Source organism: Egicoccus sp. AB-alg6-2 (genome assembly GCF_041821025.1).
Taxonomy (GTDB): domain Bacteria; phylum Actinomycetota; class Nitriliruptoria; order Nitriliruptorales; family Nitriliruptoraceae; genus Egicoccus.
In genome coordinates this window covers 226895-284348 of the sequence record NZ_JBGUAY010000001.1, presented here as the reverse complement: position 1 = coordinate 284348, position 57454 = coordinate 226895, and the positions used below count along the sequence as shown (strand labels likewise).

The following is a 57454-nucleotide window of genomic DNA, read 5'->3' as shown; positions in this document are numbered from 1 at the left end:
CCCTGTTCGCGTTCGTGGCCATGGACACCAGCCCCGTGGCACAGCCCGGACGCATCCGCCTGCCGGGACTGGACCCGGATCGCAGGTACCGCATCGAGCCGGTGCTCCTCTCGGAGAGCGCGATGACCAACACCGCGAGCGGACCACCGTCGTGGTGGGTGGACCCACCGGTCGTCAGCGGCCGGCTGCTCGGCACCATCGGGCTGCAGGGTCCGATGATCGACCCCGAACGAGCGCTGCTGGTGCGGCTGCACGAGGACACATCCACCGACAACGGGAGGTAGGCGTCGTGGGACGACTCGTCAGGATCGCCGCGCCACGCGAGGCGCTGGTCGTCGACGTGGACGAGCCGGAGCCCGGACCCGGCGAGGTACGGATCGAGACCCTGTACTCGGGCATCTCCGCCGGCACCGAGCTGACGGCCTACCGGGGCAGCAATCCCTACCTCAACAGCGAATGGGACCCGCAACGCCGCCTGTTCGTCGCCGGCGGGACGACCCAGAGCTACCCCCTCGACGGCTGGGGATACGAGGAGGTGGGCCGCGTCGTCGCCGCTGGCAGCGCGGACGACGAGGACCTGGTGGGACAGCTGGTCTGGGGCTCGTGGGGCCACCGCACGAGCGCCGTCCGGCCGACCGCCTACGTGCGGTCCCGCCTGCTGCCGGAGGGGGCGCGCCCGCTCACGGGCGTGTTCGGCAAGATCGGCGGCATCGCCATGAACGCGGTGCTCGACGCCGACATCCACGTCGGCGAGGACGTGGTTGTCTTCGGGGCGGGCGTTCCCGGCCAGATCACCGGGCAGCTGGCTCGCCTCAACGGTGGCCGCGTCACGGTGGTCGACCCGGTAGAACCGCGACGCCGGCTCGCTGAACGGCTCGGCGCCGTCCGCACGCTCGACCCGACGACCGAGGACGTCGCCCGCGCCGTACGCGACGCGACCGACCATCGCGGCGCCGACGTCGTCATCGAGATGAGCGGCAGCTACCACGCCCTGCACGAAGCGGTCCGGACGGTGGCCTACAGCTCGAAGGTGGTGGCGGCCGGCTTCTTCCAGGGCCCGGCGGAGCCGGTGCGACTCGGTGACGAGTTCCACCACAACCGCGTCAACATCGTCGGCTCACAGATCTCCGGCGTGGCGCCGCACCTGCAACACCGCTGGGACGAGGTCCGCATGTCCACCACGGTGCTCGAGCTCGAACGCAACGGTCAGCTCGACCTCGAAGCACTGGTCACCCATGTCGTCGACGCCGAGGAGGCGCCGCACGCGTTCGCGATGCTCGACGAGCACCCGCAGGACGCCATGCAGGTGGTCCTCGACTACGGAGGCGGCCGGTGACCGACACCACCGCGCCCGAGCCGACGTCCGCCGGCGAGGTGGGCTGGGGCATCCTGGCCACCGGCGGCATCGCCCGTCTGTTCGCCCGCGACCTCGCCGCCCACGGTCACCGCATCGCCGCCGTCGGGTCGCGGACGCCCGAGGCGGCACAGCGGTTCGCCGAGGAGTTCGACGTCCCGACCGCCCACGGGTCGTACGCGGACCTCGTCGCCGACCCGCAGGTCGACGTGGTGTACGTCGCCACGCCCCACCACCTGCACGTGACCAACGCCTGCGACGCGCTCGCGAACGGCAAGCACGTCCTGGTCGAGAAGGCGTTCACCCTCAACGCCGACGAAGCACGCCGGATCGTCGACCTCGGCCGCGAGCGCAGGCTGCTGGTCATGGAAGCGATGTGGACCCGCTTCCTGCCGCACATGGCCTACGTCCGCGAGGTGATCGCTGCCGGCCGCATCGGCGCGATCCGCTCGCTGCACGCCGACCACACCCAGAACCTGCCGACCGAGCCCACGCACCGCCTCAACGACCTCGCGGTTGGCGGCGGGGCGCTGCTCGACCTCGGCTCGTACCCGCTGGCGTTCGCACACGACCTGCTCGGCACCCCGACCGGGGTCATGGCGCACGGGGTGATCGGCCCGACCGGCGTCGACGAGTCGGTGGCCACCATCCTCGACCACGGGGAGGGCGTGGTGTCGACCTCGTTCTCCACGATGCGCTCGCGCGGATCGAACCGGGCCGTCGTGCTGGGCAGCGAGGGCCGCATCGAGATCGACGCGGTCTGGTACTCCCCGGCCTCGGTGACCGTGCTCGACGCGAAGGGCACGCCCGTCGACCGGTTCGAGCAGGCGGTGTCCGGCCGCGGCATGCAGTACCAGGCTGCCGAGGTCGAACGGCTGCTCACGGCCGGTGAGACCGCCAGTCCCCTGATGCCACCCGAGGAATCGGTCGCCGTGATGGCGACCATGGACCAAGTCCGTGCCGCCATCGGGGTGCGCTACCCCGGCGAGTGACCCGAGGTCGAGATGACGGGCGACAGGCGTGAGGGCGTGGCGGTGACCGTCGTCGGGTCGGCCAACCTCGACGTCGTGGTGGCCGTGCCGGCGTTTCCCGCTCCCGGGGAGACGGTCATGGGCGACCACCTCGAGGAGGTCGCGGGCGGCAAGGGGCTCAACCAGGCCGTCGCGGCGGCCGCCGAGGCCCCCGCCGCGTTCGTCGGCTGCGTCGGGGACGACGAAGCGGGTCGCCTGCTGTTGGGCGAACTGGACCGCGCGGCCGTGGACGTTTCTCGGGTGGTGAGGTCCCCGCAGCCGACCGGACGCGCCTACATCGAGGTGACGCCGGACGGCGAGAACCGCATCGTGGTCATGGCGCTCGCCAACGGCACCCTCGAGGCCGACGCCGTCGGTGCCGCCTTGACGGCCCTGCAGCCGCGCGTGGTACTCGCTCAACTCGAGGTGCCCCTGGTCGCGGTCGAGGCCGCGGCGACCTGGGCGGCAGACAACGACACCCGGTTCGTGCTCAACGCCAGCCCCGTCCGTGACCTGGCGCCCGATCTGCTTGCCCGCTGCGATCCGCTGATCGTCAACCGGGGCGAGGCGGCTGCCGTCCTCGGCTCCGGCGCGCCCCGCGACGCCGCCGACCAGCTCGCACGCCGGCTTGCCGCGCGGGTGGCCTCCGTGGTCGTGACCGACGGCGCCGAGGGTGCGTACGTCGCGACGAACCCGGGCGATGTCGTGCACGTGCCCGGCCTTCGGGTGACCCCGGTCGACACGACGGGCGCCGGCGACGTGTTCGCGGGCACGCTGGCGGCGAGCCTGTCGCGCGGCGCGTCCCTGGCGGACGCAGCCGGGGCCGCCAACGACGCGGCCGCCAGGATCGTGCAGCTGTCACGCGCACAGCGCTGAGCGAGCGTCAGCCGGCCACGGACCCGTCGATCGCCGCCTCGATGGCCCGTCGCACGCCGCCGTCGCGCAGACGACGGTGGGCGTCGAGGAAGGCCGCGACGAACCGCTCGTCCCGGTCGAGGTCGCCGAAGACCCGGCGCAGGCGCAGGAACTCGCGGGGGTCGTCGTCGGCCGCCCGAGCGTGGAGGCTGAGCGTGTCGAGCAGGGGATCCGGCGCTGGCTCGGTCACGATGTCGCCGACCCCGCCGGCGAGGTATACGCACCAACTGGCCACCGCGAGCGCGGCGATACCGATCGGCCCCTGTCTCGTGCGCTGCTCACGCACGACGGGGAGCACGAACGTCGGCAGCTTCGCCGAGCCGTCCTGGCACAGCCGGGAGACCTGGTCGGCCACGGCCGGATTGCGGAATCGTTGCACCAACGTCGACCGGTAGGCGTCGAGGTCGATGCCGGGGACGGGCGGTACGACCGGTCCACCCTCCGTGTCGAGGTAGCACCGGACCAGCCGTTCGACGAGCGGATCCGCCATCGCGTGGTCGACACGTCCGAACCCCAGCAGCGCGGCCGGATACGCGAGACAGCTGTGCGCGGCATTGAGCAGATGCAGCTTCATCCGCTCGTAGGGGCGGACGTCGGAGGTGAGCAGGACGTCGAGTTGCTCGAGTGGGGGCCGGTCGGCCGCGAAGGTGTCCTCGAGGACCCACTGGCGGAACGGCTCGGTCATCACCGGCCAGCGGTCCTCGATGCCGTGGGTGCTGGCCAGCCAGGCCCGGTCCGCGTCAGTCGTCGCGGGGGTGATCCGGTCGACCATGCTGTTGGGGAAGGCGACGTTTCGCTCGATCCAGCCGGCCAGCGCGGTGTCGAGCCGCTCCGCCACACCGAGGACCGCGGCACGCGTCACGTCACCGTTGCCGACGATGTTGTCGCAGCTGAGGACGGTCAGCGGGCCTTGGCCGGCGTCGTGCCGCAGCCGCAGCCCCCGAACGACGACCGCGATCGCGGAGTCCGGGCCGGCCTGACTCGAGGCGGGATCGAAATGTCCGTCCGCGTCGATCGGGTAGCCGGCCTCGGTGATCGTGAGCGAGACGATGCGGGTCTCGGGTGCTGCCAGCCGTACCTCGGTGCGATCGGGTTCACCGCCGGCAAGGTGGTCGAGCAGGCTGCCGATCACCCGCACGTCCGCCGTGTCTTCCCCTCGTTGGACGAGGGTGTAGAGGTGGTCCTGGGCCGCGAGCGTCGCCGCGATCTGACGGTCGTGCTGGCGCACCCCGGCACCGACGATGCCCCACGACGTCGTTCCCGACTGCGCCACCTCGTCGAGGTACGACGCGAGGTGGGCCCGGACGAAGTTGCCGACCCCGAGGTGCACGATGCTTCCGACGAGGCGGCCGCGGTCGTACGCGGGAACGCCGACGCGCGCGTCGAGTGTTCCCAGCGCCGCGGCGGACAGCGCCGTCACGCGGCAAAGGCCGTGGCAGGAAGCGGAACTGGCATGCCGCAACCGTAGTCGCGGTGTCCGCGCCTCGACCCCACACCGGCAAGGTCGCGCCCGGTGATGCCTGGACGCGGCCGTGCCGCCAACCCGAGGTGGACCTCCGGCGGAACGCACCACCGCGCGGAGCCATCCCCGGGCGTGTGCCGGTGGTGGTCGCCCCCCACGGATCGGAGGTGCGCTACGCCGCCCGCACACCCGGTTGGGTACCGCCCGCCCCCCGCCGACCCGGCACCACGACCTGCAGTGTCTTGCTGTGCGTCGCCAGCGGGTCGGGCCACCCGGCGATCTCGACCACGAACGCGACGCGACCGTGCGAGAAGTACTCGAACGGGTGGGTCGCCGGGTTCTGCAGGCGGGCGACGCTGCGCGCCACCGTCGTCGCCTTGACCCAGCCGCCGGTGCACTGCACCAGGCCGCCGTACACCGCCGGACTCGTGTGGCCGGGCAGATACGGCGCAGGGAACTGCCCGCCAAAGGCATCGGGCATGCCGGCGAAGGGCACGACGGCGGTCTCGCCGGCCGGGCACCGTACGCGGACGTTCAAGGCGACCGTGGTGCCGTCGATCACGCCGTTCCACGGGTACAGCCGGGCGTTGCCGACGATCTTGATGTCGTAGTCACCGCCGGCGGGGACCGCCGAGTCGGCGGCCGCCGGGCCGGCCAGCATCGTGAGCAGCATCGCGGCGACCATGAGGACGTGCATGCACCTGCTTCGCATTGACGGCTCCAAACTCGTCGCCGGGCGCACGCCCGACGCACAGAAGTCACGGATCGCGCCGTCCCCATGCAGCAGTTCCGCCGGATGCCAACGCCCCGCGGGGAAGCTTCGCCCGAAACGGAGGCGGCGACCAGGGACGATGATCCCCCTTGCGGTCGGGTGCGGCCAGGTGCCGCCGGCTTTCGTGCCGGACGCCGAACGTGGGGCGGCAAGACGGCCGCGCCGGTGGGCATACCGCCCAGTTTCGTACCGGGCACCGAACGCGGGGCGTCGCGGCCGTTCGCGCGGGCCGGGTGCCGCCGCCTTTCGCGTCGGGAACCGAACGTGGGGCGTCGCGGCCGTTCGCGCGGGCCGGGTGCCGCCGGCTTTCGTGCCGGGAACCGAACGTGGGGTGGTGTCGCGAACGCGGACGCCCCGGCCGATGTGGCCGGGGCGTCGTCGCCGTTCAAGCGGTGATGCTCTGGCGGAGGGTGGGGGATTCGAACCCCCGAGGGATGTGACTCCCAACACGGATTCCAGCCGTGCGCCATAGGCCGGACTAGGCGAACCCTCCGTGTCCCGTTCCGAGCGAGCTCGAAGCGAGGCGGGCAGGAGGGTACGCGCCCGATCACCTCGGCGGCAACGTGGTCCCCTGGTGTTCGGGCAGCGCGATGACGTCGTAGTCCGCCGGAGGCCATGGCCGAGCCGCGTCCCCGAGGAGTTCGATCAGGCGTCTCGCGTTGCGGACGGCGTGCCCCTCGTAGTCGTTGTTGAAGAACACCCAGGCCGGTGTGCCGGCTTCGGCGACCCCGCGCAGCCGTTCCACCCACGGCAGGAGCTCGGCGTCGGTGTAGTCGTGCCGGTAGGCCCGCTCAGACAACCCGTGGAAGCGCAGATAGACGTGGTCGCCGGTGGCGACGGACTCGTGGCGCCGGGTCAGGCTCGACGACAACCACACGTGCGAGGCGCCGTGGTGGTCGAGCAGCGCGTAGGTGTCGGGGTGGAACCAGTCGTCATCGCGGAACTCGACGGCGTACCGGTGCGTCGGCGGCAGCAGGTCGAGGAAGCGGTCGAGCCGATCGAGGTTGCGCTTGAAGTTCGGTGGCAGCTGCCACAGCACCACCGAGGTGCGCTCGAGCACCGGCACGAGCGGAGCGAAGAACCGGCCGACGGCTTCGTGCGCGTTCTTGAGCTTCAACCGATGCGTGATGAACTGGCTGCCCTTGAGCACGTACTCGAATCCGGGCGGTGCGGTGGCGCGCCATCGTTCGGCGGCGGTCTCGCGCGCCAGCCGGTAGAACGTCGAGTTCACCTCGACCGTGGGGAACCAGCCGACGTAGTGGGACAACCACCGGGCGGGCCCGACGCCAGGCGGGTAGACCGTCCCGCGCCAGTCGTCGTACTGCCAGCCGCTGGTGCCGACCCGTACCTCGCCTGCCATGACGCGACTCCGTCGCCGCCTGGTTCGAGGGTAGGTTGCGGCGGTCCTCTCGAACGATCCCCTCCCTGTCCGCACGTCGCCGTGGTGGCCAGTGGGAAGGACCCCCGGTGACCGCCGACGCGCCCGATGTGCTGGATCCCGCGACTGCATCCCGCTACGCGGCGACCGGACTCGCCAATGTGGCACGCGAGTACCCCAATCACCCGATGCACCTGTTGACCGGACCCGACGATCTCGGCCGCGCCCCTTCGCAACTGCATCCACTGTTCTTCGGCAGCAACGACTGGCATTCCTCGGTGCACCAGCACTGGATGCTGGTCCGGCTGCTGCGCCGTCATCCCGATCTGCCCGAGGCGCCCGCCATCCGGGACTGGTTCACGCAGCGTTGCACGTCCGAAGCGGTGGCGGCGGAGGTCGACTACCTCGCCGATCCGGCGCGCCGCACCTGGGAGCGACCCTACGGATGGGCATGGCTGCTCACGCTGGCGGCCGAACTGCGCGCCGGGGCGGCGACGGACCGCGACCTCGACCGCTGGGACGCGACGTTGGCGCCGCTCGCGGAGACCGTGCGTGAACGCAGCCTCGAGTGGCTGCGTTCGACCGTCTATCCGCAGCGCAGCGGCACCCACGCCAACAGCGCCTTCGCCTGCGGGCTGCTGCACGATGCCGCCGTCGTCACCAACGATGCGCCGCTGACGGCCGCGGTCGGCGAAGCCGCCCTCCGCTGGTACGGACGCGACGAGGGGTACGCCGCGGGCTTCGAGCCCTCGGCCAACGACTTCCTCTCGCCGGTGCTCGTCGAGGCCGATCTGCTGCGTCGCGTCCTCGGTGCGGGTGAGTTCGCCGGCTGGCTGCACCGACTGCTTCCCGACCCTTCGCCGCTGACCCGCCCGGCGGTCGTCAGCGACCGGACCGACCCGCAGACGGTGCACCTCGACGGCCTCAACCTCAGCCGGGCATGGTGCTGGGCGGCGATCGGTGACGCCCTTCCCTCGGGCGACGCGCTCGCCGAGCTCGCCAGGGACGCCGCTGCGCGGCACCGCGACGCCGCGCTGCCCGAGGTCCTCGGCGGTGACTATGTCGGCGAGCACTGGCTGCCGACGTTCGCGATCTACCTGTTGGACCGGACCGCCGCCTGACGGCGACCACGAGCGGGCTCACCGGCCGGCCGGAGGCGCCCCGAACGGTTGCGACGCGAGGCGGTACAGCTCCGGCCATGGCGGACATCCCTGCTGCCCCGACCCCGCGGCCGGCGGGTCGCGCAGCACCTGGCCGTCGAGGAAGCGGTCCACGGCACGGTGGACGTGCGGGGTGATCGGCAGGTAGGGGTGGGCCTCCCGCACGGGGCAGACGTCCACGGCACCGTCGATGCGCCAGCCGTCGGGCATCACGGCGAGGTCGCTGGAGGCCGTCACCGCCAGGGCCGCGACGTCCTGAGGCAGGGGCTGCGCGAACACGGTCGCGGCCGCATCGGGACTGGCGAGCAGCTCGCGGCTCAGTGATGCGTCGACGTCGAAGTCGAAGTCGACCACCGCGGCAGCGGGTGCGAGGAACCGGAACAGGGCCCCGCCGACGATGCCTGGACCGGGTTCGCCCGGCGGCGGCCAGGCCAACGGGCTGGACGGGAACGGACCGATCAGGACCAGTGCGGCGAGGCCGTCGATCCGCTCCTCAACGGCGGCCTGCCAGGCGACCCACGCCGCCTGCGAGTGAGCGAAGACGACGATCGGCGGCTCGAGGCCAGCCGTCTGCTCGGCGAGCAGGTCGACCTGCTCCTCGAAGGGCCGCTGGGTGTCCTCGGGCACGTAGGGGGCACCGGCGTCGAGTGGGCAGACCGCGACACCCTGGGGCTGGCCGTCACCGGGCCCGGCGTAGGAGTAGTAGGTGAACTGCTCGCAGGTGAAGCCGACGTAGGCGGGCCGAAGGGTGAAGATCGCGCCCTCGCCGGAGGCGGAGTTGATGCCCGACATGATGACCGCCGAGCCGTCCCTCGTTGCCGTCGAGGCGGTCCAGGGCGCGTCGCGGGTCACCACCGTCGTGCCCCAGAGCGCGAGCCCCAGCACGGTCACGGCGGCCAGGCCGCGCCCGGGCCGTGCGGGGGCCGGACTCCGGAGCCTGGCGATCGTCGCGAGTGTCAGCAGCCCGGACGCAGGCACGGCCAGCCACAGCGACTGCGGACGCCAGCGCTCGGCAACGGCGCCCAGCACCACCAACGCCGCCACGTAGGCGAGCAGGACCGGGGCTCGCAGTCCAGCCCGGGCCGCCCCCCGCCAGGCACGGGAGAGCCGTCCGACCAGCGGGCGGTCGGCGGCCGCGGAGCGCCCGGCGGCATCCCCGGTTCCCTCGCTCCATGGCGCGGCCGCCAACGCCACGAAGACCAGCCCGAGCACGAACAAGGCGGCCCCGAAGAGACGCGAGTACAACGCCGCGTGGGCGATGAAGTCGAACTGGGCCGCGAGCAGCAGCGGCAACCACGCGACGGCATAGAAGGTCGCTGCCAGCCGCCAGCGCGGCCGCTCGGCGTCGATGAGCAGGGCGAGCACGGTGATCCGCACCGCCAGCAGGACGGCCATGCCGGCGACCGCGGCCGGCCAGGTACTGGCGCGTGCGAGGAGCCACCGCAGGTCCGCCGCGAGGTCCAGTGGCGGCAGTGCGACCAGGTGCAGGCTCCCCGACCAGCGCGGTACCGCACCGGCCGCCACGCCCAGCGTGACCAGCCCGACGAGGATGGCGTAGGCCACCACCCCCGTACGAGCCGGCCAACGAAGCCTCATGCCGCGACGGGCTGCCGCTCACCGTCCGGCGTGATGTCCTCGATCTCGATGTGCTCGTAGGGGCCGGCCTGGGCCAGGAACTCGTCGAACTCGCGCATCGAGAGCGGACCGGGCAGGGGATAGCGCGCCGGCACCTGCTTCATCGCCCGGTGGTAGCGGGCGTAGTGCGCGAAGTCGTGGGGGAACTCGTCGAGGTCGGCCCCCAATGTCGAACCCTGCGTGCGTGCGCGTGCCAGGAGCTCGCGCCAGTCGTCCGGGGACGGGATACCGACGGCTTGCACGCCGTGCTGGAACAACGCGAGATGGATCTCGTCGAAGGGGTCACGGCCGTCGAGGAACTCGTGGAGTGCATCCAGTGACGGCTGCATGTTGAAGCGCATCCAGTACGGCACCGAGCCGGTACGGAGGATCCAGTGCGGATCGTTGATCACGAAGGATCCGACCATCAGCCGGTTCGCCGGGATGCGCCGCCGTCGGTACCACCAGCGATACAGGTCGGCGACCAGGGGACTGAGGTCGTCAGGCCCGTCGAACACGATCCGCCGGACGCGGTAGCGGCGCTCCCTGGCGAAACGCAACACGTCGTCGCGCAGCGACTCCTCGAAGCCCCACTCGGCTTCGGGGCTGACGGTGTCGGGCTCGGGTCCGTCCCAGCGGCGTTTGGGGGAGTCGTAGCGTTCGAGGTAGCCCTCGACCCGCTCGCTGCCCTCGTGGAACTCGCGTTCGGTCGCACCGCCGACGGCGCCGTGCTGGAACACGTGCCGGTCCCCGATGCGGGTCGTGTTCCACCGCGTGCGGCACTCGTACAGCAGCACCGTCCCCCCTGGCGGCAGCCGGTCCGCCAGGAAGCGTTCGTAGCCGTCGCCGAGGTTTCGACGCTTGACGCGGAAGTAGGTCAGTACCCGGACCATGAGCCGGTCCTGGTTGGCATCGTGCATGTGGTGCAACTGCCAGTCCGGGTTGGCCTCCATCAGCTCGCGGCCGGGTTCGATGCCGCGCTCCATCGCTTCGGTCGGGTCGTCGGGATGGACGGGCTGGCGGACCGGCAGGAACACCGTCTGCGGCAGCCACGGGCTGCCGAGCGCGGCGTTGAGGTTGACGGCGGCGCCGCTCGACGAACCGACGGCGACCGCCGGATACCGGCGCTCGGGGTACTCGTCGAGCAGCCATTCGCCGATGTCGTCGAGGTCGATGCTGCCCATCTTGCGGGGCGAGGTGGTCTCCAGCGCGCCGCTGACGATGAACAACTGCTCCCGTGCCTTCCTCGGCAGCAGGTTGGCGAGGGCGACCGGCGGCTCGAGCGCCCGCGGATTGCCCAGCGCGGGCCAGTCCTCGCCGCGCAGGTATGCGGCGGTCGCGAGCACCATGGCGGTCGCGGAGTCGAAGCCCGCTACGAAGGGTGGAGGGGAGGCCATCGGAAAATCGCCGTCCTTTCGGTTCTCGATGCTGCGGTGGTGGGTGGGGCGGTCGGTGCGTCAGGGCGTTGGGTCAGGCGGCTCGCGCGCCGGCCCCATGCGCCGTACCCAGATCGGCGTCCGGGCGGCGGAGGAAGGCAGCGACGACGCGCGCCGTCTGCAGGGGCATCTCGTGGTTGATCGCGTGGGTGGCGCCGGGCAGCCGGACCCGTTCCCCGTCGGGCAGCAGCCCCGCGACCTCCTCGGCCCAACGGTCGTCGACGATCGGGTCGCGGCTGCCGCGGATGACCAGCGTCGGGACCTCGAGGTGGGGCAGCTTGTCCTCGATCGCGTCGTTCATCGCATGGCGGAACGTGGCGACCGCGCGACCGAGGCCGGCACGCAGGTAGTCGCGGAACAACAGGCGCTGCAGGCTGCCGCTCTGGGTCTTCATCTCGCGTCGCCAACGTCGCAGCTGCTCGTCGTAGCGACGGGCCCGCGGGTCGATCGTGGGTCCCAACAGGACCAACCGGCCGGCGAGGTCGGGCCGTGCCATGAGCGCCTCGGCGGCGACCTGGCAGCCGTAGCTGTTGGCCACGACCGCCGCGTCCGCGAGCCCCCGGGCATCCATCCACGCGATGAGGGCCCGAGCGAGGTCGCGGGTGTCCAGCGCCTCGGCGGGCCCTTCGGTGCGACCGAACCCGGGCAGGTCCGGCGCGTGGACGGTCCACTCCCGGGCCAGGTGCTCGGCAAGGGGTACGTGGTAGGCGCTGCTGACCACCAGGCCGTGGACGAGCACGACCGGCCGTCGGCCGGTCGTGTCGAATCGCTGCCAGACGCGGCTGGCCACCCTCCACCGGCCGGCACGGACCTCGTGCCAGCGCGGTGTCGGGGTCGCCGTCGCACGCTGGCTCATGCGGCGTTCCGGCGCTTGAGCCCGACGGCGGTCGCGGCCGCGACGGCACCGGCGAGCGCGAGCGTGCGGCCCGGGTTTCCGGCACGGGCCGGCTTCCAGCCCCCGCTGACCGAGATGCCGTGCGGAACCGGCTCGAACACGTTGCCGGCCGTCGGCGTCTCCGCCTCGTCGGTCAGGTGCGCGGCGGCCATCGGCTTCGCTGCCGCACGCTCGGTCATGCCGGGGACCAGTCGCATGAACAACAGGGCCGGGCGGGTCGATGCCCCGACCGGCACCTCGCGGCGCGGTCGCTTGATGTTCTTGACGATGGCGGCGGCGACCCGGGCGGCGTCCACCGTCGGTTCCGGCGGCTTGATCCGCTTGCCGGTGCGGTTGGCGGCGTGCTGGAACAACGGCGTGTCGACCGGGCCCGGCATGATCAACGCGAAGTCGATGCCCTTGACGTCCCTCGTCTCCTGGCGCAACGACTCGGTCAGGCCGCGGATGGCGTACTTGCTGGCCACGTACGCGCTCTGTAGCGGCGCGGGGACCTTCGAGAGCACCGAACCGACGTTGACGACGACGCCGTGTCCCTGCTCACGGAACCACGGCAGCGCGGCGCGGACACCGTTGACGTAGCCGAACAGGTTGGTCTCCACCACGCGGCGCCATTCGTCGAGCGGCACCTCCTCGAATCGGCCGTACTGGTTGACCGCCGCGTTGTTGACCCAGGCGTCGAGGCGGCCGTAGCGGCCGATGGCCTCCGCGGCGACGCGTTCGAGCGCGGTCGCGTCGTTGACGTCGGCCACCTCGATGTCGAGGCGGCGACGGGTGTCCCCGTCGAACTCGTCCGCCAGGTCCTGCAGCGCGTCCTCGCGGCGGGCGACGGCGACCACCGTGCTGCCGGCGTGAAGCAGGGCCTTCACCGTCGCGCGGCCGATGCCGCTGGATGCGCCGGTCACGACGACGACCGCGTCCTTGAGTTTCGTTCCCACGTCGGCACCTCGGGTCATTGTTGGGGCGGTCTCCCAAGGTGACGTACGCCGACGCGGCCGCTGGGGTCGGTCGGACACCCGGCATTCGTCGCCATCGGTCCGAGATGACCGGCCGGTCGTGACGCCGGAAATGGCGACGCCCCGGCACATGGCCGGGGCGTTAGCAGCGGAGGGAGAGGGATTCGAACCCTCGAGACCCTTGCGGGCCTACTCGCTTTCGAGGCGAGCGCACTAGGCCGGACTATGCGATCCCTCCAGCGGCGCGGAGGGTACGCCGTCGGCGCCCGAACCGGCAACCGGCACGCACGCGCGTCCGCGTCGCCGGGGGGCACGCACCCGGACGGGTCTGGTCAGCTCGGTTCGGATCCGGCACGGACCAGCACGCCGCGGTCGAGGTCGCGCACCGAGGCGATCCCTGCCAGCGCCAGCGTGAGGTCGAGGTCGGCGAGCAGGCAACGGAACACGTGTCGGACCCCGTCCTCGCCGGCCAGTGCGAGTCCCCACACCCACGGGCGTCCGATCAGCACCGCCTTCGCACCCAACGCGATCGCGACCGCCGCATCGGCGCCGGTGCGCACGCCGCTGTCGAACAACACGGGTACCTCGTCGGCGACGGCCGCGACCACCCCCGGCAACGCGTCGAGGGACCCGATCGCGTTGTCGACCTGCCGTCCGCCGTGGTTGGACACCACCAGTCCGGCGACGCCGGCGTCGATGGCGAGGCGGGCGTCGTCGGGGTGCTGAATGCCCTTCACCAGCACCGGGAGCGGCGAACGGGCGCACAGCTCACGCAGGTGGCTCCACGTCTGGGCGGGATCGGAGAAGACCTGGATCCAACGCATCACTGCGGCCTGCGTCGCCGACAGGTGTTCGTTCGGTTCCGCCACCCCGGCGGCGAAGACCGGGTCGGTGAGGTAGTTGGACAGCCCTTCGGCGTGCAGGAAAGGTAGGTAGGCGGTGGCGAGGTCGCGGGGACGCCACGCGAGCAGGCGGGTGTCGAGCGTGATCATCACCGCCTCGTACCCCGCGTCGGCCGCGCGCTGGAGCAGGCTGTCGGTGACCGGGTCCTCGGCGGGCCAGTAGAGCTGGAACCAGCGGGGCCCCTCGCCGGCCGCGTCGGCGACCTCCTCGAGCGGGAAGGACGACACGGTCGAGAGCACCGAGGGCAGCCCCAGCCCGGCCATCGCCCGGGCCACGGCCTTCTCCGCCTCGGGATGGACGATCGAGAGCACCCCGACCGGTCCGGCCAGCAGCGGCGCCGGGAGCGTGCGGCCGAGGAGTTCCACCTCGAGGTCGCGCTCGGCGACGTCGACGAGCATTCGCGGCACCAGGCGCCAGCGCCCGAAGGCCTCGCGGTTGGCCGCAGCGGTGCGTTCCGCCCCGGCGCTGCCCGCCACGTAGCCGAACGCGCGGTCGTCGAGGTGGTCGCGGGCCCGGGCCTCCAACGCGTCGTAGGTGACCGGCAGCTCCGGGACCTGGCCCCCCATGCCGGCGAAGTACAACTCGTACTGGAACGTGTTGAAGCCCACGTGCGCCTCTCCCGTCTCGGCAGTCGCGGCAACCGTAGGTGGCGGCTCGCCGAGCGATGGACTCAGCGGCTGGCGCGTGGCCGTCGTCGGGCGGCGAAGAATTCGCGCAACAGCGCCGCGCCCGCTTCGGCTTCGACGCCACGAACGACCGTGACGGTGTGGTTGAGCCGGGGGTCGCGCGGAATGTCGTAGAGCGCGCCGACCGCGCCGGCCTTGGGGTCGTCCGCGGCGAACACCAGCCGCGGCAGCCGGGCGAGCACCAGCGCACCTGCGCACATCGTGCAGGGTTCGAGGGTGACGTAGAGCGTGCATCCGGCCAGGCGCCAGGAGCCCACCACGTCGGCGGCCTGCCGCAGCGCCAGGATCTCGGCGTGCGCGGTGGGATCGGCGTCGACCTCCCGCCGGTTGTGCGCCCGCGCCACCACCTCGTCGCCACGGACCACGACCGCGCCGATCGGCACGTCGTCGTGGGCCGACGCCAGCTCGGCCTCGGCGATCGCCTCCCGCATCCAGGTCACGTCGTCCATCGTCGGGCAGGCTATGCCGTCACCGGCGCGACTCGACCAGCGCTACGTTCAGCGGCCGGGCCGGTGGGGACCGCCGGCGCAGGGGCACCCGAGGTCGCGACCGTGGAACATCACCCCGGGGTCGAGTTGCAGATGCTCGACACCACCGTGCAGGCGCAACGCGACATCCTGCGGGCGAGGCGCCCGGAGGACGTCGTCGCCGCGCTCGAACGCGCGGTGACCCGACTGGGGGGCGACCTGGTCCGGGCCCACGTCGCCGGCGGCGAGGCGCTGCACGTCGACATCGGGCTGGGCGTGCGGGGACCACTGCTGCCCTGCGCCGCTCCCGACGATCCGGCCCGCAGCCACCTCGAGCACGTGCTGCCCGGCCTGGTCGAGGACGGCCAACGGATGGTGCAACGGCTGTGGCGACTGGCCGAGCGTGACGACCCGACGCTGCACGACGACCTGACCGGCGCACTGCACGCCACGGCGACGACCCGGCTGATCGGGCGGTCGGCGCCCGGCACGGCTCTCGTCGGGTTCGGACTCGACCCCTCGGGGGCCGTCGAGCGTCTCCATGGCACGGCCAGGCTGCACCACCTGCTGCACCAGTTGGCCATGAGCGTGCGCAGCGAACTGGACGTCGACGAGCGCGTGGGGCGCCTGCACGGCCTCGCCGTGGTGGCCGTCCTTCCCCGCCCGGAGGGTGACCATGCGCGCGTGCTGCGGCGGCGTCTCGAGGACCGGTGGCGCCGCCGTCCCGACGCGACCGGCATCGCCCTGCGCGCCGCGGTGACGGTGACCGGCGACGAGCCGATCGACGCCCTGGCGCGACTGCGCGACGAACTCGGCCTGGGACGCGACGACGCGGCGCGAGGTACCACGTGAGCCGCCCGGGCCCGACGGGTGGCCGGCCGCTCCGAACCGAGGTCCGCGACCCGGAGCTGGTCGAGGCGTTCGTCGCCTACTTCGAACTGGCCGACCGCCACGGCGCCGCGACGCACGCCCGAGCACAGCTGCGCGCCGGTCGCCCGGCCGACGAGATCCGCGACGCCGTCGGTCGCGCGCAACGACGCGTCGGTGAACTGTGGCAGAGCGGCCGTTGGACCATCACGCAGGAGCACGCGGCGACCGCCGTCGCGGAAGCGGTCCTCGCGAGCCTCGACGACCACCTCGGCGACGTCGCTGCCGTCGGGCGCGTCGCGATCGCCGCCGCCGACGGCGAATGGCACGCACTGCCCGCGCGGCTGGCGGAGCACGCCTTCGCCTGCGTCGGCCTGGACACGGTGTTCCTCGGCGCCGGCCTGCCCGCCACCGACGTGGCCAGGACCCTGCCCGCGCTGGGGGTCGACGCGCTGGCCGTCAGCGTCACCATGCCCTCGAACCTGACCGGTGCCGCGCGGACCGTGGCGGCCGGCCACAGTGCCGGACTGCCGGTGCTGCTGGGCGGTGGCGCCAGTTCCGTCTCGCGGGCACGGGCCCTGGGCGCCGACGCCCATGCCCCGTCGGTCGAGGCGGGGACGCAGACCGTCCTCGGCTGGATCCGGCACCGCACCCGGCCGACCGGGATCGCTCGTCTACGCGACGCCGAGGCCGACGGGTTGCGCCGCGCGCGGACGCGCCTGCTGAGCGAGGCGGTCACGGCCGTCGAGGACGGGGTGGCCGCTGCGGGCACCGACGCCGCCATCGACCAGACCGTCGAGGACCTCGAGCAGCTCTACGACCACCTCGCCGCCGCGGTGCTGGTGGACGACCCGGCGGTGTTCACCGACGTCGTTCCCTGGCTCGCCGACGTCCACCGTGGCCGCCGGCTGCCGACGACGCTGCTGGCACTGGAGCTCGGCGCACTCGAGTCGGTGCTGGCGGACCATCCCGCGGCACGTTCGCTGGTACGGGATGGGCGGCACGGCGGGGTCACCGGCTGAGGCAGACTCGTGACGACCGAAAGGACCACCATGCTCAACACCCGCACCTACCACGTCCCCGACATCTCCTGCGACCACTGCCGCAACTCGATCGAGGGCGCGCTCGACGACGTCGCCGGCGTGGACTCGCGCATGGTCGACATCGAGAGCAAGACCGTGGTCGTCACGGGCAGCGCCAGCGAGGACGCCGTCACCAAGGCGATCAGTGATGCGGGCTACGAGGTCGAGCGCGTCACCGGTGCCGGCTCGATGGGCGGCCACCCCGGCCCGATGCCGTGATCGCGCTCACGCGTCCAGCGTGAGTTCCTCGATCTGGTTCTTGCCGTAGAAGGCGATGGAGCGCACCCCGTGCCGGCGCATCACGCCGGCGATCGTGCGCTTCTCGTCCTCGCGGGCGTCGTCGTCCTCGGCGGAGAGCCCCGCCTGCACCACGGCGTTGCCCTGCCCGAGTTCGTCGTTGAGGTTCTCGAGCCGTTCCGCCTCGTCGCCCAGTGCCTTCTGCACGGTGCGCATCGCCTTGCCCAGCGCGCCATGCTCCTCGCCCTTCGGGTCGAGCTGTTCCTCGCCGGTGTCGCCGGTCAGCACCTCGACGTCCGTCGCGCCGGCCTCGGACAGCGACTGCCGGAGATCGTCGACCGCACTGCGGTCGTCGAGCACCCCGACGACCTTCTCGGTCGGATAGACGAGCATGTCCTCGCTCACGTCGTTCTCCTCGCACTCGGACGCGGTGTCCCGGGCGGCGTGTCCCGCCTGCGGACCGCCATGACAGTCCCCCCGGGCGGCCGTGTCCACCGCTGCGGGTGCCCATCCGGGCAGCGCCCGTACCAGCGCTGACCGCCGTCGGTCCCCGCAGTAGGGTCGGCTACCGCCCGGTCGCCGCCGTCGGCGTGGAGAACGCGAGGAGTGTCGTGACGTCCCAGCTCGATCCCACCACCGCGGTGGACGTGCTCCGCCAACTGCACGACCAGCTCGGGCCGGTCGATCCCGACGCCCGCGCCATCGTCGGCCTCCAAGCCACCGGTCCGGGCGCCGTGACCCTGGTCGACGTCACCATGCAGGAGAACGGGATCCTCGAGGCTCCGGACGGATCCGACGGCCTGGTGGTGGTCACCTCCGAGGACGTGGCGGCCGAGGACGAGGCCGAGGTCGTCACCCTGCAGCAGCTGGTGTGCGTGCTGCGCGGAGGTGCGGAGGTCGGTGTCTACCGCGTGGCCGACGGCGACGACGTGGCCGCCTGGTCGACCGCCGACCCCGACGACCTCGATGCCCAGGCGCTGCGACCCCGCGACGCCGCCGCCAACACCGCCAGACGGGCGTTCGGGCTGCCGTCGTTGGTCGACGTCCCGCCCGTCACCGACCTGTACGCGCGCACATGGCTCCTCGCGGTCACGGGCGAGGCGGTCGAGCGCTTCGACGCGGCGGACGGCCCCCGTGAGGTCGACCCGGCCGAACTGGCCGAGGTCGCCGGGCGTCCGCCGCTCGGCGACGGGCTCGACCCGACCACGGCGACCTGGGACGACGTCCACCGGCACGCGCGCGAAGGGACGCTGGAACTGGGGCCGTTCACCGTGGACCCGGCGCACGCCGACTGGCTCGACGCGGCCGGGCTGGCCCAGGTGCTCGACCGGACGCTCCCCTCGACCGAGCAGTTGCTGGCCACCCTGCACGTGGTCGGCGACGACGACCTGCTCGCCTGGGCCATCGGGTGGTTGACCGAGCGGGCCTGGTACCAGCCCGGATGACGACCGGCGCCCTCCGTCCTCAGGTCGGGCGCGCACCGCCGGGGACCTCGGATCCCGGCCCGATACGTTCCCACGTTCCCGCCACAGGAGCCCCCATGTCCCGCCCACGCGTCGCCGCGCCCGGTGTCGAGGTGGTGCTGGTGGCGCTGGTGGCGGACAGGCAGCCGCCGTCGCGGTTGCGCGAGCGGTGGGGCGCGGCCGACGTGCGCGAATTCTTCGGGCTCGTGGTCCGCTGCGGCGGCACGGGCGACCACAGGGGCTTCTGAGCGCGTGTCCGCCACACCCGCTGCCGCCTACCCCGGTCCTGATCTCCTCGGCCGGGGCGTCGTCGTCGGAGCGGGCGCACCGGTGCCGCCCGGCTTCGACGGGGTCCGGCGATTCGTCGTCGACGACGAGGTGGCGGCATCGCCTGCCGCCCTGGCCGCCGTCCTCCACCACCGCTGGCTCAGACGACAGCGATTCGTGCTGGAGCTGGCCACCGACAACGACGCCCTGCGCGAACCCGAGCTGACCTCCGCCGCGCCCCACACCCTGCCCGACGACTTCGCCTTCCACCGCGAGCGGCTGCACTTTCTCACCTGGGCCAACAGCTACGACCTGCGAGGCAGCCACCCGATCTGGTGGCACGGCGAGCTGGCGCAGCGACGCGGCGACGCGACCGCTGGCACGGATGCGGACATCATCCTGCCCGACGGTCGCGACGCATGGGTCGACGGTGGCCCGCGGGGCCCGCTCACCGGCCCGGTGGACGCCGCACTCGTCCACCGCGAGTCCGTGGGCCTCGGTCGGCTCACCGTCCAGGGCGAGGCCGCGCCGCGCGACGCCCTCGCGGCCGATCAGCTGGCCGCGGTCACGCACCGCGCCGGCCCGGCCCGCGTCATCGCCCCCGCCGGATCCGGCAAGACCCGCGTGCTGACGGCCCGCCTGAAGCACCTGCTGAGCGATCGCGGCGTCGAACGCGAGCTGGTCACCGCGTTGGCCTACAACACCCGGGCGGCGCAGGAGATGCGTGACCGCACCGCCGGGACCGGCGCGTCGATCCGGACACTGCACTCGCTGGCGCTGTGGATCTGCAACCTCGACGAACGCCGCGACGTCATCGGCGAACGCGACCAGCGGGGCCTGCTCGACCGACTCCTCACCGTGGCCCGGATCCCGAACCAGGACCCGTTCCAGCCCTACCTCGAGGCCCTCACCGAGGTCCGGCTCGCCCTGCGCGATCCCGTCGAGGTCGAGGCCGTGCGTGGCGACGTCGACGGCTTCGCCGAGCTGTTCCCCCGCTACCGGGAGCTGCTGGCCGAGCGGCGCCTGCTCGACTTCGACGAACAGGTCTACCGCGCCCTCGAGCTGCTGCTGACGCGACCGGACCTGCGCCGGACCGCGCAGCGCGTGGGCACCCACCTGCTGGTCGACGAGTTCCAGGACCTCACGCCCGCGTTCCTGCTGCTCGTGCGGCTGGTCGCCGGACCGTCGATGCAGGTGTTCGCCGTCGGCGACGACGACCAGACCATCTACAGCTACGCCGGTGCGACGCCGGACTACCTCGTCGACTTCGACCGCTGGTTCCCCGGAGCCGAGCACCATGCCCTCGAGGTCAACTACCGCTGCCCGCCCGCCGTCGTGGACGCGGCGGTGTCGCTGCTCGGGCACAACCAGCGTCGGGTGCCGAAGCGGATCCGTGCCGGGCTGGCCGACGACCGACCCCGTGCGACGCCCGTCACCGGCACGTCGCTGGTGGAGACGTCGTCGTGAGCGCTACCTCGCCGGCCACCAGCGACGTCGGGCGGGACCAAGCCCTCGCCATCCACCGCGTCACCGCCGGCGCCATGGCCGAGCGCGCCGTCGCCCTCGTCCGCGACCGCCTCGACGGCGGCGCTGCCGCGAACCAGGCAGCGGTGCTGGCGCGGGTGAACAGCGCGCTGCTGCCGGTGCAGGTCGCCCTGACCGAGGCCGGTGTCGGCCACTCCGCCCCGCTGGACGCCAGCGTGCTCGGCCGCACCGGGGTGCGGACCGCCCTGGCCTACCTGCGTCTCGGGCTCGACCTCGACCGCTGCCAGCGTGACGACCTTCTCGACACGCTCAACCGGCCGGCGCGCAAGGTGAAGTCGGCGGTGCAGCCGCACCTGCGCCGCTCGACGCGCTGGTCCATCGGCCAACTGGAGTCCATGGCCGACGCCCTCGATCCCAGCCACCGCGAACGCTGGACCGGCTATCTCGGTGACCTCCACCACCTGTCCGCCGCCATCACCGACGGGGCCGACACCGCACGCGTGCTGTGGATCGTGCGCAACCGCATCGGGCTGGGCGAGGCGATGGAGGCGCTCGACTCCTCGCGCACGCGCCCCGAGGGATCCAGCCACGGCGACGACCTCGACGCGCTCGAGCAGCTGGCCGCCCTGCATCCCGACCCGGCCACCTTCCGCGACTGGCTGGTCGACCGGCTGCGGGTGCCGGCCGACCCCGACGGCGTCGTGCTGTCCACGGTCCACCGCGTCAAGGGCATGGAGTGGGACCACGTCGTGGTGTTCGCCGCCACCGCCGGCCTGTTTCCCCACCGGCTGTCCGAGGACGTCGAGGAGGAGCGGCGGGTGTTCCACGTCGCCGTGACCCGGGGGCGCCGCCGCGTCGACGTGGTCGCGGACCGCGAGCGGACGTCGGCGTTCGTCGCCGAGCTGCACCGCGCCGGCGACGCGGTCACCGCACCGCGTGACGCCGCCGCGACGCTGCCGGAGCACGTGACCGCGAGGACGCGGCCCGACGGCGCGATCGTCGCCCAGCCCGGACTCCGGATCGGCCTGCCCGGCGGACTCGACGCCCGCGTCACCGTGGTCGACCCGGCCGGCGTCGCGGTCGACGTGGACGACGACGGACACCCGGTGGCGCTCCGGCTGCCCTACGGCGCGGCGGTGACGGTCGACGGGCGCCGTGCCACGCTCGCGCCGGCGCCTCGCACCACGCGACCGCGGGCCACCGCCAACGGCGGTGTCGGCGACCTCGGGGGACGTCTGCTCGGCGACGACGAACCGCCGATGGACGACACGCTCTACGAGGCGCTGCGGCAGTGGCGGACCCGAATCGCCGCCGAACAGGGGGTTCCGCCCTACCTGGTGTTCCACGACCGGCACCTGCAGGTGATCGCGGGTCGCCGTCCCACGACGCTGCGCGAGCTGGCCGGCTGCCCCGGCGTCGGACCCACGAAGCTCGAGCGTTACGGCGACGACCTCCTCGACGTCGTGGCATCCGCCACCACCCCCTGACCCGGTCGCGGGCCGCCGGACCTCGGTGGGGGCCGGATAGCCTGCGCGCCGACCACGAGGTAGCGATGGCCACGCGACGCACCAAGCTCACGGGGGCAGCCGTCGGCCTGGCCGGCATCGTCGGCGCCGCGGCGACCTGGGAGTGGAGCCGGCGCCGCAACCTGGCCCAGCTGCTCGCCGACCCCGAGCGCGACATCCTCGACGCGCCCCTGCCGGGAATGGGCCGCACCGTCGTGTCGGCGGACGGCACACGACTCGCCGTGTGGGAGGCCGGGCCGATCGACGGGCCCGTGGTGGTCTTCGCGCACGGCTGGGGCATGGGCGTGCGGTTCTGGATCCACCAGCTGCGTGAGCTCAGCAACGACCACCGCGTCATCGCCTACGACCAGCGCGGCCACGTCGCCAGCGGCCGGGCCGCCGACGGCGACTACTCCACCGACGCCTTCGCCGCCGACCTCGATGCGGTGCTCACCACGTGCGTTCCCGCCGACCGCCGCGCGCTGCTGGTCGGTCACTCCATGGGGGCGATGAGCATCATCGCCTGGGCCGACGCGCAGCCGGGCCCCGTGGCGGACCGCGTTCACGGGGCCGTCCTGGCCAGCACCGGCGTCGACCAGCTCAACTCGACCTTCTTCGCCGAGCTCGGCTTCGCGAAGCTCGTCGCGGACACCCTCGGCGCCCGCGCGTTCACGTCGAGGCTGCCGCTCCCGCACGGTCCCTCGCCGGTGGGGCATCGCGCCACGGCCTACATCGCCGTCGGCAAGGACGCGCCCCCGTCGGCCATCGTGCTGACCGAGCAGCTGTTCCTCGACTGCCCGGCCGACGTGCGCTCCGCCATCGGGGTCACGATCGGTCGACTGGATCTGCGGCACGCCCTTGCCAAGCTGTCGGTGCCGACCACGGTCGTCGTCGGCACCGACGACCGGCTGACACCGCCGGTGCATGCGCAGCGACTGGTCGAGGCGTTGCCGGACGCCGAGTTGCTGGAGTTCGAGGGGGCCGGGCACCAGGCCCCGCTGGAACGTCACCACGACTTCACGAAGCTCGTACGACAGCGGGCGGTCCAGGACGCCTGAGCCGGCAGCATGCGAGGATCGTCAAGCCGGCGTGCAATGGTGCCGGGTCGTTCGTCGTCGTCGCAGCCGCATGGCATCATCGCCCGCCGCCCCGCCGGGCTCGGGCGCTGCCGCGCCGGCCCCCGCACCGGCCGCAGTTCCACGTCACCACCCCTGTGAAGGTTGCCTCGTGCGTCGATCCCTGCGTCTACGCCGGTGGCAGAAAGAGGCGCTGGACCGGTTCGAGACCACCGCGAGGCGCGACTTCCTCGCCGTCGCCACGCCGGGCGCCGGGAAGACGACGTTCGCGCTCACCGCTGCCGTGCGCGACCTCGGGCGTCACCCCCATCGTCGTCTCGTCGTCGTGGCGCCGACCCAGCACCTGAAACACCAGTGGTCGAACGCAGCCGCGAACTTCGGGCTGCACCTCGAGCCCGAATGGGCCTCCGCCGAGGCGTTTCCGCACGACATGCACGGCGTCGTCGTCACCTACCAGCAGGTGGCGGCCCAGCCCCGCGCCCTGCGCGGACCGTCCGACGACGCCTTCGTCGTCCTCGACGAGGTCCACCACGCCGGCACGGAACGGGCCTGGGGCGACGGGGTGTTCCAGGCGTTCGAGTTGGCCGCGCACCGCCTGTCGCTGTCCGGCACGCCGTTCCGCAGCGACCAGAACCCGATCCCGTTCGTGGCCTACGACTTCGAGGAGGCCGTCGCCGACTACGTCTACGGCTACGGCGAGGCCCTCAAGGACGGCGGCGTCGTCCGGCCGGTGTTCTTCCCACGCATCAACGGGCAGATGGAGTGGTCCACGCCCGAAGGCGCGATCGTGTCGGCCACCTTCGACGACCACCTCGACCGCACCCTGTCCTCGCAGCGGCTGCGTACGGCGCTGTCGCCCGACGGCGAGTGGCTGCCCACCGTCCTCGAACAGGCGCACACCCAACTGCTGCGCCTGCGTGAGTCGCAGCCCGACGCCGGTGGTCTCGTCATCGCGATGGACGTCGAGCACGCGCGGTCGATCCAGAAGCTGCTGAAGGCGGGCCACGGGGTCGACGCCGTCGTCGCCACCTCCGACGACCCGCTGGCCAGCGAGAAGATCGCCGACTTCGCGGCCGGTCGCGACCCCTGGATCGTCGCGGTGCGGATGGTCTCCGAGGGCGTCGACGTCCCACGACTGCGGGTCGGCGTCTACGCCACCAACACGGTCACCGAGCTGTTCTTCCGACAGGCGGTGGGGCGCCTCGTGCGCTGGTCGGGGTCGCTGCGCCGTCAGAAGGCGTTCATGTTCATCCCCGACGACTTCCGACTGCGCACGTTCGCGACCCAGATCGCCGAGCAGCGGACCCACAGCCTCAAGCGACGCGAGGAGGAGGGCGACCAGGACCCGGTGGACCTGCTCGACCAGCTGCCTCCCGAGGGCGAGGACCAGCTGTCGTTGTTCGCCGCCATCTCCGCCACGGCCGTCGTCGACCACGACCCGTCCTCGATCTTCGACGACCACCATCCCGAGGACCTGGTCCACGACCCGGCGCTCGAGGACTTCTCGCTCGAGATCGAACTGGCCCCGCCGCCACCCCGCGCCGGAGGTGGTGCCGAAGGCGCGCCGGGCACGACCCTGACCGTCAGCCGGACCCAACGCAAGCGTGAACTGCGACAGGCGAACACGGACCGGGTCCGGATGCTGACCCACCTCACCGGCCTGGCGCCAGAGGTCATCAACGGCCGCCTCAACCGCGAGTCCGGCGTTCGGTCCATCACCGAAGCGACCGTCCGTGACCTCGAGCGCCGCCTGCGCGCCGCCGACACGTGGATCGACCGGGCATGACGGACCGCGTCGCCACCGAGCGCCCGCGTCGGCGCGGGTAGCGTGCCCACGCGACGAGTCGGGAGTGGGGTGTGGCAGAGCTGTTGCCCTTCGTCGGCCACGTCGTGGCCGGCGGTGGCGCGCACGCGGTGGTCGCCCCGCCCTACGACGCGCTGACGCCGGCCCAGCGCACGGCCATGGCGGCCGCCGACCCGCGCAGCTTCCTCAACGTGCTGCCGCCCTCGGGTCCCGAGGTGGAGGCCGACCTCGAACACACCCTGCGGGCCTGCCGCCGCAACCTCGACCGGCTGCTCGGTGACGGCCACTTCCGCCCCATCGCGGACCCGGCGCTCGCCGTGGTCGCCATCGGGACCGGCGCCGACCGTGCCACCGCGATCGTGGGCGACCTCGAGGTGGGCGCCTTCACGGCGACCGGAGAGGACCGGGTGCTGCCACACGAACGGGTCCGCCCCGCCCGGGTGGCGAACCTGGTGCGCTACCTCGAGGTGGTCGGGATCGCCTCCAGTCCGGTCGCCCTGACCCATCGCCCGCATCCCGCGGTGCCCGCGGCGACCGCGGCCGCGACGGCACGTCCGCCGGACGTGGCCTACCGCGACGAGGCGGGGACCGACCTCGCGCTCTGGCTCGTCGACGACGCCGACCTGCAGGCCGAACTGCGCGCCGCCGTCGCGGCCGCCGGCCGCCTCTTCGTCGCCGACGGACACCATCGCGCCGCCGCGGTCGCCGCGCACCGGCCCGGGACCGGCCGCGTGCTGTCCGCCATCCTGCCCGGTGACCACCTCCGCATCCTGCCGTTCCACCGTCGCATCCACGGCCTGGGCACGCCCGTGCCCGCCGAAGCGTTGCTGCAGCGACTGCGGGACCGAGGGCTGCTGCTCCAACCGCTGGACGGGGCCTCGCCGCCGGCGGTGCCGGGAATCGTCCACCTCGCGATCGGCGGCACGTGGTGGGCGGTCGACCTGCGTGAGCGGCGCACGGGGGCGGGGCCGGTGGAGTCGCTCGACGCGCGGCGCGCCGAACGCGAGGTCCTCGCCCCGCTGCTGGCGGCGGCCGAGGACCCCGGAACCGACACCGATCCCGCGAACGACCCGCGGGTCGTCGCCGTACCGGCGCCGCAGGGACTGGCGTCGCTGGCTGCGCCGGACGTGGTCGGCGTGGCGCTCGCCCCGCCGGCGCTCGAGGACGTCCTCGCGGTCGCCGAGGCGGGCGAGGTCATGCCGCCCAAGACCACCTATGTCCTGCCGAAGCTGCGCAGCGGCCTGCTGGTCGTCTCCCGCTGACCCGCGGCCGCGGCGCGGCGGCTACCGACGCATCGGCACCGCGCCAGGTTGCACCGGGATGCCGCGGTGTGCGCGGGCACGCGGGCGGTCGGCTCGCACGCAACGTCACCGGGCCGGTCGGCGTCGAAGCCGATGTACCCCTGCCCGCACGTCCGTGTGAGACCGAGATGACCACCACCTCCTCCCTTCCGCGCCGGCTGCTGACCGTCCTGTTCGCCTGCACGCTGCTGCTGGGCGTGCTGCAGGCCGCGACGGCGACACCCGCCGAAGCCGCCACCGTCGTCGCGCCGGCGAAGTCCGGGACCGGCAAGCGCGTCGTCTACTCCGCGCCGCAGCAGCGGGTCTGGCTGGTCCGCGCCGACAACACCGTCGCCCGCAGCTACCTGGTGTCGGGGCACAAGGGCAACACCCTGCCGCCCGCCGGGACCTACCAGGTCCGCTCGAGGTCGGTCACGACCCGCTCGCTCGACGGCAAGGTCACCATGAAGCACATGGTGCGCTTCCACCACGCCGGCCGCGCCTGGGTCGGGTTTCACTCGATCCCGCGTGACCGGGCCGGCCAGCCGATCCAGACGACGAAGCAGCTCGGGACACCGTTGTCGGCGGGGTGCATCCGCCAGGCAGACGACGCCGCCAGGACGCTGTACGACTTCGCGCCCGTGGGTACCAAGGTCGTCGTGCTCCGTTGAACGCCTCCGCCCTGATCCGCTGCCCGCTCCACCCCCGGGCGCTCGTGCCGCGGCGTCCGGACCTACCCTGCCGCGTATGGATGCCGAACTCGATCGCACGCTGCGTGACCACGGCCACCGGGTGACCCAGCCCCGGCGGGCCGTGTGGCGCGCGTTGCGGGCCGGTCACGGCCACCGCACCGCGGACGAGCTCGCCGCCAGCATCGCGGCCGGCGGCGACGAGGTGGACACCGCCTCGCTGTACCGGACGCTGGCGCTCTTCGAGGAGCTCGGGCTGGCGCGCGTCACCCGGCTGGGCGACCGCGACGCCGGCCGCTGGGAGCTCGCACACCCCGACGAGCACTTCCACCTCGTCTGCCGGGTCTGCGGTGACGTCGACCACCACGTCGGAACCCTGGTCGCCGAGATCCGACGGCACCTCGCCGACGGGCACGGCTTCGCGGTCGAGCAGGTGGAGCTGGTCGTCAACGGGCGCTGCGCCACCTGCCAGCGGGACGCGACGAGCCGGTCGTGACCACGGACACGGATCCCGTCACCGTGGTCATCAGCCGACTCGTCCGGGCCGGCCGCGAGGCCGCGTACGAGACCTGGGTCCACGACGTCGGGTTGATCCTGGCCCAGTTCGACGGCGCCGAGGGGGTCACCGTGCTGCCTCCGGGCACGGCCCACAGCGGGCCGGAGTGGGTGCTGGTGCTGCGGTTCCGCGATCGCGAGGCGATGATGCGGTGGAAGCGGTCCGACCTGCGCGCGCGCTGGATCGAACGGCTGGACGACCTCACCATCGACACCGGGGCGTGGGAGGAACAGAGCGGGCTCGAGACCTGGTTCACGCTCGCCGACCGCCCCACCCCTGCCGGGCCGCCACCGCGATGGAAGCAGGCGTTGCTGACGACGCTGGGCCTGGTGCCGTTGCTCCTGCTGTCGTCGGTCGCGCTCGGCCCGGTGACCCGCGGCTGGCCGGCCTGGCTGCAGACGGTCGTGGTGACCCCGGTCCTGGTGGCGCTGATGACGTGGGCGGTCATGCCAGCCGTCACCCGCGCCGCCTACCGGTGGCTCTACCCCGTCGGCCGGTGAGCCGATGGAGCAGGGCAACCACGCGAGAGGATCCGCCGTCCCGATCCGTGACTTCGACCACACCCTGCGGGCCGCCCGGCGCGGCCGGCAGTCGGCCTGGGACGCGATCTACCGCGACCTCGCGCCCCGCCTGCTGGGCTATGCCCGCGCCCAGGGCGCGCCAGACCCCGAGGACCTGGTCGGCGAGGTCTTCCTCGAGGTGGTCCGTTCGTTGCCACGTTTCACGGGGAGCGCCGAGGAGCAGTTCCGGGCCTGGGTCTTCACGATCGCCAGACGGCGGCTGATCGACGTCCGTCGACGCGCCGGCCGGCGGCTGTTGCAGCTGAGTGCACCGCAGGAGCTGGAGGCCGCGCTGGGCGGCTTCGACGAGGACGCACTGGCGCGGTTGTCGCTGGAGCACGTGTTGGACCTGCTCGGTCACCTCTCCGACGACCAGCGTGAGGTGCTCGTGCTGCGGCTGGTCGTCGGGCTGCGGACCGGTGAGATCGCAGCGGTGACCGACCGCCACCCCGAGGCGGTCAAGGGACTCGCCAAGCGCGGCCTGGCGCGTCTGCGCGAACGGTTGGCCGTCGGCGAGCGCCACGCGGACGCCGACGTGGCGGACGAACCCACCCCGCCCCCACTCGGAGGCGGCCGACGATGACCCGCCCGAGGACGAAGGTGTTGCGCCGCCCATGACCGACCACGACCCGCTCGACGAACTCACCGGCCCGCAGGACGATCCGCGGGTCGAGGTCGTCCTGTGCACGATCGCCGACCGGTTGCAGGCGCCCCCCGACGAGATGACCGCCCGCCGCCATCGCCGTGCGATCGTGGCCGAGCTGCCGCTGGGCCCCGTCGGCATCCTGCGCCGATCCGGGATCGCCGGGGTCGCGGCGGCCGTCGCGGTGTTCGCGCTCGCCCTGGGAGGCCTGCTGCCGGCCCCGGTTCAGCAGGTGGCGGCCGATGCGGCCGCCAGGGTCGGCATCCTGCTGCCGCGCCCGACCGCCGAGGTGCCACCCGGGCCGGCACCCACGGCGCCGGGTCGCGCGACGGAACGCACCGACGTCGACCCGCCGGAGGGCGCTGGAAACGACCGCGCAACGGTCGAGCACGACCCGGCGTCCGGTCCCGCACGATCCCCGTCGCGCGCCGCCGATGGCCCGAGCGGACCACCGGCCGAGGTCCCGTCGGGCCAGGCGGACCTACCCGCGGGCTCCCGGACCCGGCCCGGCGACCGTCCCCCGGCCGCCGACCCACACGATGCCGGCCGCAGCGCACAGACGAACCGGCCTCGACCCGAGGGCACCTCCGAGTCCCGGCCCGAGCGACCGCCCACACCCGCGCCCGACCGACGCCCCGCAGCTCCGCCCGTACCGCCGGGCGCGGGTCCAGACGCCAGCGGCAGCGGCGCTCCGGATGCCAGCGGGAGCGCGGGTCGGGGTCCGGCATTCGACGCCGGTGATCGCCCCGAGGCAGCCGGTCGCGCGGACGCAAGCCCGCCGGCCGACGGCAACCAGGGCGGGCAGGTGTCGTCTGCACCCGCGCCAGAAGGAAACCGTCGGTTCATGACCACCCGTGCGGGAAGCGCGCGGGGCGACGATGTGACGCCCCCGGATGCTGCCGAAGGACGATGACGAGGTCGAAGGTGTCCGTCCGTGACCGACCGGTCACGCTGAGCGAGTGAGATCACCGGTGAGTTTCGTTGAGTCCCTGCTGGCCGTCCTGGCCAACAAGATCGTCGCCAGCGCCGCAATCGGCGGCCTGACCGTCGCCGGCGGCGTCGTCGCCGCCGACCGCCTCGAGCCGGCGCCCCCCACCGATCCCCTCGAACGGATCGCGTCCGGGCAGCAGGACGAAGGTGAGGACGCGGACGACCTCGCCGGGCCCGTCGAGCAGACGACCGCCGCGGACGAGACCGACGAGTCGTCCGGGTTCGACGCCGAAAGCGTCGAGGACGGCGACCTGGACGACGGCGACCTCGAGGACGGCGACCTCGAGGACGGCGACGAGGAGGGCGACCGCGGCCGTTCCGCCGCCGTCCACGCCGTGAAGGAGAGCGGCGAGGTCGAGCCCGGCAGCCGTGAGTTCGGCCGGGCCGTCGCCGCCGCCGCCAGCGAGGGGCGTTCCGAGCAGCGGGGTCGCTCCGCCGAGGCCCGTGCCGAGCGGGAACCGCAGGACCCGGCAACGACCGAGCGTCCGGCCGCGCCCACGGAGCCCGCAGCGGCTGGGCAGGAGCGCGCCGAGCAGAACCGGCAGGCGGCGCAGGAGAAGCGCGCCGCCGCGCAGGACCGCCGGCCCGAGACCGACGAGTCCGACGACGCCGACGAGGCCGACGCCGAGGACGCGGATGCGTCGGTGCGCCCCGAGGCGGCTGCCGGCCGCGGGCGCGGCTGACCGCATCCCCACCGGCCTGACGTCCGCCCCCGCCGCATCGCGCGGCGGGGGCCGCGTCGTCAGCCCGCGGTCGAGTTGTCCACCGCGATGATCAGTGAGGCGCCCTCGGGGGCGGCGCGCGCGATCCGGTCCGCCACCGCCGTGAGGTTGCGCTCGTCGGCGACGGTGGGCACCACGATGAGGTCGCTCGCCTGCGCGTGGTCCCGGACGACGATCGATCGGCGCCGCTCGTCGTGTGCGGTCTCGACCTCGAGCCGCTCCTCGACGCGCCGGTCGACCACGTCGTCCTGGGCGCCGATGACCTCGACGGGGACGCCGCCTGCCTCGCGCGCGAGCACCCGGGCGGCGGCGAGGGCCAGCTCCGTCGCGGGCCTGCCGGCCGGCGCGGTCACGCTCTCGTCGATGACGACCAGCACGCGGCGGATCGGCACGTCGCCGTCACGGATCAGCAGCATGGGTACGAACGCGCGGGTCAGCACCCGGTCGATCACGCCGCCGAAGCGGGCCCCGTGCCGGTCGGTCCCGCCCTTCCAGCCCATGACCAGCAACGAGGCCTGCTGCTCGACCAGGGTGTGCGCGATCCCGGCGTCGGTCGAGACGTCGATGCGCAGCACGCTGCGTGCCTCGGCGCCCGCCGACTGGGCCACCTGGAGCACCTCTTCGTCGAGGGCGCGGACCTGCTGCAACGTCTCCCGGTCGATCTCCGAGGGGACCACCATGAGCGGGACCACCAGGCCGCCGTCGGCCCGCGCGAACGCCGAGGCAACCCGCATGAGCCGTGGCGCCGTCGCGGGGTTCGCCAGGGGCACCACCACCACCTCGCCGAGGTCGCGCACGGGCTGGGGCCGCGGCAGGCGAGGCGCGTACCTGGTCGCCACCGCCGGTGCGACGACGCAGGTCACCAGGATCACCATCATGACCGCATTGACGGTGCTCTCGTCGATCAGTCCGACGTTGAGCCCGACCACGATCGCGGCCAGGGTGGCGGCCGCCTGGGCGGCCGACAACGAGAACATCGCGCCGATCTCTGCGCCGGTGTAGCGCAGCAGCTTCCCGGCCGCCCACGCGGCGCCGAACTTCGCCACCAACGCCACCGCCGTGAAGACGCCGCCGACCAGCAGCGTGCGCGGCTCCAGCAGGACCTCGATGTCGACGAGCATGCCCGTTGCGAGCAGGAACAGCGGCACGAACAGGGTCGCGCCGAGGAAGTCGATGCGCTCCATGAGCGCGCCACCGTTGGGAACGCTGCGGTTGAGCGCCAACCCGGCCAGGAAGGCGCCGACGATCGCCTCGATGCCGATGATCTCGGCAAGGGACGCCACCACGAACAGCGCCACCATCACGAACAGGAATCGCAGAGAGCGATCCTGGCCGCGTCCGCTGAAGAACCGCCGGGCGAGCCGAGGCAGTCCGTAGACCACGCCGGCGGTGACGACCGCCATCGACGGCAGCAGGGTGAGCCAGAACACCGGGGTGAGCGCGCCCTGGTGCGCCCTGGCGACCACGGCCAGCACGAGCAGCGCCGCCGTGTCGGTGATGATGGTCGCGCCGACCGACGTCGCCACGGCCCGGTTGCCGATCGTGCCGACACGCTGGTAGGCGGGGTAGGTCACCAACGTGTGCGAGGCCCAGCACGACGCCAGCAGCACCGAGGCCAGCAGGTCGTAGCCGAGGGCGAGCGAGGACACGGTGCCCAACGCCATGGGAACCAGGAACGTCAGGATCCCGAAGCCGATCGAGTCGCGCCGGTGCTCGATGAAGTCGTCGAGGTCGAGCTCGAGTCCGGCGACGAACATCAGGTACAGCAGGCCGACGTTGCCGAGCACCTCCACCACGCCGGCGCGCTCGACCAGCCCCAGTCCGGTCGGGCCGATCGCGAAACCGACCACGACGACGGCCACGACCTCGGGCAGCCGGAGTCGGCGCGCGAGGATCGGGGCGAGCAGGATCGCTGCGGTCAGGACCGCGAAGAGCAGACCGGGTCGCTCGAGCGGCAGTTGCGGCAGGACGAACGACACCTCGACCTCGGGTGGGACGCAGGGATGGCGGTCGGCTACGGCCTCACCCTGGCGCGGCCGGCGGAAACGATACCGACGGCGGGTCGAGCCGCATCGTTCCTCCGCGCGCCTGGCACCGCGGAAGGGTCACTTCGGGACGGCGACCACCACGGTCCTGCCCCGCGCCGCCTGCGCGACCCGGTGCGCGCCCCGGCCGAGCCGACTACTGGCCTGGGGGGTGATGGCGAGCACCACGTCACCCTCCCCGACACGGCTGGCCAACGCCCGAAGGACCGCCGGTTCGGTCATCACCTCGTCGGGGGTGAACGCGCCATCGAGACGGTGCATCAGCTCGTCGCGGGACAGGTCGGTCACCACGAGGACCGGGACCTCGGCCTGGCGCGTCAGGCGGTTCACGACGTCGGCCGCCAGGCTCAGGCCACGGTCGGTGCCGATGGCCAACTCGTCGGAGGTGATCACGAGCACGACCCGCTTGGTGGCCTCGTCGATCCCCGGCCGGCAGACGAGCACGGGGACCGGAGAGATGGCGACGCAGCGGTCGATCACCGTGCCGAACAGCCCACTGCGCCGGGACTGGCCCTCCCACCCCATGACGAGGCAGGTGCCCTCCTGTTCGACGACGCTGTGCAGGACGCCGCTCTCGATGGAGGCGTCGATGCGGACACTGGTGCGTACCTCGGCGCCGGTGGCCAGGGCCGCACGCTCGGCCCTCGAGGCCAGGCTGCGGTGCGCGCGGACCTGCTCGGGGGTCGCCTCGAAGGGCAGCACGTTGAGCGCGACCACGGCACCGGAGTCGGGACCCGCGACCTGGCCGGCGACCCGGACCAGCGATTCGACGGTGTTGGGGTTGGAGACGGGGACGAGGACCCGGTTGCCGAGGGAACGTCCCTCGTTGCCGGGCGGTTCGACGTTGGGGGCATGGCGGTCCGCGCTCACGCCGGCCAGCAGCGCGGTGACCATGATGACGAGGATGATCGCGTTGACCTCGTCCGGGCCGAGCAGTCCGAGGTCCTGGCCCACCACCACCGCGGCCAGTGCGCCGGCTGCCTGCCCGACGCTGAGCGAGAACATCAGCCCCCGTTCGGAGGCGGAGAACCCGAACAGGCGACCGGACAGCGACGACGCCAGCCACTTCGAGGCGACCTCGGCGGCGACGAGCGCCGCGCCCAGCGTGATCGTGGTGGGATCGGTCACCAGCGCGACGGGGTCGAGCATCATCCCGGTGCTGACGAGGAAGGCGGGGATGAACAGCGATCGCCCGAGGAACGACACCCGGTCGGCGATGACCGTCCCGTCGGGGACGAAGCGGTTGAACGCCAGGCCGGCGAGGAAGGCGCCGACGATCGGTTCGATGCCGATGGCGCCGGCCAGGATCGCCGCGAGCACCATGCCCGACAGCAGGTAGGTCAGCCGGACCTCCCGGTCCTGGCCGAGGCCGCGGAAGAACCAGCGCGTGAAGCGCGGCACGCCCATCAGCATGACGACGAGGTAGCCGGCCAACCCGATGGTGAACAGCAGCCAGTACCCGAAGCCCCCGCTCCCGGCCGCACCGGCGGACGCGACGGCGAGCACGAGCAGGGCCCCGACCGTCGCCAGCAGGGTCGCCCCCAGGCTCGCCGTCACGGCGGGATTGCGCGCGAGGTCGTAGCGGGCGATCGTCGGATACGACAGCGGGGTGTGGCTGGTCAGCGCCGAGCCGACGATCACGGCCGCCAGGAACGGCAGCCCCAGGGCGACGGCGGCCGCGGTGGTGGCCACCATGGGGACGACGAAGGTCGCGGCGCCGAAGATGACCGACTCCCGCCGCCGCCTGGCGAAGCCGGCCAGGTCGAGGTCGAGGCCACCCTGGAACATCAGGTACAGCAGGCCGACGAACCCGAGCGCATGGATCAGGACCTGCCCCGACACGATGCCGAGTACGTTGGGGCCGACGATCATGCCCAGGCCGATGAGACCGACGAGGTCGGGCAGCCGCAGCGGGCGCACCAGGATCGGGCCGGCCAGCACCAGCAGGAGCAGAACCGCGAACACCGAGCCGGCGTCGGTCAGCGGGAACAGATCGGGAAGCACAGGCGACAGACCGGGTCGGCGGGCGAGGGACGCTAGCTGAACCCAGGGGACGAACGGTCCCCCAACGCATGGCCGGTCATGCGCCGGTCGAAGGTCCCTTCCGGCCCGGCCGCCGGCCATACGACCCCGGCGACGGCACCCAACGACGGGGCAGGATGGACCATCCTGTGCATCGACGGCTGCGCGGGGCCGGCCGAGCGACACGAGGACTGTGGTGACCGACACGATTCGCGGGGCGCCCTGGGACGGGCGTCAGCCTGCGACCGGGCGCGGCCGCCAGGTGGCCTTCGCCATCGGTGGTGTCGTCGCACTCCTCGCGGTGGTCGCCGCCGTGGCGATCTCGTCGCTCAACGCCTCGATCGACCGGGTCGACGTGGACGGTCTGGGCACGGCACCGCCGACGGGCACGGGCGGCGGCACCGACGAAGGCGACGACGACAACGGGCACGGGGACGGCGACGGCAGCGGGGGCACGACCCAGGAGGTCGAGCTCGACCCGCATGCGTTGACGGTGCTGGTCCTCGGATCGGACTCGCGCGAGGTCCTGACCCCCGAGGAGCGGGTCGAGCTCGGCACCGGCTACGCCGAGGGTGAACGGACCGAGGTCATCTCGCTGGTCCGGCTCGACCCCGACGACGGCGAGGTGCGGATGCTGAGCATCCCGCGCGACACGCTGATGACGCGTTGTGACGGCACCAGTGGACGCGTCAACGCGGCGTACACGATCGGTGAAGGCAACGGTCGCGGCGGCGCGACGTGCGTGGTGCAGACGCTGCGCGACTGGCTCGGCGTCCGCATCGACCACGTGGTGAAGGTCGACTTCCGTGGCTTCGTCGACATCGTCGACGCGCTCGGCGGCGTGTCGATGTACCTCGACGAACCGCTGCAGGACGACAACGCCAACCTCGACCTCGAAGCGGGCTGTGTCCGCCTCGACGGTGCCGACTCGCTGGCGTTCGTGCGGGCGAGACACATCGACAACGACTTCGGCCGGATGGGGCGACAGCAGCGCTTCGTCAGCGAACTGCGCAACGAGTTGGCGAGCGTCGGCGTGCTCGACGACCCGGCACGCACCTACCGCGTCGCCGAGGCGGTGGCCCGGGCGGTCGAGCTCGACGACTCGCTGACGCTGAACCGCATCCAACAACTGGTCCGTGAGCACCGCGCCACGCTGCAGGGCGGTATCGACGGCCGCGTCCTGACCGGCTCGATCGAGTACATCAATGAGGCCGCCTACGTCATCGTCGACGACGCCCGTGCGCGCGAGTTGCTGCGCTGGCTCATCACCGGCGACGACCCCGCGGAACAGCGGGGCGGGAGCCGCGACGCCGACCAGGAGTCCGAGGCGCAGCATCCCGACATCGAGGCGGCCGAGGAGGACGTCGCGGCGGCCTCCGGTCGGCGGCAGGGCGGACCCGTCGGCCAGTCCCCGGACGGCCCGCGCGCCCCCATCGACCGCAGCGAGACCTGTCGATAGGTTCCCGCGCGGACGTCGGGACCGCCCGACACACCGCTGCAGGGAACCCGACGATGCCAAACGCCGTGCTCGTGGCGTTCCTGACCGTGTTTGTCGCCGAGCTCGGGGACAAGTCGCAGCTGCTCGCCCTCTCGTTGGCGTCGCGCTACCGCACGTCGCTGCTGATCGGCGCGGTGGCCACGGCCTCGGCCCTGACGATGGGCGTGTCAGTCGTCGTCGGTTCGGTGCTCGGGACCACCCTGCCCACGCGCCCGTTGCTGCTGGCCGCGTCGGCGCTGTTCGCGGTGTTCGCGGTCCGTACCTGGCGCGAGGACCCGCAGGAGGACGACGCCGAGCGGGCCGCCGGCGGGCAGGGAGGATTCGTCGCGGTCGTCGCCGGGATCTCGCTGGCCGAACTCGGCGACAAGACGATGGTCGCGGCGCTGGCGTTGGCGGCGACCACGTCCGCGGTGGGGGTGTGGATCGGGGCCACGCTGGGCATGACGTTGGCCGGCGTGCTCGCCGTCGTGTTGGGACGCGCCCTCTGGAAGCGCCTGTCACCGGTCACGGTCCGGCACACGTCGGCGATCCTCTTCGGCGTCATGGCCGTCGTGCTGCTGGTGGAGGCGCTGCGCTGACCAGGCGTCACACCAGCCGCAGCACGAGGTGGACCAGGCCGATCCCGACCGTGAGTTGACCCACGAGATCGACGAGGGCGACCGCGACCCGTGAGCGTCGGCCGCTGCGCCAGGCGAGCACCGCGTCGACCGTCCAGGTGGAGAACGTCGTCAACGCGCCACAGAAGCCGAAGCCGATCACCACCACCGCCACCGGAGGGCCGTCGCTCACCACCACGGCGGCCAGCAGCAGAGCGCCGCCGAGGTTGCACGCCGCCGTGGCACCGGCCCGTCCCCCGGTCCCATGACGGGATCCGACGGTGAGCACGAGATGGCGTACCACGGCACCGGCGGCCCCCGCAACGGCGATTCCGACCGCGACCAGCGCGAACCCGGCGCCGCTCACGACGGCGTGCCCCGGAGCCCCACAGCTGCGGCAGCCAGTCCGAGGCCGAGGTTGCCGAAGCCCCAGGCGACGGCCGCCGCGGGGTCCCCGTCCGCGGCGAGGAACGCCAGCGGGAGCACCAGCCCGGAGAACGTCGTGAGTGCGCCCAGCAGCCCGGTGCCGAGCAACGCCGCGTGCCGCCTCCACCGGTCGTCGCGCTCCGCCCCCGACAGCAACCGTGCCAGCAGGTAGGCGCCGACGACGTTGAGCCCGATTACGACCAGCAGCTCGCCGCGGGTCGCCGCGACGGCCAGCAGAACCAGCACGGAGCGCAACAGGGCTCCCAGGGCACCACCGATCGCGACATCACGAACGGTCCGGAGATCGGCGGCGGTGACTCGGGACACGAGCGCCGACCTTAGTCTTCCCCGGGTCGATCCCATGTCGCCTCCGACCAGCGAGCCAGCCATGTCCCGCCTCACCACCGCCCCCGCGAACAACGGGGTCGTCCTCCTGACGCTGGACGCCTCCGAGCGCCGGAATGCGCTCGACCTCGCCACGATGCAGGACCTGGTGGCGCAGCTGCGCGCGGCGGACGAGGACGACCGGGTCCGGGCGGTCGTGCTGACCGGCGTGGACCCCGCCTTCTGCGCCGGGCTCGACCTCGAGGCGGTCGGCGCGGGTGACCTCGTGCTCGAGGAGGTCGAGCACCTCGACGCCGACCCGTGGAAGACGCTGCAGGAACTGCGCACGCCGACGATCGCGGCCGTCAACGGGGCCGCCGTGACGGGCGGCCTCGAGCTGGTGCTGTGCTGCGACCTCGCCATCGCGTCCGAGCGGGCGCGCTTCGCCGACACCCACACGCGGGTCGGTATCCATCCCTCGGGAGGCCTGTCGGTGCTGCTGCCGCGCTACGTCGGGCTGCGCGACGCGATGGGGATGAGCCTGACCGGCCGCTTCGTCGCTGCGGACGAGGCGCGTGCGATGGGCCTGGTCAATGCCGTGGTCGAGCACGACGAACTGCTCCGGACGGCCATGGCGGTCGGCGACGCCATCGCCGAGACCGACCCGGTCGTGACCGCCGAACTGCTGCAGACCTATCGTGAGCTGTCCGGCGTGCCGCTGGCAGACGCGCTGGAACGGGAGCGTCGCCGCGGACGCGCCCTCGCGGTGGACACCGACGCGGTCGAGGCACGCCGCGCCGCGGTCATCGAACGCGGGCGCCGCCAACTGTGACGTCCGGCACGGTCCGAAGGTCCCGGCAGGTTGGGGACCTGCGGCAGCCGAAACGGGTCTTGTGCCCGGCGACCCCACCCGCCGACACGACGACACTCTTTTCAACGGCACCACCCACCTACGGTGCCCACCCAGAAAAGAGATCCACCATGAGCGCCACCCAGACCCGCCCGGTCACCACCCCCGCCGTCGAACTCCAACTGCGCCCCAGCCGGCTGTTCACCCTCGTCGCCATCGCCGCCATCATCGTCGGTGCCTTCTCCGCCATCGGCGGCATCGGCGGCGCGGTCTACACCTACCGCACCGCCGCCGTGGAGAACATCACCACCCCAGACGACGCCGTGTTCGCCGAGGTCCCCGTCCGCGGACCGCTGTCGATGTGGGCCCAGTCCGACATCATCACCCACCACCAGCTCGACCGCACCGAAGGGCTGCGCTACGCCGAGATGGAACGCATGATCCCCCAGCTCGACGAAAACGGTGACGTCGTCCTCGACGACGCCGGCGAACCGGTCATGGTCGAAAACGCCGCCCGCATGAGCTGGATCAACGCCACCGCACTGACCACCGTGCTCGGCCTGGGGATCCTCTCCTACGCCTTCTCCGCCTTCGCCCTCGCGGTCGGCACCGTCCTGATCGGTCTGGGCCTGGTCGTCCTCAAGCTCCGCCGCGACGCCGTCGCCTTCTGACCCAAGCCACGCCTGACCTGAGCAGGCGCCACGACTCCCAGAGGTGGGTCGCGTGAAGGGCCGGTGGGAAACCACCGGCCCTTCACCATGCCTCGAAGCGGCGGCCCTTCGCTTCTGGTGTCCATTTCGCCGGATTCGTGCGGTCCGGGTGAGCGGCTGGCCGCACCTCGCTCGGCCGACCACCGGACGTGGTGGCGGCCGTCCGGTCCAGCCACGGTCGGTTACGGACGGTTGACCAGCGCGACGCCGGGGCGCAGTCTCGTCGGCACGGCCCGACGGCGGCGCTTGACCATCCTCAGGGACCGTCATCGCCTCACGGGAGTGACGAGAGAACGCGTCGGGTCGGCCGCTGGTGATGCCGGCGGACGGGACGGCCCCACGGCGTGGGGTCGCGGGAGCGTGCCCACGCGCACGCACGACTGGGGGGAAGACGCATGGCACGACGCAACAGATGGCGTGTCGCGGCGGCGGGAACGCTGATCCTGTCGCTGTCCGGCTTCGGCCTGGCGCCGGCAGCCGCGCACAACGGGGCCGATGACAAGGTCAAGGAGGTCGCGCCCGACGAGGTCGACGGGGACCGCGACCACGAGGACGAACACGGCAAGGACAAGCACGGCAAGGACAAGCACGGCAAGGACGCCAAGCACCACAAGGGCGTGCACCTCAGCGACCCGCTGCTCGACGGGCTGCTCGGACCGCTCGGCTTCGCCGTGAGCAAGGACGGTTCCATTACGGTCGCGGAGGTCTTCGCCGGCCGGCTCACGCAGCTGACCCGGGGAGGCGAGGTCCGCACCCTGTTCGAGGGTCCCGTCGGCGGCGGCGTCGCGGTCCACGGCAGGAAGGAGGTCGTGTTCACGGTCACACGTTTCCCCGAGCCGGTGGAGGAGCCCGAACTCGAGACCCCGGGCGAACCGGGCGAGGAGCTGCCCGACATCGAGGCGACGCTCGAACGTCTGCGGCCCAACGGCCAGCAGGAGACGCTGGCGGACCTGTGGCTCTACGAACAGCAGAACAACCCTGACCAGATCAACACCTATGGCTTCCGCGACCTCGACGAGGCCTGCGCCGCGCAGCTGCCGGAGTTCATCCCGCCGGTCTACACGGGCATCCTCGAATCCAACCCGTACGCCGTCACCACGGACCGCGGCGGCTGGTTGGTGGCCGACGCCGCGGCGAACGCCATCCTGCGGGTCCACCGGAACGGGACCATCTCGACGGTGGCCGTGCTGCCGCCGGTGCCGAACCTGGTCACCGAGGAGCTCGCGGCGGAGTTCGGTCTGCCGGCGTGTGCCGTCGGCGCGACCTACTGGGGTGAGCCGGTGCCGACCGATGTCGAGGTGGGTCCCGACGGTCACTACTACGTGAGCTCGTTGCCGGGCGGCCCGGAGCTGCCGGGAAGCGGTTCGGTGTTCCGCGTCCACCGCAAGACGGGCGAGGTGACCCAGGTCGCGACCGGCTTCACGATGGCCGTCGATCTCGCGATCAGCCGCGACGGCACGATCTACGTCGCGGAGCTGGCGACCGACTTCGAGGCCATGACAGGCCGGATCAGCAAGATCCGCAACGGCACCGTCAGCGTCTTCTACGAGGCTGACACCACCGTCAGCGCACTCGAGATCGCCGGTCACGGCAAGCACGAACGCCTCTACGCCGCGATGGGCGGCATGGAGGCACCCGACGGGGTGATCGTCGTGGTCCATCGCTGAAGCAGGTCCGGACACGCGGCCGGCCGGCGTCCTCGCCGGCCGGCCGTGTCACGCCAGCAGCTCTTCGTCGCGCCGATCCCGCACGTATGCGCCTGCGACGCGACCTCGAGCCGAAGCCGCGACATGGCCTCCCCGCGACCGGTTCCCCTCACCGCTCCGCCGCGGCCCGGGGGTCACGACGTTCGGGCCCTCACCAGTCGATGAGCCCTGTCCGGCGTCCGTGTGAGATGGCCCGCCTCGCGAAGCCAGGCGACCGTGTCACCCAGGGTCTCCTCGAGCCGCCGGTAGCCGACGCCGAGCTCCACCGCAGCCCGATTCGATGCGACGCCTGCGTGCCCGAGCACCACCTCGACGGCGTGCGAGCTCCCGGACGGGGCGAGCGGCGTGAGCGCCGCCACGAGATCCATCCCCCTGCCCACGGCGCGGAACGCCCAGCGCGGAACGTGGACCGGCCTGATCGGAAGCCCTGCCGCTTCGGCGAGCCCGCGCGCGAGCTGGTCCAGGTCGAGATCGTGCCCGGTGGCCATGAACCGTCGGGGTCCACCACCAGGCTCGAGCACCGCAGCATGGATGGCGGCCACGTCGCGGACGTCGACGCACGGCAGCGTCCCGGGCAGCACCTGCGGCCGCCGGGGTTGCACCAGCGAGAGCGCAAGCGCGTTGCTCTCGCCCAGGTACGGATCATGGGGACCGAGCACCGCGCCCGGATAGACGATGACGACCGGCGCTCCGTCGTCCTGCAACCGGCGCGCGATCATCTCCTGTGCCGCCTTCGAAGCGCTGTACCCCACCTTCGACGAGGCAACGGGGCTCTGCTCGCCGATCGGCCCGTGGCGCAGATCGAGCGCCACGTAGCTGGAGACGTGCACCACCGGATCGAGACCGCGCTCGACCGCCCGCGTCAGCACCACCTCGGCCAGGGCGCGGTTGGTCTCGACCAGGTGCCGCTGCTCCCGCGCCGCCCAGGTGAACACGGTGGCGACGCTCACCACCGCGTCGCAGCCCTCGAGCGCCGCATCGACGGCCACCGGGTCACGGCAGTCGCCGGTCAGGTGCTCGATCCCTGTCACCCCCAGGGGACCGAGAGCCGTAGGCAGCCGCTCCGGGGAGCGGACGAGCGCACGGACCTGGTGTCCGTCTCGGGTGAGTGCGGCCGCGGTGTGCGCCCCGACGAAGCCGGTCGCACCGGTGACCAGTATGCGCATGGTCCACCTCACGAGCTCCGGGGGCCCGCCCACCCCCTCGCGTCGACTGTGCGCTCGCCCGCGCCGGTTCGTCAACCGCTCGAGGCGTCGAGCTCGCGACCGCCGAGCGGTCCCAGGAGGGCCGCTGTCAACGCGAACGGGAGACGCCGACAGCGTCTCCCGTTGGTGGACCGCGTGGCGCGGTCGGTGGGTGGGCGAGGGGGGACTTGAACCCCCATGTCCTTTCGGACACACGGACCTGAACCGTGCGCGTCTGCCAATTCCGCCACCCGCCCAGGTGGAGTCGCGGACGGTACCACCCGCCCGACGACGACGGCAACGTCGCGGCCGGGGCACCCGCCGACCTGCATGCGATGGGACGAGAAGTGCCGTGCGACGTTCGGACAAGTGAATCCCTGTAGCGCTCAGCTAGGCTCCGCGCGAACTCTGCAAGCGGGCGTAGGTGCCGATCTCGGCCGGGTAACCGCACCACCGGGGCCTCGCGACACCGCGCGGAACCAAGGGTCTACAGCCGAGTCGGACAGCAATGGGCGTGTTACAGGACTTCGAGCGACGCCTCGAGGGCGCCGTCGAGGGCTTCTTCGCGCGCGCATTCCGCTCCGGCCTGCAGCCCGTCGAGTTGGCCAAGGCGCTACAGCGCTACGCCGAGGACAACCAGCACGTCACGGCCGACGGCGTCGTGGTGCCAAACGTCTACCGCATCCACGTCAGCGAACGCGACCACGACCGCCTGAGTTCCTTCGGTGCCTCGCTGCCGCGTGAGCTGGCCGAGGTGGTCGTGCGCACCAGCGCCGACCGTGGCTGGTCGCTGCGCGGCCCGGTGAAGGTGCGCATCGAGGTCGACGACGACGTCCGGTTCGGGATGTACGACCTCGCCGGTCGGGTCGAGGTGGTCGATCCTTCGGCGCCGTCGGGCGCCCGCCTGCGCGGCGGTTCCCGCGCACCGGCGACGCGTCCACCGTCCGCGAACGCCCCGGCCGGGCTCGACCAGACCCAGGTGGTCCCGCCGGTACCGCGCGCGACGCTGCACCTGCGACTGGCCAACGGACCCAACAAGGGCGCCACGTTCCCGCTCACCGGTCAACGCCTGACCCTGGGTCGCATGACGAACTGCAGCGTCACCCTCGACGACACGACGGTCTCGAGGGAGCACGCCGCGCTGGTGCGGCGTGGCGAAACGTGGTGGGTCGTCGACCTCAACTCGACCAACGGCACCAGCGTGAACGGGGTGCAGGCGGCCGAGCAGCCCGTCGCGGTCGGCGACCGCGTCGAGCTCGGCGACGCCGTGGTCGAGCTCGTGGAGGGGCCGGCGTGACGGTTGCCCTCCTGACGGTGCTCAAGTTCGGGCTGCTGCTGTTGCTGTACCTGTTCCTCGCCAGGACGCTGCGAGCGGTCGTCATCGACCTGTACGGCCCCCGTCGCACGTCGCCGCCCGCTGCGCGCCCGAAGTCGGCCGCCCCGGCACCCTCTTCGCGGAAGTCTCGCCGGGTTCCCCGCGAGATCGTCGTCCACGCACCCGAGGGCGGTACGCGCAGACATGGGCTCGGAGGGCATGGCGTGACACTGGGTCGCTCGCCCGGCGTCGACGTGGTCGTCGATGACGTCTACGTCTCCGACGAGCATGCCCAGATCCTGCCCGACGACGGCGGCTGGTCGCTGCGCGACCTCGGCTCGACCAACGGCACCTACCTCAACGGGGCGAAGGTGACCCGGCCGACCCCGCTCGCCGACGGCGACCAGGTCCGGCTCGGCAAGACCCGCATCGAGGTGCGCCGATGAAGCGCATGATCGCCTCGGGCGGCACCCATGTCGGCCGCGTCCGCCAGGGCAACGAGGACTCCTACCTCGTCGCCGAGAGCGTGTTCGCGGTCGCCGACGGCATGGGCGGCCACCTCGCGGGCGAGATCGCCTCGGCCAAGGCGCTCGAACCGATCGAGGCGCTCGACGGCAAGGTCTTCGCCGACACCGACGACGCCGACGGGGCCCTCCGCGACGCCGTCATCGAGGCCAACGACACGGTCTCGCGCATGGCGGACGACGAGCCCCGCTACCGCGGCATGGGCACCACGCTGACCGCCGCCATGATCGAGGGCAGGCGCCTGCACGTCGCGCATGTCGGCGACTCGCGGGCCTACCTGCTCCGCGGCGACAAGTTCAGCCAGCTCACCGACGACCACACCCTCGTCCAGCACCTGATCGACGAGGGCCAGATCACCCGGGAAGAGGCCGCGAAGCACCCGCAGCGGTCCATCATCACCCGCGCCATCGGCGTCTCCCACGAGGTCGAGGTCGATTCGATGACCATCGACATCGAGCCCGGCGACCAGGTGCTGCTGTGCTCGGACGGCCTGACCGGCGTCCTCGACGACGACCACATCGCCGAGGAGCTGCGCAACGGCGACGACGCCGACACCGTGATCGAACGGCTCATCGAGGCCGCCAACGCGCGCGGCGGGCCGGACAACATCACGGTCGTGATCCTGCGCTGCGACCCCGACGCCCCGGACGAGCCGCCGCCTTCCAAACGCGGCGGTGCCGCCGCGGCCACGGGGTTGGCCGCGTCCGGCGCGACCGGCTCGGGGGAGCGTCGCGATGGCGGCGCTCCCGTCACGATCAGCACGCGGCAGGACGCGGGCTCGGGCGACTGGGCTGGTCGGCTGGGCAACTACGGCGCACTCGGACGCGCCGGGTCGCGGGTCTACGACGGCGGCGACGACCGCAGCTCGCGTGGCTGGGTCGGACGCGTCCTCGGCGTGTTGCTCGGGCTGGCCGTGCTGGCCGGGATCGTGTTCGTCGGCGGCCGGTTCCTGCTGTCGCAGCAGTACTTCGTCGGTCTCGACGACGAGCAGGTCGTGATCTACCAGGGCGTCGACGTCTCGATCGGGACGTGGAACCTGGCCAGGATCGTCGAGCGCACGGACCTGACGCTCGACGACGTGCCGGCGTGGTACCAGCCGGCGCTCGAGGACGGCATCCACGCCCCCGACCGCAACGTCGCGCGGCGCATCGTCGCCGGCGCGCCGCGACGTGACGCCCCGTCCGACGAGGCGACGGACGGCGGGACGGGCGAGGCGACGGACGGCGAGCCCGACTCCTCGACCGACGGGGACGCCGGAGGGTCCGGCGACGACGCGGCCGAGCAGCCGTGAGCGCCGCGACCGGAACCGCCGGTCGCGGTGATGCCCGCCGCTCGGGCAACAAGCTGCGCTCGACCGAGGCGCGGCTGCTGGCCTTCGCCGTGGTCATCACCGTGGCGGCCAGCGTGCTGCTCGGCTGGTCGCAGAGCCCGGAGTTGCCGCCCAGCGCGATCATCACCGGCGTGGCGCTGACCGTCATCGCGATCGTCGCCCACGTCGTGGTCCGTGCGACCGCGCCCGACGCGGACCCGACCCTGCTCCCGCTGGCGTTCCTGCTCAACGGGCTCGGCCTGGTCTTCGTCCGCCGGGTCGACCTCGCCGCCGGCAGCGACCTCGCCACGACCCAGACCCTGTGGACGGCGGTGTCGGTGGCGGCGATGTGCGCCATCCTGGTGCTCGTGCGGGCGGTCCGCACCCTGTCGCGCTACCAGTACACCTTCGGGCTGCTGACGCTGGTCCTGCTGGTCCTGCCGCTCGTGCCGGGCCTCACCGCCGGCACGATCAACGGCGCGCAGCTGTGGATCGACGTGCTGGGTATGCGGTTCCAGCCCGGCGAACTCGCCAAGCTGACGATGGTCGCCTTCCTCGCCGGCTACCTCGAACGCAAGCGGGCGCTGCTCTCCGTGGCGAGCCAGCGGCTCGGGCCGCTGCTGATCCCGCCGCCGCGCCACCTCGCTCCCGTGCTGCTGGCGACGGGCATGGCGCTGGTCGTCATGGCCGGCCTGCGCGACCTCGGCTCGGCCCTGCTGCTGTTCGGCGCCTTCCTCGCCGTCCTGTACGTGGCGACGGGCCGGGCCGCCTACCCCCTGCTCGGGCTGGTCGCCTTCGCGATCGGCGGCCGGATCGCCTACGCGCTGTTCCCGCACGTCCGGGTCCGCGTGTCGATCTGGCTCGATCCGTGGTCGCAGGTCACCGATGCCGGCTACCAGCTCGCGCAGAGCCTGTTCGCCCTGGGCACCGGCGGGCTGACCGGTGCGGGGCTCGGCGGTGGACGCCCGCAGGACGTGCCCTTCAGCGCCACCGACGCCATCTTCGTGGTGATCGGCGAGGAGCTCGGACTTCTCGGCGCGACCGCGGTCCTCGTCGCGTTCCTGCTCCTGGTCGTCCGCGGCTACAAGATCTCGCTGACCGCCCGCGACGAGTTCGGCACCCTGCTCGCGCTGGGGTTGACCGTCACCATCGCCCTGCAGACGTTCGTGATCATCGGCGGCTTGACCCGGGTGGTGCCGCTGACCGGCATCACGCTGCCGTTCGTGTCCTACGGCGGCTCGTCCCTGCTGGGCAACTACGTGCTCATCGCGTTGCTGCTGCGTATCAGCGACGAGTCCCGCGGGGCCGCGCGGGGGCGCGCCCAGGACCGTCCCGGCCCCCGACGGCGTGCGGGCGCCGGGTCGAGGTCGGGCGGATGAGCAAGCAGATCGGGCGCATCGCGACCTTCACCCTGCTGCTGTTCGGTGTGCTGTTCGTCAACCTCAACCTCATCGCGCTCGTGCAGGCCGACGACCTGACGGCGCACCCGGCCAATCGACGCCTCCTGATCCGCGAGTACGAGATCGAGCGCGGCCCGATCGTGGTCGGCGAGGAAGCCATCGCCCGCTCGGTCCGAACCGAGGGTGACCTGCAGTACCTGCGCGAGTACCCGGCCGGCGCGTTGTACGGCCACCTCACGGGGTACTACTCGTTCATCATCGGGCGCTCGGGCCTCGAGGCGGCACTCAACGAGGATCTGATCGGGCAACCCACCGAGGTGTTGGCGCAGAACCTCGGGGGCCTGCTCTTCGCCGACGACCAGGCCGGCAACACCGTCGAGCTCACGATCCTCCCCGAGGCACAACAGGCGGCGGCGGACGCGCTGGAGGGACGGGTTGGCGCGGTCGTCGCCCTCGACCCACGCACGGGAGCGGTGCTGGCCAGCTACGCCAACCCGACCTTCGACCCGGGGCCGCTGTCCACCCACGACGCGGCCGGCATCCGCGAGGCCTGGGAGCCCCTCCGCGACGCGCCGGAACGGCCGCTGGTCAACCGGGCCATCGCCGAGACCTACCCCCCCGGCTCGACGTTCAAGTTGCTCACGGCGGCGGCCGCCCTCGAGAACGGCTTGTCGCCGGAGACGGCCTTCCCCGACGAGGGCACCTACGACGTCCCCCAGACCGGTTCGGACATCGGCAACTTCGGCGGGGGCCTGTGCGCCGACGGGGACACGATTTCGCTGGCCGACGCCATGCGGGTGTCATGCAACACCGTCTTCGCCCGGCTCGGCGTCGAGCTCGGCGAGGACGAGCTGATCGAGATCGCGGAGCGGTTCGGCTTCAACCGCCAGCCACCCTTCGAGCTGCGGGTCGCACGCAGCGCGATCCCGAAGTCGATGGACGTGCCCTCGACCGCGCAGAGCGCCATCGGGCAGCGCGACGTCCGGGCCACGCCCATGCAGATGGCGATCGTCGCGGCCTCGATGGCCAACGGCGGCGAGCTGGTCGCTCCCCACCTGGTGCGCTCGGTCCGTGATCCCTCCGGCCGCCTGCTCCGCGAGGCCAGCCCCCGCACCTGGGACGAGGGGCGCTTCGACAGCCAGGTCGTCAATGGCGCCATCGCGAGCCAGCTTCGCGACATGATGATCGAGGTGGTCGAGAACGGAACGGGCACCCGGGCACAGATCGAGGGGGTCACGGTCGGCGGCAAGACCGGGACCGCGCAGACCGGTGGCGCCCCGACCGTCTGGTTCGTCGGCTTCGCCGACGACGAGGTGGCCGTGGCGGTCGTCCTGCCGGAGGCCGGCGACGACGCCACGGGCGGGCAGATCGCTGCACCGATCGCCCGCGCGGTCATGCAGGCGGCCCTCGGTCGCTGACCCCGACCGGTGCGGTCCCGGCAGCGATCGGCTCCCAGACACCATTGCTACGCTCGGCGGTCGTCCCGCTCGTTCTCGTCGCTTCCGACGTCTTTCCCCGGCACGGAGCCAACGGTGTCCCAAGGTCGCGTGCTCGTCGACCGCTACGAACTGCGCCGCCCGCTCGGGCGTGGGGGCATGGCCGAGGTCTGGGCCGCCCATGACCGCACCCTCGATCGTGAGGTCGCGATCAAGCTGCTGTTGGACCGGTTCCGCGACGACGAGGCCTTCACCAACCGGTTCCACGACGAGGCCCGCCACGTCGCGCGGCTGAACCACCCCAATCTCGTGGCGGTCTACGACACCGGCGCCGAGGTCCCCCCGGACGTGGACCCCGCCTCGGGCATCCTGCAGCCGTTCATCGTCATGGAACTGGTCGAGGGCCGTTCGCTGCAGCAGGCGATCGACGCCGGCGGCCTGACCGAGGACCGGTCGCTCGAGGTCGTCGCCGACGTCTGTGCCGCGCTGCAGTACGCGCACAGCCGCGGCCTGGTGCACCGCGACGTCAAGCCGGGCAACATCCTGCTCGCCGACGACGGCACCGTGAAGGTCACCGACTTCGGCATCGCCCGCGCCGTCGGAAACGAGAACGTGACGCGGACGGCGGCCGTGCTCGGCACGGCCGCCTACCTCGCGCCCGAGCAGGCGCAGGGGCTGGAGGTCGACGAGCGCTCCGACCTGTACTCGCTCGGGGTGGTCCTCTACGAGGCCCTGACGGGTCGGCAGCCCTTCCGCGGCGACTCTGCCGTCACGGTGGCCTACCAGCACGTCCAGGAGCCGCCCCGCCCGCCACGCGAACTCGAGCCGTCGGTGTCGCCGGCCGCCGAGGCCATCACCATGCGCGCCCTGGCCAAGAACCCGGCCAACCGGTACCAGGACGCCGGGGCGATGCGCGAAGACCTGCTCAACGCCCGGGTCGGCAACCCGGTCGCGGCCCCGGCCGTTCTGACCCCGAACGAGACGGCCCTGCTCGCACCGACCGCGGTGGCCCGCCCGCTGCCCTCCCACGAGCAGGAACGCCGCAAGAAGGGCGCCCTGTACGGCGTGCTGGCGGTGCTCGTGATCCTGGCCCTGATCGGGGGCGCCTATGCGCTGGCGGGGATGTTCGACGACGACACCCGCCGCGTCGCGGTCCCCGACGTGGTCGACCAGACCCTCGAGGCGGCCGAGGAGATCCTCACCCGGCAGGGGTTCGTGCGCGGCGAGGTGACCGAGGAGGTCTCCGACGGCGAGGCGGGACGTGTCCTGCGCCAGTCCCCGTCCGCGGACACCATGGCCCCCGAGGGCTCCGAGGTCGACCTGGTCGTCTCGGTCAGCGAGGAACTGGTGACGGTTCCCGACGTCGAGGGACGCACCGAGGAGGAGGCGTTCCGCGCCTGGCGCGAGGCCGGGCTCGCGGTCGGCAGTGGCACCCCCCAGCCGAGCGACGACGTCGAGGCCGGACGCATCATCTCGACCGACCCGGAGGCGGGCGCCGAGGTGCCGCTCGGCAGCCGCATCGACTACGTCGTGAGCACCGGCCGCGAGGAGGTCGTGGTCCGGCCGGTCACGCAGTACAGCGAGTCCGAGGCCCAGTTCCGGCTCGAGGAGCAGGGGTTCGAGGTCAACATCCTGCGCGAGTTCGACGACGTGGTGTCCGAAGGCTTCGTGATCCGGCAGGACCCGCCGGCCGGGACGCGTCGGCCGCGCGGCGACATCATCACCATCGTCGTCAGCCGCGGGCCCGAGGAGATCGAGCCGGAACCGACCGAGGAACCGGAGCCGGAGCCGACCGAGGAACCGGAGCCGACCCCGACGGAACCTTCGCCCTCGCCCACCGAGCCGTCACCCTCGCCCACCGAGCCGGAGCCGTCCCCCACCGAGGACCCACCCGAAGACGGCGACTGACGCGGGACGACGCACCCAACCGCCAGCATCCTCAGATGGTCGCGCGGTCCTCGGGGGCGTCGAGGGACGTGGCCGCCAGCACGGCGCGGACGAGACTGCCGATCGCCGAGGCCCCGGCCGCGAGCGCGAGTACGACGGCGATCCGGGCGACCCCGATCGGGAGCGGACCCGGCACGATCGGGCGCCACAACGTGGCGAGGTGCAGGATTCCCCAGACGAGTACCGGGATCCCGGCGGTCGCGGCGATCATGGGTCCCCGGACGTCGGCGGACCCGCCGCGTCGGGTGAGCAACCAGCCGAACAGCAGCAGTCCCAGGGCCATTGCCGGCAACACCACGAGCATCGGTTGTGCGTCCGTGCCGGCAGGCAGACCCGCCACCTCGCTGACGCCGACACCGAGCGCGATCACGCCGGCGACCGCGGCGACGACCGGCGTGGCCGTCGGGCGTCGTGCAACGACCAGGGCAGCGCCGGCCAACGCCACGGCGATCAGCAGCCCGGTGTACAGCGGCGACGGGCCGGGAACCCAACGCAGTTCGCCGAGGATCTCGACCGACTCGCCGTCGACGACGATGGGTACCCGCCAGTCGGTCACCGCCTGCACGCTGCCGGCGGTCGGGTCCACCTGCGGCGGCAGGCTGGGACTCATGAAGTGGATGCGGTGGTCGTGCCAGGCATAGGTGCCGTCGTCGGCGACGAGGGTGAACACCGGTTCGGCATCGGCGTCGGCATGCGGCGGCAGGTCGACCTCGAGTTCGCCGTAACGGGCGTCGTTGAACCATCGCGCCGGTGACCGCTCGTTGACCAGGACGTTGCCATTGGCCTCGAACCGCAGGTAGGGCTCGCCCTCGTAGCCAGGCACCTCGGCGGTGACACCGGGCTCGACGTGCAGGACCAGGAAGGCGTCACCGCCGAGGATCTCGACCGACACCGGGACGTCCCCCGGCTCGACGCCCGTCACGATCGAGTCGTAGTGGGTCGGTCCGGCCGGGTCGGCGGCCGCGGGCGCGGCCGACAGCATCAGCACGGTCCCGGTGAGCGCCGCGAGGAGACCGCGGCGTCGCGCGGCCCTCATGGCGCGTCGCCGTTCATGCGCCGGCGACGGGCGAGGAGCAGGGCCGCGCCCGCCAGCAACAGCACCGCGGCGACCGCGACGATCACGGGCAGGAGCGAGCGGTCGGCATCGTCGCCCGCCGCGGCCGTCCCGTCGTCGTTGTCGGTGACCTCGCCCTCCCCGGTGGTCGCGTCGTCGGGTGCGTCGGCGTCCGCCGCGTCCTCGGCATCGTCGGTCGTGGCGTCCGGCTCGGCCCGCGCGTCCGGGTCGGTCTCGGGCGCGGCGTCGGGGGCGGCGTCGGGATCGCCGTCCGACCCGCCGTCGAGGTCGGCAGCCGGTGCCTCCGGCGGTGGTGGGGCGGCGGGATCGGCGGCCGTCAGCGTGACCGAGACGGCCGGGTCGTCGGCCGGCTCGTCGGGGGTTCCGACCCAGCGGTAGCTGGCACCCTCGCAGCCCTGGAACACGGCGAGGTGGCGCTGGTCGCCCTCCTCACCGGAGGCGACGACGTCGAGGTCGAACGTCGGCGCGGGGACGCCCGCCCCGTCCGCGGTCCACACCACGACCGAGGTGGCACCGGCCGTGGTCTCCTCGAACTCGACCTCGTAACCGTCGGTCGGAGCCACCTCGACGATGCGCAGCCAGTCCGGAACCTCGAGCGCGACCTCGAGGGTGGGGATCTCGTCCCCTTCGTGGCCGCCGCATCCGTGGGCCATCGCGAGCGTCATCGTCGCCAGGGAGTCGACCGGGAGTTCACCGCCGCGGACGAACGGATGGGCGAGGGCCGGTGCGGCCACGAGCGCGGTGGCGACGAGGGCGGCCGCGCCCCCCCGGACGAGGGTTCGCTGACGTGACACGCAGGACTCCTAGGGGTTGACGACGACACGCACACGCGCGTCGGCCTCGGTGAACCGGTCGATGCCGGCGACCACCCGGACCTCCCACGCACCGGGGAAGCGCAGGTCGTCGACGTTGGCGGTCCAGTGGCCGGGCCCGACGACGTAGGGCTCGATCTCGATGGGACCGATCTGTTCGGGAACGTAGGTCAGCTCGAGCCGCAGTTCCTCGACGGCGTCGGCGGGGCGGCCGGTGTCGTCGAGGACGTAGACGTGCAGCGCGTTGCGGCCGACCCGGTTGGGGTCGACCACCAGGTCGACGTCGTAGTCGTCGTTCAGCGCGACCGTGACGTGGTAGGCGCCGGTGATGCCGGCCGCCTCGGCGGCCGGGCGCTGGATCACCAGGAATCCGGTCACCGCCAGCACCGCCGCCAGGCCGAGCGCCTCGACGGCGAGCGTGCCGCGCAGCTGCGACCAGGCACGCTGCGAGCGCACGACCGCGCGCTCGGTCTGCGCCGGTTCGAGGTCGGTCGCCCCTCCGGCGGGCGCCATCCTGGCGGCGATGGCGGGCTCGAGACGCCAACGGTTGTAGGCGGCCGCGAGCAGCACGCCGGCGAAGACCATCAGCTTCGCCAGCAGCGTCCAGCCGTAGCCGGTGGACAGCAGCGCACGGGGGGACCGCACCAACACCACCGACATCGCGACGCCAGCCGCCGACAACGCGACCACCGACCACAGGGCGATCCGGCTGAACCGCACCACCAGCCCGGCCGCCGCGACCGGATCGTCCTCCAGCCGGCGCGTGCGGACGGTGAGCAACAGCAGCAGCAGGCAGCCGGTCCAGACGGCGGCGCCGAGCAGGTGCACGACGTCCGCCCCGGCGAGCAACCACACCGGCTCGACGGCCCGTTGGTGCCCGTCCAGCGCGAAGGAGGCCGCCGCCAGCGCCCCCGTCAGCAGGATCTCGGCATGACGCGCCGCACCCCCCTCGTCGGAGGCGCCGACGCGTCGCCAGGCGAGGACGAACCCTGCCAGTGCGACGAGCCGCAGCAGCGTGCCCTGCCCGAAGGAGCTGAACACCAGCGTCTCGCCGAGGCCGCCGCCCGGCAGGAACGTCCCGGTCAGCGGGCGTCCCGTGACGGCGACCGCCTGCACGGGTACGGCGAGCAGGCTGGTGACGGCGGCGAGGAGCGCGCCCCGGACCGCCCAGGTCCAGGCCAGCTCGCGGTCGTCCCTGCCCGAGGCCACCCACGCAGCGAACGCCGCGCTGCCGGCCGCCACGACCACGCCGAGGTAGGTCAGTGCACGCAGGACGGGACCGACGACCGCCGTCCACGACGAACGGGCACCGCCGAACAGTTCGGCGATGGTCGCGTCGTCGACCGCGTCGGCGTCGCCGACGGTGAACGCGACGGTTCCGGCGATGGGGTGGCTGTCCGCCGAGATGACCCGGTAGGTCACCACGTAGCCGCCGTCGGGCAGTGACGGCGGCAGGCCCACCGCCACTTCGCCGGGTGACGCCGTCGCGGCCGGGCCGGTGTCGACCCGCGTCGCGTCGGCGTCGTAGACGCGAACACCGTCGGTCGGGGCGTCGACGGGTTCGTTGAACCGCAGGACCACCGACGCCGGGGCCGCCTCCAGCCGGGAGCCGTCAGCCGGCAGCGTTTCGGTCAGCGAGGCGTGTCCGGCGGCGGGCAGCGCGTGCAGGAACAGCCACCCGAAAGAAAGGAGCCCGACGAGCAACGCCCGCGTCGCCACCGCGGCACCAAAGGGCCGGTCGGCGGTGAGGCGCACGGGTACGGCTCCTGGTCCGGGACGTGGAAGCACCGGCGGCGGCCGGCACGCGCGCCAGGGTACGTGGGGCCCCGGAGCGCCGGCGCCGTGGCTGTCAGTGGCCGCCGAGGATCTCGCCCCGCAACGCCGCGGCGCGATCGTGGTGACCGAGCTGCTCGAGGAGCCCGACCTCGACGACCGCGAGTTCGCGCCGGGCCTCGACCACCTCGGGGGCGGGATCACCCTCGAGCCGGCGCACGGTCGCGTCCAGCACGGCGACCGCTTCGTCCGGCCGGTCGAGCTCGGCCAGCAGTTCCGCCCGCTCGCGCTGGGCCGAGGCCAGCTGCGTCCGCGCCGCCGGGTCGTCGGTCGCGCAGCTGACCACCTCGGCGAGGGCGTCGGCGGCCTCGACGGTCCGGTCGAGCCCCCGCAGCGCCGCCGCCCGGATCCGCATGGCCATGGCCAGCTGCTCCGCCTCCAAGGCCTCGGACGGGTCGAGATCGGCCCGCAACGACTCCGCCACCGTCAGTGCCTCGTGCAGTTCGTCGAGTGCGAGCAGCGCGGCCGCACGGTTGACGCGCCCGCGCACGACCTGGTCGTGGGTCACCGGGTCGGGCGCCTCGCCGAAGGCGACGATCAGCTGGTCGTACGCCTGCAGCGCCGCCAGGTGGTCGCCGAGCGCGTCCAGGCAGATTCCGCGGCTGAGCAGCGCCATGGCGATCTCGTGGCGCTGATCGGGGTCGTCGAGGTCGGCGGGAGCGACCGCCGCCTCGCCGTACGCGGCCGCGGCGGCTTCGAGCTCTCCGAGTTCGGTCAGCAGCAGCGCGCGCTCGAACCGGCCCGTGAACAGCGTCTCGCGCACCACAGGATCGGTCGGGTCACCCTCGGCAGCCGCGACCAGGAGGGCGTCGCAGGCGGCCAGCGCCGCCTGCAGTTCCCCGGACTCGTGAAGCTCGAGGACGCGGTCGGCGTCGGCTCTCAGTCCGCGGGACCGTGCGTCCATCGTCGCCTCACCACCGCAGCAACGCCGCCACGCCGTCGTGCTCACCGAGCGGGGCCGCCGGTGACTGCGCGACGGGGGTCACCGCCGCACCGGTGGAGACCGCCTTCTCGATCATGCGTTCCACGAACAGCGGTTCCTCGGTGAACTCGACGCCGTCGGACTGCGCCAGCTGACCGCCGACCTCGGGGTGCAGCGTGTCCTCCGACGAGCGGAAGCCGGTCAGCTGCAGGCGGTCGTCGAAGAGCAGGTGCGCAACCCGGCCCTCGTTGAGCGCGTCGCAGACGTTGCGCAGGCCGACGGCACCGGCGTTGCCCGACAGCGCGCGATCGAGTGCCCGGTCGACGAGCTCGTGCTCGCGGACCTCGTGGACCGAGCGCAGGATCGGCCAGGCGTTGGCCGAGATCGCGGCAGGCGTCAGATGCTCCCAGTCGGCCTCGGCGTGGATGACCCGCAGGCCGTCGTTGTCACCGACCAGGTTGGCCACGTAGTCCCGCAGCTGCGCGCCACCCGAGACCACGAGACGGTCCCAGCCCTGTTCCTTGGCCGTTCCGAGGACCTCCTCGACCTGGGAGCGCAACCACCGGTTGCGGTTCTCGTCGACGCGGTGCTCGAACATCTCCTTGTGGTCGACGCCGTGGCCCTGGATCTGAGGCGCCGCAGGGGAGGGACCGCTCTTGCGGTCGGCCGTCTGCGCGTCACCGAGTTCGAAGGCGTCGGAGGTCAGCTCCTCGGCCTCGCCCACCTTCCATCCGAGCAGCCGGGAGCCGCTGCGCGACACCACGAGGATGCCGGCCGGTCGACCCTCGTCGACGGCCGCGACCAGGGGCCGCAGGAACGCCCGGTCGTGCAGCACGACGCGTTCCTTGAACGGGATCTGCAGCGCCACCGAGGCGGTACGGCCCGACGCGACACCGACGAACAGGGCGCGACCCTGGCCGTGTGCCTTGGGATCGAGGAAGCGCTCGAGTTCGCCGTCGATGGCGTCGAGACGCTTGTCCACCGCGGCCGCGAGGTCGCGGTCTCCGTCAGCCAGCCTGGCCTTGAGCGCCTTGACCTGGTTGCGGATCTCGATGGGTTGGGTCGGCTGTGGGTCGGCCGCCTGAGCCGGTGTGTGCCCAACGTAGAACGAGAGCACACCCCGCTCGTCCGTGAAGTCGATGAGGTCGTTGATGAGCGAGTCAGCGAGTTTCATGCGGTTGACCGTAGCCCCCGGCGGGGCCGCATGCGCAGGCCGGTTCCACCGACGGACGACGGGGGGACCTCGACCGCTTTTGCGACCGTCGCGGACCGACGTGGTTCAAGGGGCTCCGCAGGCGGGAGCGTCCGCGTCGGGCGGCGATGCGGGTACCGTCCCGCCATGTTCTCCCGCGCCGTTCGGCTGACCCACGTCCGCGGCGTCGAGGTCCGTCTCGACGTGTCGCTGCTGCCATTCGCGGCGCTCGTGGCATGGTTCTTCGCGGCACGCTTCCGGGACGGCAACGACCTGGCGGTCGCCCTGCTGATGGCGGCGGTGGGCTGCGTCCTGTTCATCGCCTCGATCCTGGCGCACGAGCTCGCCCACGCGCTCGAGGCCCGCCACCGCGGGCTCGACGTCCAGCGCATCACCCTGTTCCTCTTCGGCGGGGTGACCGAGATGCGGGCGAGCTCGCAGACGCCGCGCGACGAGTTCGTCGTCGCCGCGGTCGGACCGTGGATCAGCCTCGTGTGCGGTGCCGCCTTCGGACTGCTCGGCACGTTCGCGACCTGGGTCTTCGCGGCGCCGGTCGCCGCCCCGATCGCCGAGGTCGCTGGGCTGCTGGCCTGGGTCAACGTGATCCTCGCCGTCTTCAACCTCGTCCCCGGCGCGCCCCTGGACGGCGGCCGGGTGCTGCGCGCGGGCCTGTGGTGGCTGCTCAAGGACCGTCGTCGCGCGCTGCGGATCGCCGCCCGCGCCGGCCAGGTGCTCGCCGCGGCGCTGGTCCTGCTGGGGGTACGTGCGGTCCAGGTCGCCGGCTTCGAGGGCCTGTTCGGCGGCCTCATCTGGGTCGCCGTCGGCGTCTTCCTGTGGTCGGCCGCGCGGGCCGAGATCCGGCAGAGCGAGGTGGACGCCCTGCTCGACGGTCGGCGCACGCGCGACCTGGTCGGTCCGCTCGCACCGGCCGTCCAGCTCGACGATCCCCTCGATGGTCTCGCCGTGGTGCCGCCGGACCGCAGCCTCGTCCCGGTGCTGGACGGCGGGCACCTCGTCGGGGTCGTCGCCGTCCGCGAGGTGGACGAACTGCACCGGAGCGATCGTGCCGTCCGGCGGGCACGCGACCTGCTGCAGCGGGTGGACCACCTGCCGCGGGTGGGTCTCGACGACGACGTGCGCGACCTGATCGATGCGTTCGCCGGGCGCGTCCACGCCGTTCGCCTCCACGACGACGGACGTGACGTCGCGGTCGTGACCGAGCGTGAGGTGGCCCGGGCGCTGACGTCCCTGCGGCGCGACGGTGCCCGACGTGCACCCCGGCCCACCGCGGAGGCCGCCACATGACGCAGTCCGACGTCTCCACGCCGGACGCGTTCCCCCCGTCGCCGGACCCCGACACCCCGACGCCCGAGCGTCGCCGCGGATCGGTGTGGCGACTGGTGTTCTACCTCGCCACCGTCGCGGTGGTGCTTTGGGCGGCCGTGCTGGTGCCCCTGCCCTACGTGGAGTACCTGCCCGGATCCCCGACCGAGATCGAGCCGCTGATCGAGATCGAGGGTGCGACGACCACCGACCTCGACGGGGAGACGGCCCTGCTGACCGTCCTGCTGCGCCAGCAGCCGGCGCTGCAGGCGCTCCGGGCCGCCGTCTCCGACCAGCGGCGACTGCTGCCGCTGTCCACGGTGTTCCCGCCCGACGTCGACCGCGACGCCTTCTTCGCCCGCGAACGCGAGGTGTTCGGGCGCCAGTTCGAGATCGCCACCGTGATCGGCGCCCAGGCGGCGGGCGTCGAGACCCGCATCCTGTCCGAACCGGTCGTCGTCTCCGTACTGCCCGGAAGCCCCGCCGAAGGCGTCCTCGAACCACGCGACGTCATCGTCTCGATCGACGGCCAGGACGTGGTCGCTGCCGAGGAGGTGCAGGCCCGGACCCGTGCGGGCGAGATCGACGAGGTGGTCCCGCTGGAGATCCGCCGCGGCGGCGACACGGTGCAGACCTCGATCCGGCTGGGCGAGCTGCCCGGGCTGGAGCATCCGGGCATCGGCATCCAGCTCGAGACGGCGGTCTACGACATCGAGCTGCCGTTCGAGGTCGCCCTGGCCCCCGGCACCCGCATCGGCGGCCCCAGCGCCGGC

Annotated in this window: 54 protein-coding genes and 3 tRNA genes (2 of these 57 cut by a window edge); 34 read left to right on the top strand and 23 right to left on the bottom strand. The window is 72.8% G+C overall.

Annotated features, from left to right (window positions below; translation table 11 throughout):
• The 4 genes in view from ACERMF_RS01450 to ACERMF_RS01435 are tightly spaced (at most 12 nt apart) and all read left to right on the top strand, a layout consistent with a single transcriptional unit that may run on beyond the window.
• On the top strand, window positions 1–284 hold the end of the coding sequence (locus ACERMF_RS01450) for an alpha-galactosidase (RefSeq protein WP_373667236.1). Its footprint begins 1897 nt before the window's first position; 284 of the gene's 2181 nt are visible here — the last part of the coding sequence; its start codon lies beyond the left edge, outside the window; its stop codon occupies window positions 282–284.
• Between the two features lie 5 nt (window positions 285–289).
• Entirely contained in the window at window positions 290–1336 is a 1047-nt protein-coding gene (locus ACERMF_RS01445) for a zinc-binding dehydrogenase (RefSeq protein ID WP_373667235.1), read from the top strand.
• The gene (locus ACERMF_RS01440) at window positions 1333–2346 is read left to right on the top strand and encodes a Gfo/Idh/MocA family protein (protein WP_373667234.1); all 1014 of its coding nucleotides are present in this window, start codon (window positions 1333–1335) and stop codon (window positions 2344–2346) included. Before ACERMF_RS01445 ends, ACERMF_RS01440 begins: the two co-directional genes overlap by 4 nt.
• 12 nt (window positions 2347–2358) lie before the next feature.
• On the top strand, window positions 2359–3240 hold the full coding sequence (locus ACERMF_RS01435; protein WP_373667233.1) for a ribokinase: 882 nt from the start codon (window positions 2359–2361) through the stop codon (window positions 3238–3240).
• Between the two features lie 7 nt (window positions 3241–3247).
• Here ACERMF_RS01435 and ACERMF_RS01430 read toward each other — a convergent pair whose 3' ends face one another.
• From ACERMF_RS01430 to ACERMF_RS01415, 4 genes are all read right to left on the bottom strand, one after another.
• On the bottom strand, window positions 3248–4699 hold the full coding sequence (locus ACERMF_RS01430; RefSeq protein ID WP_373667232.1) for a mannitol dehydrogenase family protein: 1452 nt from the start codon (window positions 4697–4699) through the stop codon (window positions 3248–3250).
• 214 nt (window positions 4700–4913) lie between these two features.
• Entirely contained in the window at window positions 4914–5438 is a 525-nt protein-coding gene (locus ACERMF_RS01425; RefSeq protein WP_373667231.1) for a hypothetical protein, read from the bottom strand.
• A gap of 476 nt (window positions 5439–5914) precedes the next feature.
• Window positions 5915–6006, bottom strand: a tRNA-Ser gene (locus tag ACERMF_RS01420).
• A gap of 54 nt (window positions 6007–6060) precedes the next feature.
• Window positions 6061–6873, bottom strand: coding sequence for a DUF72 domain-containing protein (locus ACERMF_RS01415; protein ID WP_373667230.1), 813 nt, complete (start codon window positions 6871–6873; stop codon window positions 6061–6063).
• Window positions 6874–6980: 107 nt separating this feature from the next.
• Here ACERMF_RS01415 and ACERMF_RS01410 point away from each other — a divergent pair, with 107 nt between their 5' ends.
• Window positions 6981–8012: a DUF2891 domain-containing protein gene (locus tag ACERMF_RS01410; protein WP_373667229.1), complete on the top strand. Its 1032-nt coding sequence runs from the start codon at window positions 6981–6983 to the stop codon at window positions 8010–8012.
• An 18-nt stretch (window positions 8013–8030) separates the two neighbouring features.
• Here the strand turns inward: ACERMF_RS01410 and ACERMF_RS01405 are convergent, their stop codons facing one another.
• The 7 genes from ACERMF_RS01405 to tadA all read right to left on the bottom strand — a co-directional run bounded on the left by ACERMF_RS01405 (window position 8031) and on the right by tadA (window position 14987).
• Window positions 8031–9617, bottom strand: coding sequence for a hypothetical protein (locus ACERMF_RS01405; RefSeq protein WP_373667228.1), 1587 nt, complete (start codon window positions 9615–9617; stop codon window positions 8031–8033).
• Between the two features lie 26 nt (window positions 9618–9643).
• On the bottom strand, window positions 9644–11062 hold the full coding sequence (locus ACERMF_RS01400) for a hypothetical protein (RefSeq protein ID WP_373667227.1): 1419 nt from the start codon (window positions 11060–11062) through the stop codon (window positions 9644–9646).
• Between the two features lie 73 nt (window positions 11063–11135).
• Window positions 11136–11957, bottom strand: a complete 822-nt coding sequence (locus tag ACERMF_RS01395) for an alpha/beta fold hydrolase (RefSeq protein ID WP_373667226.1) — start codon at window positions 11955–11957, stop codon at window positions 11136–11138.
• The gene (locus tag ACERMF_RS01390) at window positions 11954–12931 is read right to left on the bottom strand and encodes an SDR family NAD(P)-dependent oxidoreductase (RefSeq protein ID WP_373667225.1); all 978 of its coding nucleotides are present in this window, start codon (window positions 12929–12931) and stop codon (window positions 11954–11956) included. The genes ACERMF_RS01395 and ACERMF_RS01390 overlap by 4 nt, the downstream gene beginning before the upstream one ends.
• A gap of 167 nt (window positions 12932–13098) precedes the next feature.
• A tRNA-Ser gene (locus ACERMF_RS01385) sits at window positions 13099–13187 on the bottom strand.
• Between the two features lie 94 nt (window positions 13188–13281).
• The gene (locus ACERMF_RS01380) at window positions 13282–14418 is read right to left on the bottom strand and encodes an alpha-hydroxy-acid oxidizing protein (protein WP_373667446.1); all 1137 of its coding nucleotides are present in this window, start codon (window positions 14416–14418) and stop codon (window positions 13282–13284) included.
• A gap of 104 nt (window positions 14419–14522) precedes the next feature.
• The gene (gene tadA / locus ACERMF_RS01375) at window positions 14523–14987 is read right to left on the bottom strand and encodes a tRNA adenosine(34) deaminase TadA (RefSeq protein ID WP_373667224.1); all 465 of its coding nucleotides are present in this window, start codon (window positions 14985–14987) and stop codon (window positions 14523–14525) included.
• A 102-nt stretch (window positions 14988–15089) separates the two neighbouring features.
• Between tadA and ACERMF_RS01370 the strand changes: the two genes are divergently transcribed.
• The 3 genes from ACERMF_RS01370 to ACERMF_RS01360 are packed head-to-tail and all read left to right on the top strand — an operon-like array spanning window position 15090 to window position 17173.
• Window positions 15090–15857 carry a hypothetical protein gene (locus ACERMF_RS01370; protein ID WP_373667223.1) on the top strand — a complete coding sequence of 256 codons (768 nt, stop codon included), beginning with the start codon at window positions 15090–15092 and terminating at the stop codon, window positions 15855–15857.
• Window positions 15854–16894, top strand: coding sequence for a B12-binding domain-containing protein (locus ACERMF_RS01365; RefSeq protein WP_373667222.1), 1041 nt, complete (start codon window positions 15854–15856; stop codon window positions 16892–16894). The genes ACERMF_RS01370 and ACERMF_RS01365 overlap by 4 nt, the downstream gene beginning before the upstream one ends.
• A gap of 30 nt (window positions 16895–16924) precedes the next feature.
• Window positions 16925–17173, top strand: coding sequence for a heavy-metal-associated domain-containing protein (locus tag ACERMF_RS01360; protein ID WP_373667221.1), 249 nt, complete (start codon window positions 16925–16927; stop codon window positions 17171–17173).
• Between the two features lie 6 nt (window positions 17174–17179).
• Here ACERMF_RS01360 and ACERMF_RS01355 read toward each other — a convergent pair whose 3' ends face one another.
• Entirely contained in the window at window positions 17180–17596 is a 417-nt protein-coding gene (locus ACERMF_RS01355; protein ID WP_373667220.1) for a hypothetical protein, read from the bottom strand.
• Between the two features lie 206 nt (window positions 17597–17802).
• Between ACERMF_RS01355 and ACERMF_RS01350 the strand changes: the two genes are divergently transcribed.
• The 13 genes from ACERMF_RS01350 to ACERMF_RS01290 all read left to right on the top strand — a co-directional run bounded on the left by ACERMF_RS01350 (window position 17803) and on the right by ACERMF_RS01290 (window position 30192).
• The gene (locus ACERMF_RS01350) at window positions 17803–18636 is read left to right on the top strand and encodes a hypothetical protein (RefSeq protein WP_373667219.1); all 834 of its coding nucleotides are present in this window, start codon (window positions 17803–17805) and stop codon (window positions 18634–18636) included.
• A gap of 95 nt (window positions 18637–18731) precedes the next feature.
• Complete coding sequence (locus tag ACERMF_RS01345) at window positions 18732–18902, top strand: hypothetical protein (protein ID WP_373667218.1); 171 nt, start codon at window positions 18732–18734, stop codon at window positions 18900–18902.
• Between the two features lie 4 nt (window positions 18903–18906).
• Window positions 18907–20388, top strand: a complete 1482-nt coding sequence (locus tag ACERMF_RS01340; RefSeq protein WP_373667217.1) for a UvrD-helicase domain-containing protein — start codon at window positions 18907–18909, stop codon at window positions 20386–20388.
• Window positions 20385–21893: an HRDC domain-containing protein gene (locus ACERMF_RS01335; protein WP_373667216.1), complete on the top strand. Its 1509-nt coding sequence runs from the start codon at window positions 20385–20387 to the stop codon at window positions 21891–21893. The genes ACERMF_RS01340 and ACERMF_RS01335 overlap by 4 nt, the downstream gene beginning before the upstream one ends.
• Window positions 21894–21958: 65 nt before the next feature.
• On the top strand, window positions 21959–22969 hold the full coding sequence (locus tag ACERMF_RS01330; RefSeq protein WP_373667215.1) for an alpha/beta fold hydrolase: 1011 nt from the start codon (window positions 21959–21961) through the stop codon (window positions 22967–22969).
• Between the two features lie 169 nt (window positions 22970–23138).
• Entirely contained in the window at window positions 23139–24773 is a 1635-nt protein-coding gene (locus ACERMF_RS01325) for a DEAD/DEAH box helicase (protein WP_373667214.1), read from the top strand.
• Between the two features lie 71 nt (window positions 24774–24844).
• The gene (locus tag ACERMF_RS01320) at window positions 24845–26053 is read left to right on the top strand and encodes a DUF1015 family protein (RefSeq protein WP_373667213.1); all 1209 of its coding nucleotides are present in this window, start codon (window positions 24845–24847) and stop codon (window positions 26051–26053) included.
• A gap of 167 nt (window positions 26054–26220) precedes the next feature.
• A complete protein-coding gene (locus ACERMF_RS01315; protein WP_373667212.1) occupies window positions 26221–26742 on the top strand; it encodes a L,D-transpeptidase in 522 nt (173 codons plus the stop codon).
• A gap of 76 nt (window positions 26743–26818) precedes the next feature.
• On the top strand, window positions 26819–27256 hold the full coding sequence (locus ACERMF_RS01310) for a Fur family transcriptional regulator (RefSeq protein WP_373667211.1): 438 nt from the start codon (window positions 26819–26821) through the stop codon (window positions 27254–27256).
• Window positions 27253–27816, top strand: a complete 564-nt coding sequence (locus ACERMF_RS01305; protein WP_373667210.1) for an antibiotic biosynthesis monooxygenase — start codon at window positions 27253–27255, stop codon at window positions 27814–27816. Before ACERMF_RS01310 ends, ACERMF_RS01305 begins: the two co-directional genes overlap by 4 nt.
• A 4-nt stretch (window positions 27817–27820) precedes the next feature.
• Window positions 27821–28459 carry an RNA polymerase sigma factor gene (locus tag ACERMF_RS01300; protein WP_373667209.1) on the top strand — a complete coding sequence of 213 codons (639 nt, stop codon included), beginning with the start codon at window positions 27821–27823 and terminating at the stop codon, window positions 28457–28459.
• Window positions 28460–28490: 31 nt separating this feature from the next.
• The gene (locus ACERMF_RS01295) at window positions 28491–29432 is read left to right on the top strand and encodes a hypothetical protein (RefSeq protein ID WP_373667208.1); all 942 of its coding nucleotides are present in this window, start codon (window positions 28491–28493) and stop codon (window positions 29430–29432) included.
• A gap of 58 nt (window positions 29433–29490) precedes the next feature.
• Window positions 29491–30192, top strand: a complete 702-nt coding sequence (locus ACERMF_RS01290; RefSeq protein WP_373667207.1) for a hypothetical protein — start codon at window positions 29491–29493, stop codon at window positions 30190–30192.
• A gap of 59 nt (window positions 30193–30251) precedes the next feature.
• Here the strand turns inward: ACERMF_RS01290 and ACERMF_RS01285 are convergent, their stop codons facing one another.
• Both ACERMF_RS01285 and ACERMF_RS01280 read right to left on the bottom strand, forming a co-directional pair.
• Complete coding sequence (locus ACERMF_RS01285) at window positions 30252–32210, bottom strand: cation:proton antiporter (protein WP_373667206.1); 1959 nt, start codon at window positions 32208–32210, stop codon at window positions 30252–30254.
• 126 nt (window positions 32211–32336) lie between these two features.
• Window positions 32337–34280 (bottom strand): cation:proton antiporter, encoded by a 1944-nt coding sequence (locus ACERMF_RS01280; RefSeq protein WP_373667204.1) that lies wholly within the window; start codon window positions 34278–34280, stop codon window positions 32337–32339.
• A gap of 214 nt (window positions 34281–34494) precedes the next feature.
• Here ACERMF_RS01280 and ACERMF_RS01275 point away from each other — a divergent pair, with 214 nt between their 5' ends.
• Entirely contained in the window at window positions 34495–35757 is a 1263-nt protein-coding gene (locus ACERMF_RS01275; protein ID WP_373667202.1) for an LCP family protein, read from the top strand.
• Window positions 35758–35810: 53 nt separating this feature from the next.
• Window positions 35811–36374, top strand: a complete 564-nt coding sequence (locus ACERMF_RS01270; protein WP_373667201.1) for a TMEM165/GDT1 family protein — start codon at window positions 35811–35813, stop codon at window positions 36372–36374.
• 7 nt (window positions 36375–36381) lie between these two features.
• Here ACERMF_RS01270 and ACERMF_RS01265 read toward each other — a convergent pair whose 3' ends face one another.
• Window positions 36382–36759, bottom strand: coding sequence for a CrcB family protein (locus tag ACERMF_RS01265; RefSeq protein WP_373667200.1), 378 nt, complete (start codon window positions 36757–36759; stop codon window positions 36382–36384).
• Entirely contained in the window at window positions 36756–37145 is a 390-nt protein-coding gene (locus ACERMF_RS01260; protein WP_373667198.1) for a CrcB family protein, read from the bottom strand. The genes ACERMF_RS01265 and ACERMF_RS01260 overlap by 4 nt, the downstream gene beginning before the upstream one ends.
• A gap of 61 nt (window positions 37146–37206) precedes the next feature.
• Between ACERMF_RS01260 and ACERMF_RS01255 the strand changes: the two genes are divergently transcribed.
• The 3 genes from ACERMF_RS01255 (at window position 37207) to ACERMF_RS01245 (ending at window position 40369) form a co-directional block, all read left to right on the top strand.
• Window positions 37207–37974, top strand: a complete 768-nt coding sequence (locus ACERMF_RS01255) for an enoyl-CoA hydratase (RefSeq protein WP_373667197.1) — start codon at window positions 37207–37209, stop codon at window positions 37972–37974.
• 149 nt (window positions 37975–38123) lie between these two features.
• Window positions 38124–38663, top strand: coding sequence for a hypothetical protein (locus ACERMF_RS01250; protein WP_373667196.1), 540 nt, complete (start codon window positions 38124–38126; stop codon window positions 38661–38663).
• 434 nt (window positions 38664–39097) lie between these two features.
• On the top strand, window positions 39098–40369 hold the full coding sequence (locus ACERMF_RS01245; RefSeq protein WP_373667195.1) for a ScyD/ScyE family protein: 1272 nt from the start codon (window positions 39098–39100) through the stop codon (window positions 40367–40369).
• Window positions 40370–40542: 173 nt separating this feature from the next.
• Here ACERMF_RS01245 and ACERMF_RS01240 read toward each other — a convergent pair whose 3' ends face one another.
• Entirely contained in the window at window positions 40543–41574 is a 1032-nt protein-coding gene (locus ACERMF_RS01240) for an SDR family NAD(P)-dependent oxidoreductase (protein WP_373667194.1), read from the bottom strand.
• Between the two features lie 191 nt (window positions 41575–41765).
• Window positions 41766–41849 (bottom strand) — tRNA-Leu (locus ACERMF_RS01235).
• A gap of 251 nt (window positions 41850–42100) precedes the next feature.
• Here ACERMF_RS01235 and ACERMF_RS01230 point away from each other — a divergent pair.
• From ACERMF_RS01230 to pknB, 6 genes are all read left to right on the top strand, one after another.
• Window positions 42101–42889 carry an FhaA domain-containing protein gene (locus ACERMF_RS01230; protein WP_373667193.1) on the top strand — a complete coding sequence of 263 codons (789 nt, stop codon included), beginning with the start codon at window positions 42101–42103 and terminating at the stop codon, window positions 42887–42889.
• A complete protein-coding gene (locus tag ACERMF_RS01225; RefSeq protein WP_373667192.1) occupies window positions 42886–43353 on the top strand; it encodes an FHA domain-containing protein in 468 nt (155 codons plus the stop codon). The genes ACERMF_RS01230 and ACERMF_RS01225 overlap by 4 nt, the downstream gene beginning before the upstream one ends.
• Window positions 43350–44723 (top strand): Stp1/IreP family PP2C-type Ser/Thr phosphatase, encoded by a 1374-nt coding sequence (locus tag ACERMF_RS01220; RefSeq protein WP_373667191.1) that lies wholly within the window; start codon window positions 43350–43352, stop codon window positions 44721–44723. The genes ACERMF_RS01225 and ACERMF_RS01220 overlap by 4 nt, the downstream gene beginning before the upstream one ends.
• Window positions 44720–46120: an FtsW/RodA/SpoVE family cell cycle protein gene (locus ACERMF_RS01215; RefSeq protein WP_373667190.1), complete on the top strand. Its 1401-nt coding sequence runs from the start codon at window positions 44720–44722 to the stop codon at window positions 46118–46120. The genes ACERMF_RS01220 and ACERMF_RS01215 overlap by 4 nt, the downstream gene beginning before the upstream one ends.
• Window positions 46117–47559 carry a peptidoglycan D,D-transpeptidase FtsI family protein gene (locus ACERMF_RS01210; protein ID WP_373667189.1) on the top strand — a complete coding sequence of 481 codons (1443 nt, stop codon included), beginning with the start codon at window positions 46117–46119 and terminating at the stop codon, window positions 47557–47559. Before ACERMF_RS01215 ends, ACERMF_RS01210 begins: the two co-directional genes overlap by 4 nt.
• A 114-nt stretch (window positions 47560–47673) precedes the next feature.
• Complete coding sequence (gene pknB / locus ACERMF_RS01205) at window positions 47674–49485, top strand: Stk1 family PASTA domain-containing Ser/Thr kinase (RefSeq protein ID WP_373667188.1); 1812 nt, start codon at window positions 47674–47676, stop codon at window positions 49483–49485.
• 31 nt (window positions 49486–49516) lie between these two features.
• Here the strand turns inward: pknB and ACERMF_RS01200 are convergent, their stop codons facing one another.
• From ACERMF_RS01200 to ACERMF_RS01180, 5 genes are all read right to left on the bottom strand, one after another.
• Window positions 49517–50560, bottom strand: coding sequence for a hypothetical protein (locus tag ACERMF_RS01200; RefSeq protein ID WP_373667187.1), 1044 nt, complete (start codon window positions 50558–50560; stop codon window positions 49517–49519).
• Window positions 50557–51393, bottom strand: coding sequence for a hypothetical protein (locus ACERMF_RS01195; protein ID WP_373667186.1), 837 nt, complete (start codon window positions 51391–51393; stop codon window positions 50557–50559). Before ACERMF_RS01195 ends, ACERMF_RS01200 begins: the two co-directional genes overlap by 4 nt.
• Window positions 51394–51402: 9 nt before the next feature.
• Window positions 51403–53166 (bottom strand): copper resistance CopC/CopD family protein, encoded by a 1764-nt coding sequence (locus ACERMF_RS01190; RefSeq protein ID WP_373667185.1) that lies wholly within the window; start codon window positions 53164–53166, stop codon window positions 51403–51405.
• Between the two features lie 94 nt (window positions 53167–53260).
• Entirely contained in the window at window positions 53261–54148 is an 888-nt protein-coding gene (locus ACERMF_RS01185) for a hypothetical protein (RefSeq protein ID WP_373667184.1), read from the bottom strand.
• Between the two features lie 7 nt (window positions 54149–54155).
• Window positions 54156–55340: a VLRF1 family aeRF1-type release factor gene (locus ACERMF_RS01180; RefSeq protein WP_373667183.1), complete on the bottom strand. Its 1185-nt coding sequence runs from the start codon at window positions 55338–55340 to the stop codon at window positions 54156–54158.
• A 165-nt stretch (window positions 55341–55505) separates the two neighbouring features.
• Between ACERMF_RS01180 and ACERMF_RS01175 the strand changes: the two genes are divergently transcribed.
• Both ACERMF_RS01175 and ACERMF_RS01170 read left to right on the top strand, forming a co-directional pair.
• The gene (locus ACERMF_RS01175) at window positions 55506–56663 is read left to right on the top strand and encodes a site-2 protease family protein (protein ID WP_373667182.1); all 1158 of its coding nucleotides are present in this window, start codon (window positions 55506–55508) and stop codon (window positions 56661–56663) included.
• On the top strand, window positions 56660–57454 hold the 5' portion of the coding sequence (locus ACERMF_RS01170; protein ID WP_373667181.1) for a PDZ domain-containing protein. The gene runs 285 nt beyond the window's last position; the window shows 795 of its 1080 coding nt (coding positions 1–795); the start codon lies at window positions 56660–56662; its stop codon lies off the right edge, out of view. Before ACERMF_RS01175 ends, ACERMF_RS01170 begins: the two co-directional genes overlap by 4 nt.

Excerpts from the sequence above, each read along its gene's own strand:
- ACERMF_RS01435 (WP_373667233.1), top strand. The coding sequence starts at position 2,359 with ATGACGGGCGACAGGCGTGAGGGCGTGGCGGTGACCGTCGTCGGGTCG.
- ACERMF_RS01425 (WP_373667231.1), bottom strand. The coding sequence starts at position 5,438 with ATGCACGTCCTCATGGTCGCCGCGATGCTGCTCACGATGCTGGCCGGC.
- ACERMF_RS01415 (WP_373667230.1), bottom strand. The coding sequence starts at position 6,873 with ATGGCAGGCGAGGTACGGGTCGGCACCAGCGGCTGGCAGTACGACGAC.
- ACERMF_RS01400 (WP_373667227.1), bottom strand. The coding sequence starts at position 11,062 with ATGGCCTCCCCTCCACCCTTCGTAGCGGGCTTCGACTCCGCGACCGCC.
- ACERMF_RS01395 (WP_373667226.1), bottom strand. The coding sequence starts at position 11,957 with ATGAGCCAGCGTGCGACGGCGACCCCGACACCGCGCTGGCACGAGGTC.
- ACERMF_RS01380 (WP_373667446.1), bottom strand. The coding sequence starts at position 14,418 with ATGGGGGGCCAGGTCCCGGAGCTGCCGGTCACCTACGACGCGTTGGAG.
- tadA (WP_373667224.1), bottom strand. The coding sequence starts at position 14,987 with ATGGACGACGTGACCTGGATGCGGGAGGCGATCGCCGAGGCCGAGCTG.
- ACERMF_RS01360 (WP_373667221.1), top strand. The coding sequence starts at position 16,925 with ATGCTCAACACCCGCACCTACCACGTCCCCGACATCTCCTGCGACCAC.
- ACERMF_RS01345 (WP_373667218.1), top strand. The coding sequence starts at position 18,732 with ATGTCCCGCCCACGCGTCGCCGCGCCCGGTGTCGAGGTGGTGCTGGTG.
- ACERMF_RS01330 (WP_373667215.1), top strand. The coding sequence starts at position 21,959 with ATGGCCACGCGACGCACCAAGCTCACGGGGGCAGCCGTCGGCCTGGCC.
- ACERMF_RS01315 (WP_373667212.1), top strand. The coding sequence starts at position 26,221 with ATGACCACCACCTCCTCCCTTCCGCGCCGGCTGCTGACCGTCCTGTTC.
- ACERMF_RS01310 (WP_373667211.1), top strand. The coding sequence starts at position 26,819 with ATGGATGCCGAACTCGATCGCACGCTGCGTGACCACGGCCACCGGGTG.
- ACERMF_RS01300 (WP_373667209.1), top strand. The coding sequence starts at position 27,821 with ATGGAGCAGGGCAACCACGCGAGAGGATCCGCCGTCCCGATCCGTGAC.
- ACERMF_RS01295 (WP_373667208.1), top strand. The coding sequence starts at position 28,491 with ATGACCGACCACGACCCGCTCGACGAACTCACCGGCCCGCAGGACGAT.
- ACERMF_RS01270 (WP_373667201.1), top strand. The coding sequence starts at position 35,811 with ATGCCAAACGCCGTGCTCGTGGCGTTCCTGACCGTGTTTGTCGCCGAG.
- ACERMF_RS01255 (WP_373667197.1), top strand. The coding sequence starts at position 37,207 with ATGTCCCGCCTCACCACCGCCCCCGCGAACAACGGGGTCGTCCTCCTG.
- ACERMF_RS01250 (WP_373667196.1), top strand. The coding sequence starts at position 38,124 with ATGAGCGCCACCCAGACCCGCCCGGTCACCACCCCCGCCGTCGAACTC.
- ACERMF_RS01245 (WP_373667195.1), top strand. The coding sequence starts at position 39,098 with ATGGCACGACGCAACAGATGGCGTGTCGCGGCGGCGGGAACGCTGATC.
- ACERMF_RS01240 (WP_373667194.1), bottom strand. The coding sequence starts at position 41,574 with ATGCGCATACTGGTCACCGGTGCGACCGGCTTCGTCGGGGCGCACACC.
- ACERMF_RS01230 (WP_373667193.1), top strand. The coding sequence starts at position 42,101 with ATGGGCGTGTTACAGGACTTCGAGCGACGCCTCGAGGGCGCCGTCGAG.
- ACERMF_RS01220 (WP_373667191.1), top strand. The coding sequence starts at position 43,350 with ATGAAGCGCATGATCGCCTCGGGCGGCACCCATGTCGGCCGCGTCCGC.
- ACERMF_RS01210 (WP_373667189.1), top strand. The coding sequence starts at position 46,117 with ATGAGCAAGCAGATCGGGCGCATCGCGACCTTCACCCTGCTGCTGTTC.
- ACERMF_RS01200 (WP_373667187.1), bottom strand. The coding sequence starts at position 50,560 with ATGAGGGCCGCGCGACGCCGCGGTCTCCTCGCGGCGCTCACCGGGACC.
- ACERMF_RS01185 (WP_373667184.1), bottom strand. The coding sequence starts at position 54,148 with ATGGACGCACGGTCCCGCGGACTGAGAGCCGACGCCGACCGCGTCCTC.
- ACERMF_RS01180 (WP_373667183.1), bottom strand. The coding sequence starts at position 55,340 with ATGAAACTCGCTGACTCGCTCATCAACGACCTCATCGACTTCACGGAC.
- ACERMF_RS01175 (WP_373667182.1), top strand. The coding sequence starts at position 55,506 with ATGTTCTCCCGCGCCGTTCGGCTGACCCACGTCCGCGGCGTCGAGGTC.